Here is a 57,671-nt window from a genome sequence, read left to right as displayed (position 1 = left end):
TAGTGGGGGATGGGGTCGTCGGCGGCGATCAGTCCGAAGAGCGCCGACCCGATCCACAGCCGCGATTCGGCGCGCGCCCGGGTGGCCCGGGTGAAGGAGGCCTGGTCCAACGCGTCGTAGAGCACTCCGGTGTACCGGCTCAGTGCCGGGGCGGTGGGGGAGGTCCACAGGCGTGCGTCGTGCGTCACCTCGTCGGCGAGCGCGTCGCTCAGGCCCAGCGCGCGTCGCGCACCCTCCGGGTCGTCGACACACATCGAGACCAGCGCCCCGGCCACCGTCTCCCGGGTGTCGGAGAGCGCGGGAAGGGACAGCGCGGCCAGATCGAGGGGGCCACCCGACCCGCCGACGGACTTGGTCTCGGAGGGCGAGAGGAGGATGCGCACCCGGCTGAGGCTACCGTCGCTCCGGTGGCGGGTCCCCGGGCGGCTACGCTTGACCACCGTGATCACGCGTCTGTCCCACCTCTTCCTGCGTACGCTCCGCGACGACCCGGCCGATGCCGAGGTCCTGAGCCACAAACTGCTGGTCCGTGCCGGCTACGTCCGGCGCGTCGCGCCCGGCGTGTACTCGTGGCTGCCGCTCGGCCTGCGCACCCTCCGGCGGATCGAGCAGGTGGTGCGAGAGGAGATGAACGCCTCCGGCGCCCAGGAGATCAGCCTGCCCGCGCTCCTGCCCCGCGAGCCCTACGAGACGACGGGCCGGTGGACCGAGTACGGATCGGCGTTGTTCCGTCTCAAGGACCGCAAGGGCAACGACATGCTCCTCGGCCCCACCCACGAGGAACTGTTCACACTCACGGTGCAGGGCGAGTACTCCTCGTACAAGGACCTGCCCGTCACCCTGTACCAGATCCAGTCCAAGTACCGGGACGAGGAGCGGCCCCGTGCCGGGATCCTCCGGGGCCGCGAGTTCACCATGAAGGACTCGTACTCCTTCGACCTCGACGACGCCGGTCTCGCACGCTCGTACCAGGTGCACCGGGAGACCTACCAGCGCATCTTCGACCGCCTGGGCATCGAGTACGTGATCTGCGCCGCCACCTCGGGAGCGATGGGCGGATCGGCGTCCGAGGAGTTCCTCGCGATCTCCGCGGCGGGGGAGGACACCTTCGTCCGGTCGACGGACGGGGAGTACGCGGCCAACGTCGAGGCCGTGGTGACCCCGGTACCGCCCGCCCGTCCGCTCGAGGGACTCCCCGAGCCCGTGGTTTACGACACCCCCGGGACGCCGACGATCGAGACCCTGGTCGAGTGGGCCAACGGAGCGGGCCTCGGGCGCCGGGTCACGGCGGCGGACACTCTCAAGAACGTGTTGTTCAAGGTCCGTGAGCCCGGCAAGGACTGGGAGCTGCTGGGCGTGGGGCTGCCCGGGGACCGCGAGGTCGACATGAAGCGCGTCGAGGCGGCGCTCGAGCCCGCCGAGGTGGCCGTGCTGGGCGAGGACGACTTCACGGCCAACCCGTTCCTCGTCAAGGGGTACATCGGTCCCGGGGCCCTGCTCGCGGGCGGGGTCCGGTACCTGGTGGACCCGAGGGTGATCGACGGGACCGCCTGGATCACCGGGGCCGACGAGCCGGGCAGACACGTCGTGGGCCTGGTCTGTGGCCGCGACTTCACCCCCGACGGCACGATCGAGGCCGCCGAGGTCAGGGAGGGCGACGAGGCCCCCGACGGCCACGGCACGCTCACCCTCGCGCGAGGGATCGAGATCGGTCACATCTTCCAGCTCGGCCGCAAGTACACCGACGCCTTCGGATTCGACGTCCTCGGCGAGAACGGCAAGCCCGCCCGGGTGACGATGGGGTCCTACGGCATCGGGGTGTCCCGGCTCGTCGCGGTGCTGGCCGAGCAGTACGCCGACGAGAAGGGCCTGGTGTGGCCGGCGGCCGCGGCTCCGGCCGACGTCCACGTGGTGATAGCCAACAAGGACGAGGCGGCGACCAGCGGAGCCGCGACGCTCGTCGAGGCTCTCGACCGGGCCCGCCTCGAGGTGCTCTTCGACGATCGCAAGGCCTCGCCGGGGGTGAAGTTCAAGGACGCCGAGTTGATCGGCGTCCCGTGGGTCGTCGTCGTGGGTCGGGGATGGTCGGAGGGGACGGTGGAGCTGCGCGAGCGCGCCACCGGGGAGATCACCCAGGTGCCGGTGGACGGAGCCGCGGACGAGATCCTCCGGCTCATCGGGGCCGGGCGCTAGTCCGTCAGGACGGGGGAGGGAACCCGGGCAGCGCCTCGAACGGCGCACCCGGCACCAGCGTCCGCCAGCGCTCCAGTTGGATCGAGGCGGCCGTGAGGGCGTCGAGGCAGAACCTCCGGATCTCCGTCGACCGCGCCGCCGCGATCTCCGTCCGCCACGCCACGCAGCAGTCCGACTCCAGCCGGATGGCCAGGAGCACGGGCGAGGTCGGGGTGTCGGGGGCCGTCAGATAGCCGACAGGCGCGGGAGGGGAGCCGGGCCACAGGGCCTCCGCGGCGTCCCTGCGGGCGCGGTGGGCGGCGAGCTCCCGCCGTACCGCCGCCTGGATACCGCTGTCCGCGCCGGCCAGCACGAGACCGTAGCCGAAGACGGCGGCGTCCTCGGACGCCAGCCCGGGTGGGGTGGTCATGCGAGCACCACCTCGACCGCCGTCGTGCAGGCGGCCGACACCGCGGCCGCGAGTGCGGAGCGCTCACCTCGAGCGGCCACGGCGACCTCCCCGGCTCGTCGGGCGTCGTCACGCAGTCGCGTGCGGACCTCCCCGATGGGAGGACAGATGGCGGGCGGGCCCGCCGCGGCCCCGTCCGAGGGTGTCTCCCCGGCGTCGGTGGGTCCGATCTCGGCGGAGAGCCGCTCGGCGTGCGTGCGGCGGGCGTCGGCCATCCGGTGGAGACGGGCGACGTCGTCCCCGTGAGAGGCGTCCGCGGCGGCGAACTCGCGGGCGTCGCGGGCAGCGGCCGCGGCCAACGGCACCAGGGGGTCCGGCTCGTCGTCGACCAGGGGCAGGGCGCAACCACCGGTGGCCGCCACTCCGGTGGCGACCGCCGTCACCGCGACGAACCGTCGGCGCGACACGGGGGTGGTGGAGGAAACGGGCACCCCGACATCCTGCCAGGGCCCGTCGGACGCCGGACCGGGGGCGGTACAGTGATCCGGCCCGTCCGCAATCCGGATCGGCACCCACCAGCAGCGACGCCAGGAGCAACGTGATCGTCCCCGAGCCCGACAGGGCCCATATCCGTAGAGCGGTCGCCGACCGTGGACTCGAACTCGAGGAGATCCGGGAGGATTCACGGGCCGCCGACTGGCACGTGACCGTGGTCGTCGACGGCGACTCCGGTGTCACACTGGACGATCTCGCGACGCTGTCCACCGACCTCGACGACCTCGCCGAACAGTGGGGTGGGCCCGACCGGGCCGTGACGTTCGAGGTGACGAGCCGCGGCGTGGACGCCCCGCTCGAGGCACCCAGGCACTGGAGGCGGGCGCGCGGACGTCAGGTCGACGTGAGTTACGTCGACGGTGTCACCGACCCCGCCCGCGGGCGGATCGGAGACCTCGACGAGGAGACGGGGACCGTACGTCTGGTCCGCAGGTCGGGTCGTGGGATGCGTGTGGACTCGGTACCGTTGGACGACGTGGCACGCGCTGTGATCCGGGTCGAGTTCCGGCCCGCTCCGGAGGACGAACTCGCCCTCCTGTCGGAGCCCGCGGACCCCGGACGTGGCGTGCGAGAAGGAGAAGACAGTTGAACATCGACATGGCGGCGCTGAACATGTTGTCCCAGGAGCGGGAGATCCCGCTGGACGACCTGGTGCGGACGCTGGAGAACGCACTGCTCACCGCGTACAAGCGCACCGATGACGCGCACCGCGTCGCGCGGATCCAACTCGACCGGAAGGCCGGGACCGTCGCGGTCATGGCGGCCGAGGTCGACGACGAGGGCAATCGGATCGGCGAGTTCGACGCCACCCCGTCCGATTTCGGCCGGGTGGCCGCGGCGACGGCCCGGCAGATCATCCTGCAACGCCTGCGCGAGGCCGAGACCGAGCGGATCTACGGCGACCTGGTCGCCCGTGAGGGCGAGGTGGTCAGCGGGGTCATCCAGTCGGATTCCCGTGCGAACGCGCGGGGGATCGTCGTCGTGCACATCGGGCCCGAGAACGGCGGTACCGAGGGCACCATCGCACCGGCCGAGCAGGTCCCGGGCGAGACCTACCAGCACGGCGACCGCATCAAGTGCCACGTCGTGGGGGTGCACAAGGGGCCGCACGGTGCCTCCGTCTCCCTGTCGCGAACCCACCCCGATCTCGTCCGTGGACTCTTCGCCCTGGAGGTACCGGAGATCGGTGACGGATCCGTCCGGATCTCGGCGATCGCCCGCGAGGCCGGACATCGGACCAAGATCGCCGTGGAGACGACGGTGTCGGGCCTCAACGCCAAGGGCGCCTGCATCGGGCCGAACGGCGCCCGGGTCCGGGCGGTGATGGCGGAACTCAACGGAGAGAAGATCGACATCGTCGACTTCGACGAGGACCCCACGGTGTTCGTGGGTAACGCGCTCTCTCCGGCGAAGGTCATCTCCGTGACCGTCGCGGACGCCGAGACGAGGGCTGCGCGCGTCGTGGTCCCCGATTACCAGCTCTCGTTGGCGATCGGCAAGGAGGGGCAGAACGCCCGCCTGGCCCACCGGCTGACGCAGTGGCGGATCGACATCCACAGCGACGCGGAGTGACGTCCGGCACGGTCGCGGTCCACGCGGTCGGGCGCGCCGTTAGTGTCGATAGTCAACGACCTGTAGACTCACCAGATGTCACAGTGACTTCACGTCCACCCACTCGCGTGGGAGGGACGGCGAGAAACCGAGGCGGCCTCATGCGGGTGCATCACGACCAGCAGAAGGGCCCGGCCGAGGTGCCGGGTCCGGTGAGGACCTGCGTCGGCTGTCGCCGCCGGGATTCCGATTCCCGGTTACTGCGGATCGTTCACGATCCGCGGGCGTCAGCCCTCTCGCCGGACCCCGACCGGCGAGCGGTCGGGCGGGGAGCCTGGGTGCACCGTGACGAGCGGTGCATCGCGACAGCACTCGACCGCAAGGCCTTCACCAGGTCCCTGCGGGTCGCCGGGAACGTGTCCCAGGATGCGATCTCGGAGGTGCTCGAGACGCTATCGTCGTGAGCACGAGACCACCCGTCGGCCGCATGGGCCGACCGGGGGAGCACAAGAGAAGGAACGGACCAGACACGATGAGCACACCGTGAAGTTCCAGCGATGAACGTCCATCGAATGTAGACCGAGGTCGCGCGGCCAGCCCTGCCGTGAAGACCTCGCAGTGAGGAGAGCAGTGGCAGGCAAGCCCCGGGTACACGAGCTGGCAAAAGAGTTCGGTATCACCAGTAAAGAACTTCTGACGAAACTCCGCGATCAGGGAGAGTTCGTCAAATCCGCATCGTCGACCCTCGAGGCCCCGGTGGTCCGACGTCTCCGTGCGTCGCACGCACCGTCCGACGGTGGAGTCGACTCCGCGCCGTCGAGCCCCGGCTCCGGTGGACCCGCGGCGCTGAAGCCCGGCGCGGCGCCCACGCCGGCCCCGGGCCCCCGACCGGGGGCGGATCCGCGCAAGGCGGCTCCGAAGCCCGCGGCCGACCGGCCCACCCCGGGCGCCAGGCCCGCGGCACCGGCCCCCAGGCCCGCGGCCGACCGGCCCACCCCGGGCGCCAGGCCCGCGGCACCGGCTCCCAAGCCGGCGCCCGAGCGTCCGGCCCCGGAGGCCTCTCCCAAGGCCCCGGCTGCGCCTGCGGCCTCCCGTCCGGCGCCCGGACCGCGTCCCGCGGGCCCGAAGCCGGGCCCCAAGGCCCCACGCGTCGGCAACAACCCGTTCTCGAGTGGCACCACTCCGGCGCCGCGTCCGCAGGGCGGTCCCCGCCCCGGCGGGCAGCGTCCGGCTCCCGGCCAGGGCGGTCCCCGTCCGGCCCCGGGGCAGGGTGGTCCCCGTCCGGCTCCCGGTCAGGGCGGTCCCCGTCCGGCGCAGCGTCCGGGCGCAGCGGGTCCGGGCGGACCCCGTCCCAGCCCCGGCCAGATGCCCGGGCAGGTCGCACGTCCCGCCGCGGGCCGCGGCAGGCCGGGAGGCCCCGGTGGTCGTCCGGGTGGCGGAGGTTTCCGTCCCGGTGGCGGCGGTGCCGGTGCCCCCGCAGCGGGTGGCGGCGGTTTCCGCGGTCGTCCGGGCGGCGGCGGAGGCAATCGTGGCCGCAGCGGCGCGGCCGGTGCGTTCGGCCGCCCCGGAGGCGCGCCCCGCAGGGGCCGCAAGTCCAAGCGGCAGAAGCGTCAGGAATACGACTCGATGCGGGCCCCCGAGGTCGGCGGCGTCCGGCTCCCCGACGGTCGTGGGCAGGTCCTGCGGCTGGCACAGGGTGCCTCGCTGAGCGACTTCGCGGACAAGATCGACGTCAACCCGTCGCAGCTGGTCCAGGCGCTGTTCAACCTCGGTGAGATGGTGACGGCCACGCAGTCCGTCACCCCGGAGACCCTTCAGCTCCTCGGCGAGGAGATGGGCTTCAAGGTCCAGGTCGTCAGTCCCGAGGACGAGGACCGCGAACTGCTCGACTCGTTCGACCTGTCGTTCGGCGAGGACGAGGGCGGGGAGGACGATCTCGAGATCCGTCCCGCTGTCGTCACCGTCATGGGTCACGTCGACCACGGCAAGACCCGGTTGCTCGACAGCATCCGGTCCGCGAAGGTCGGCGAGGGCGAGGCCGGCGGCATCACCCAGCACATCGGTGCCTACCAGGTCACCGTGCCGGTCGACGATATCGACCGGACGATCACCTTCATCGACACCCCGGGTCACGAGGCGTTCACCGCCATGCGTGCCCGCGGCGCCAAGTCGACGGACATCGCGATCATCGTGGTCGCGGCGGACGACGGCGTGATGCCGCAGACGGTCGAGGCGATCAACCACGCGCAGGCGGCCGACGTGCCGATCGTCGTGGCGGTCAACAAGATCGACAAGGAGGGCGCTCAGCCCGACAAGATCCGTGGCCAGATGACCGAGTACGGGCTCGTCCCGGAGGAGTACGGCGGCGACACCATGTTCGTCGACATCTCCGCGAAGCAGGGGCTCAACATCGAGTCGCTCCTCGAGGCGGTCGTCCTCACCGCGGACGCGTCGCTGGACCTGCGGGCCAACCCGGACATGGACGCGCAGGGCGTGGCCATCGAGGCGCACCTCGACCGCGGACGCGGTCCGGTCGCCACGGTGCTCATCCAGCGCGGAACGCTGCGGGTCGGCGACTCGATCGTGGCCGGCGACGCGTACGGGCGGGTTCGTCGCATGGTGGACGAGCACGGGGAGGACGTCGTGGAGGCGACCCCGTCCCGTCCGGTCCAGGTGATCGGCCTGACCAGCGTCTGTGGCGCAGGCGACACCCTGATGGTGGTCGAGGAGGACCGCACCGCACGGCAGATCGCGGACAAGCGAAACGCGCGCAAGCGCAACGCGCTCGCCGCTCGGTCCCGCCGGCGGATCAGCCTCGAGGATCTGGATTCGCATCTCAAGGAGACGAGCCAGCTCAACCTCATCATCAAGGGCGACAACTCCGGCACGGTCGAGGCCCTCGAAGAGGCCCTCATGGGTATCGAGATCGACGACGAGGTGCAGTTGCGTGTCATCGACCGCGGTGTCGGTGCGGTCACCGAGACCAACGTCAACCTGGCGGCCGCATCCGACGCTGTGATCATCGGGTTCAACGTCCGCGCGGAGGGCAAGTCGACAGAGCTGGCCAACCGCGAGGGCGTGGACATCCGGTACTACTCGATCATCTACCAGGCGATCGACGAGATCGAGAGTGCGCTCAAGGGCATGCTCAAGCCGATCTACGAGGAGAAGAAGCTCGGTCAGGCGGAGATCCGCCAGCTGTTCCGCTCCTCCAAGCTCGGCAACATCGCGGGTTGCATGGTCCTCGACGGGATCATCCGACGCAATGCCAAGGCCCGTCTCATCCGCGACGGCAAGGTCGTCGTCGAGGAGATGACCGTCTCGTCGCTGCGCCGCGAGAAGGACGACGCGACCGAGGTCCGCGAGGGCTTCGAGTGTGGTCTGACCGTGACGTACTCCGACATCAAGATCGGCGACGTCATCGAGACCTACGAGCTCGTCGAGAAGCCGCGCGACTGACGTCGACGGCGACACCCGTGGGGGCAGGTTCCGTGGTCTGCGGGCCTGCCCCCACGGCATTCTGGGTATCGAGCGGCCGCCCGGCGGCCGCACCACGTCAAGGAGGATCGCCATGGCCGGAAAGGGACGGGCCGGACGGCTCGGCAAACGGATCGGGGAGATCGTCGCGACGGCGATCGAGCACGAGATCAAGGATCCGCGTCTCGAGTTCATCACCATCACGGATTCGCGCATCACGGCGGATCTGAGGGTGGCCACCCTCTACTACACGGTCCGGGGGAAGACGCTCGACGAGGAACCCGACATCGCGGACGCGGGAGAGGCCCTGGCGAACGCACGGGGCCGGCTGCGGACGATGGTGGGCAAGCAGACGGGGGTCAAGTTCACTCCCGAGCTGACCTTCCGGCTGGATGCCGTACCGGATGCGGCGCGCCAGATGGAGGAGCTGCTCGCCAAGGCCCGCGCGCAGGACGAGGAGGTCCGACGCGTGGCGGAGGGTGCGCGGCCCGCGGGGGACGAGGACCCCTACCGCAAGGACGACGAGGTGGGGCAACCGGAGGACGACGACCGGTGACCACCCTGGTGGACGCGGGCGGCGCGGCCGAGGTCCTCGCGCGGCACCGTGAGGTGACCGTGCTGTGCCACGTCCGCCCCGACGCCGACGCCCTGGGGAGTTCCGCGGGCCTCGCCCGTGCACTGCGGGCAGACGGCGTCCTCGTCCACCAGTCGTTCGACCCGGGCACGGTCCCGGAGGCGCTCCGGGTGATCCCGGGCACGGAACACGTGGTGCCGATCGGCGAGGTGCCGGAGCACGACGGCCTGGTGGTGACGCTGGACTGCGCCAGCCCGGACCGGGTGGGCGACTGGGGGCGCCTGGCCCGCTCGGCGACCGAGGTCCTGGTGGTGGACCATCATCGTTCCAACCCGGGATTCGGGACTCATCTGCTGCTGGATCCCGAGGCGGCCTCCACCGCGACCCTGGTACTCGACGTGCTCGACGCCGGTCGCTACCCGGTCGACCCGGACCTCGCCACCAGTCTCTACGCCGGCCTCGTCACCGACACCGGGTCCTTCCGGTGGGGTGGGGCGGGTTCGCACGACACGGCCCGCCGACTGCTGGCGGCCGGGGCGGTGTCCCGGGAGCTCGGCTTCGCGCTCCTCGACGCCCACCCGTTCTCCTGGCTCCGCGTGTTGGGGGAGCTCCTGGGTACCGCCCGCCTCGACGCGGACGCGGCTGGAGGTCGGGGCGCGGTGTGGTTGACGGTCCCTCATGACGTCGTCGCGTCGGTCGACGAGGCCGACCTGGAGTCGCTCGTATCGCACCTCCAGGGGGTCCGGGAGGCGGAGGTGGCGGTGCTCGTCAAGGAGATCCGGCCGGGCGAGTGCGCGGTGTCGCTCCGCTCCCGAGGCGGCGACGGCGTGGACGTCTCGGCCGTGGCCTCGACCCTCGGCGGGGGCGGACACCCGGCGGCGGCCGGGTGCACCGTGAGCGGCGACCTCGGATCTGTCACGGCGAGGCTCAGTGAGCTCCTCGCCTGACCCGGGGCGCCGGTCCACTGCTCCGGACGTCGGAGTGGGTGAGATCGGGCGCCGCCTGTGGTCGATCGCGCTGCCGGTGCTTCCGGTGTTGGCGGCAGAGCCGATCTACCTGCTCGTCGACGGAATCGTCGTGGGCCGGCAGGGCCCGGAGGATCTCGCGGCGCTCGGGGTCGGCGCGCTCGTCCTGCTGGTGCTCGGGACCCAGATGAACTTCCTCTCGTACGGCACGACCGCCCGGGCGGCCCGACTGCACGGAGCCGGGCGACGTCCCGAGGCCGTGGCCGAGGGGGTGCAGGCGACCTGGATCGCGCTGTCGGTGGGTGTGGTCGTGGTGGCGGGCGTGCACGCGTCGCTGGGGCCGCTGACGCGCGTCCTGGCCGCCGATGCCGAGGTGGCGGCGGGCGCCGCGGACTGGCTGAGGGTGGCGGTGTGGGGGATCCCGTGCATCCTGGTCGCGTCCGCCGGACACGGGTGGATGCGGGGGGTGCAGCGATTCAGGACCCCTCTGGTCCTGGTGGCGGCGGGGATCGGTGTCTCCACCGTCGGCTGTGTGGTCCTGGTGCCCGGTCTCGGGCCCGCGCCCGCTCTGGGGTTGGTGGGGAGCGCCTGGTCCAACCTGGCGGGCCAGGTGATCATGGCCGGTGGATTCCTCGGCGCACTGGTGATGGAACACCGAGGCTCCCTGCGTCCGAGGTGGACCGTGATCACCCACCAGCTCCGTCTCGGGGTGGACCTGGTCATCCGCACCGCGTCCTTCCAGGTGACCTTCGCGGTGGCCACCACGGCCGCCGCGGCGGCGGGTGTCGACTCGCTCGCCGCGCACCACCTGGCCCAGCAGCTGTGGGCTCTGTACACCCTCGTCCTCGATTCGGTCGCGATCGCGGCGCAGTCGCTCGTCGGTGCGGCGTTGGGTGCCGGGCTGGCCGCCCACGGCCGAGCTCTGGCCCGTGCGGTGGTCGTGTGGTCGGTGGGCCTGGGTGTCGGGCTCGCGGTGGTCACGGTGCTCTTCCGCTCGCCGATGGCGACCCTCCTGTCCGGTGACGCCGAGGTCGCGGGCCGACTCGTCGTGGCGTTGACCGGGATGGCGATCGTGGTGGTCCCGGCCGCCCTGGTGTTCGGGCTCGACGGAGTGCTCCTGGGCGCGGGGGATGCCGCGTACCTCCGCACCAGCACGGTCGTCGCGGCTCTCGTCGGCTTCCTCCCGGTACTCCTGGCGACGAGACACTTCGGGTGGGGACTCGCCGGCATCTGGTGGGGGATGGGCGTGTTCGTGGCGATGCGACTCATCGCGGTCGTCGTACGGGTCCGCGGTGACCGCTGGGTGGTCCTGGGCGCGGAGACCCCGGTCCGTCGGGCCCCCGAGGGGGCCCCGGCGTGACGGGCCGACCGAGTCTGCGCGCGGTGTCCGACCTGCACGTCGGGCACCGGGGCAACGCGCACGTCATCGACGACATCCGGCCCGTACATCCGGGGGACTGGCTGATCGTGGCCGGAGACGTGGCGGAGAAGACCGACCACGTGGTCGGCGCGCTGGAACGCCTGGCCGACCGGTTCGAGCGGGTGATCTGGGTACCGGGGAACCACGAGTTGTGGATCGCCTCCGACGACGACGGGATCACCTCCACCACCAAGTACGACCGCCTGGTGGACGCCTGCCGCTCGATCGGGGTGGACACCCCCGAGGACCCCTACCCGCTGTGGACCGGTCCGGGAGGCCCGGCGTGGGTCGTGCCGATGTTCCTGCTCTACGACTACTCGTGGACCCGCTCACCCGGCCAGTCCCGGGCATCGGCACTCGCGGGGGCGAGGGAGCGACGGGTGGTGGCGTCCGACGAGTTCCTCATCGATCCCGCCCCGTACCCGGACGCCGCCGCCTGGTGTGCCGCCCGGCTGGTGGCCACGACCACCAGACTGGCGGCCCTGGACCCGGCGCACCCCACCGTGTTGGTGAACCACTGGCCCCTGCTGCGCGCGCCCACCGAGGTCCTGCGGCATCCCGATTTCGCGCTGTGGTGCGGCACCGACCAGACAGCGGACTGGCACCGCCGCTACCGGGCCACGGCGAGCGTCTACGGGCACCTGCACATCCCGCGCACCACCGTCCACGACTCGGTCCGGTTCGAGGAGGTCTCGCTGGGGTACCCGCGCGAGTGGGCGGCCCGCGGCCGCCCCGACCCACTCGCCCGTCAGATCCTCCCCGTCCCCGACCACCCCCAGGTGAGGTGGATCCGGGACCGGGACGGGTTGCCGAGGATCGCCCGGCCCGGTGAGGACGGACCCGACCTGGAGGAGGAACGGTGATCAGGGACGTACTGCCGGACGACGTGGTGGCCGTGGCGTTCGACGAACTCGGCATGACCGATTCGGCGGCGCTGGCCGCCATGTACCCCGTCGAGGTCGAGCAGATCGGCAGGGCGGTGGAGAGCCGCCGGATCGAGTTCGCCGCGGCGCGGGCCTGTGCGCGCGAGGCGATGAGCCGCCTGGGCGTGCCCCCCGGGCCGATCACCCGGGGTGGCAGGGGGATGCCGGTCTGGCCCCCGGGTGTGGTGGGCACGCTCACCCACACCGGCGGTCTGCGGGCGGCGGCGGTGGCGTCGGCCGAGCGGGTCCGGTCGCTCGGACTCGACGTCGAACCTCACGGGCCGCTGTCGGAGGGGGTGCTCGAGGCGGTCTCGTTGCCCGAGGAGGCGGCGTGGGTGCGCGCGGCCCGCGGGGATCAGGGGGCGGTCCACTGGGACCGCCTGCTGTTCACGGCCAAGGAGGCCACCTACAAGGCGTGGTACCCGCTCACGCGGCGGTGGCTGGGCTTCTCCGACGCCCACATCACGCTCACACCCACGGAGGTCGACGGCGCGTCCTCCTCTGGCGTGCTGAGGTCGCGGATCCTCGTCGACCCGCGGGCCGCGGACGGCGGGCCCGACCTGGTGGAGCTCCACGGTCGGTGGGCGGTGCGGGACGGCTACGTCGCCTCGGCGATCGTGCTGCGTCCGGGCGGTGGGGGATAGCGTGTCCGGCGTGACCCCGCGCAGACCCGACCCCCGCCCCGCCCCCGCCCCGGGACTCGTCGTCGTGGACAAACCGGGCGGCATGACCAGCCACGACGTCGTCGGGAGACTGCGCCGGTACTTCGGCACCCGCAAGGTGGGGCACGCCGGCACCCTCGACCCGATGGCGACCGGCGTCCTGGTGGTGGGGATCGAGAGGGCCACCAAGCTCCTGGGCCTGCTCGCGCTGGAGACCAAGACCTATGAGGCCACCATCCGGCTCGGCGAGACCACCACCACCGACGACGCGGAGGGCGAGACCACCGCGCGGGTCGACGCCTCCGCCGTGACCGACGCGGCGATCGACGCCGGGGTCGCCGCGCTGACCGGGGAGATCGACCAGGTCCCGTCCTCGGTGAGCGCGATCAAGGTGGACGGTCGACGCGCCTACGACCGGGTGCGGGCCGGGGAGGACGTCCGGCTCGACGCGCGGACGGTGACCGTGTCGCGATTCGAGGTCCTCGAGCGCACGCGCTCCGGGGAGGTGGTGGACCTCGTCGTCGTCGTCGACTGTTCGACCGGCACCTACATCCGGGCGCTGGCGCGCGACCTCGGTGCCGCGCTCGGCGTGGGGGGTCATCTCACCGCGCTGCGGCGCACGTGCGTCGGCCCGTTCGGACTGGACGTCGCCCGGACACTCGGGGAACTCGAGGAGGATCCACGGTTGTCCCTGGACCTCGACGCCGCCGCGCTGACCGCCTTCCCCCGCCGGGACGTCGACGCGGACGAGGCCGAGGGGTTGCGACACGGACGGTGGCTGGCGGCCCGCGGCGACGCCGGGGTGGTCGCCGCCGTGGGACCGGACGGACGGGTCGCCGCCCTGGTCTCCGAGTCCGGGCAGCGCGCGGCTCCGGTCGTGGTCATGCGCCCGGCGGGCCTGTGAGACCCGGGCGTAAGGTGGTCGCCGTGCAGCTGTGGCGGACGTTCGACGAGATCGTGATCCCCGACGGCGGGACCTCCGTCGCACTCGGGGTGTTCGACGGACTCCATCGAGGTCACCGGGGTCTGGTGGAGCACGCGGTGGGTACCGGACGCGAGTCGGGGGCGAGCCCGGTGCTGGTGACGTTCGACCCGCACCCCGTCGAGGTGATCAGACCCGGTACGCATCCGCTCGTGCTCACCCCCCTGGAGCGACGCGCCGAACTGGCCGGCGACCTCGGGGTCCATGCCGTCTTCGCCCTGCCCTTCGACACCGACATGGCCTCGTGGGAACCCGACGAGTTCATCGACCGCGTGCTGGTGCGGGGGTTGCGGAGCCGCTCCGTCACCGTGGGCAGCAACTTCTCGTTCGGCCGACGCGCGGCGGGTACCCCGGAGACGCTGCGCGAGCTGGGCGCCGAGCGGGGCATCGACGTCCGGGTGATGGATCTGCTGGAATCCGGGGGGGAGCCGGTGTCCTCCTCCCGGATCCGGCGTCTGCTCGCGGAGTCCGACGTCGCCGGCGCGGCCGCGATCCTCGGCCGTCCCCATCGCGTGTCCGGGATCGTCGTGCACGGAGCCGGGCGTGGTGGACGCGACCTCGGGTACCCGACGGCCAACCTGGATCTGCCGGAGTACACGGCAGTGCCCGTCGACGGCGTCTACGCGGGGTGGTTCGCCCTCCTCGACGATCACGAGGTAGACGGGTCGATCCAGCCCGGTCGGCGCTACCCGGCCGCGATCTCCGTGGGGACCAATCCGACGTTCGGGGACGCGGCGCGCAGCGTCGAGGCGTTCGTCCTGGACGAGTCGGCGGACCTCTACGGGCGGGTGGCGGCCGTCGACTTCGTCGACCACGTCCGTGACATGGAGAAGTTCTCCTCGGTCGACGAGCTCCTCGTGGCCATGGACCGGGACGTCGCCAGGACCAGGGCCGTTCTCGACGCCGGCGCCGACCGCCGCTGATCATCGATTGGGGCGCCGGTGCCCTCCACTGGTAACGTCTCCTGTCGGCCCTCCTGCGGTCCGCGGCGGCGGGGTCATTCATTTTCGCGGACTGGAACAACCAGGAGACACCCATGGCGATGACCACCGAAGAGAAGAAGGCCGTACTGGCCGAGTACGGGATCCACGAGACCGACACCGGTTCGCCCGAGGCCCAGGTCGCGCTGCTCACCAAGCGGATCAGCCAGCTGACCGAGCACCTCAAGAGCCACCAGCATGACCACCACTCGCGTCGCGGTCTGCTCCTGATGGTCGGCCGTCGTCGTCGTCTCCTCAAGTACATCGCCAAGGTCGACATCGCGCGCTACCGCTCGCTCATCGAGCGCCTCGGCCTGCGTCGCTGAGCGGACCCCGCCCGCACCCCCACTGTTCCCCGTCCTCGAAGAGGGCGGGGAACAGTGCTGTACGGGGGCGGTGTCCGCGCGTCCCCCGGTGACCCGGGGTGTTGTCCCTGGTAGCCTGATCACGGCCGGTGCGCACGTACCGGGTGTCGACAGGTCCGATTGACGGTCCTCGGTAGTGGCTGCCGGAACCGCGGGTGCCCCGGGACGGGGCGCCGGTTCCGGCCGCTTCGATCGAAGACCGAAGTCGAACCGGGATTCCCTGACGTGTGACCCGGCGGGCCCGGCGGAGACGTCTCCGCCGTGAGGCCCCCAGTCACCGACAGGACAGGACTACACATGCCAGAGATCACGGCCGTCGAGGTCGAAGACGGTGTCTTCGAGACCGTCGCGACCATCGACAACGGCGACTTCGGTCGCCGCGAGGTGCGATTCGAGACCGGACGCCTTGCCAAGCAGGCCGCCGGGGCCGTCGTCGCGTACCTCGACGACGACACCATGATGCTGTCCGCCACCACGGCGGGCAAGCACCCCAAGGAGCACTTCGACTTCTTCCCCCTGACGGTGGACGTCGAGGAGCGGATGTACGCCGCGGGTCGCATCCCGGGCTCGTTCTTCCGCCGCGAGGGTCGGCCGAGTACCGACGCCATCCTCACGTGTCGCCTCATCGACCGTCCGCTGCGCCCCACCTTCGCGGACGGGGTCCGCAACGAGGTCCAGGTCGTGGTGACCATCATGAGCCTGGACCCCAAGGACCTCTACGACGTCGTGGCGATCAACGCCGCGTCCGCCTCCACGCAGCTGTCCGGCCTCCCGTTCTCGGGTCCGGTCGGAGGCGTGCGGATCGCGCTCATCCCCACCGCCGCCCGCCCCGAGGGGCAGTGGGTCGCCTTCCCCACCGTCGAGCAGCTCTCCGAGGCGGTCTTCGACATGGTCGTGGCCGGTCGCGTCGTGGGCTCCGGTGATACCGCCGACGTCGCCATCATGATGGTCGAGGCCGAGGCCACCGACACCGTCATCGAGAAGATCGCGGGTGGCGCGCAGGCTCCCACCGAGGACGTCGTGGCGCAGGGTCTCGAGGCGGCCAAGCCGTTCATCTCCGAGCTGTGCGCCGCGCAGCAGGCACTGGCCACCGCGGCCCCGTCCGAGGCCCGGGAGTTCCCGCTCTTCCCGCCCTACCAGGAGGACGCGTTCACCGCGGTCTCCGAGGTGGCCGAGGCCAAGCTCGGTGAGATCATGTCGATCGCGGACAAGCAGGAGCGCGACGGGGCGACCGACCAGCTCAAGGCCGAGGTGCTCGACTCGCTCTCGGAGCGGTTCTCCGGTCGGGTCGGGGAGCTCGGTGCCGCGTTCAAGTCGCTCACCAAGAAGATCGTCCGGAAGCGGATTCTCACGGACCACTTCCGCATCGACGGCCGCGGCATCAGGGACATCCGCGCGTTGTCCGCCGAGGTCGAGGTCATCCCACGGGCCCACGGTTCCGCCCTGTTCGAGCGGGGTGAGACCCAGATCCTCGGGGTCACCACGCTCGACATGGTCAAGATGGCCCAGCAGATCGACTCGCTCGGTCCGGAGACCAGCAAGCGCTACATGCACCACTACAACTTCCCGCCGTACTCCACCGGCGAGACCGGTCGCGTGGGGTCGCCCAAGCGTCGTGAGATCGGCCACGGGGCGCTCGCCGAGCGTGCGCTCATGCCGGTCCTGCCGAGCGTCGAGGAGTTCCCGTACGCGATCCGGCAGGTCTCCGAGGCGCTCAGCTCCAACGGCTCCACCTCGATGGGGTCCGTCTGCGCCTCCACCCTGTCGCTGCTCAACGCCGGTGTGCCGCTCAAGGCCCCCGTCGCGGGTATCGCGATGGGCCTGGTCTCCGACGAGGTCGACGGTGAGACCCGCTACGTGGCCCTCACCGACATCCTCGGTGCCGAGGACGCGTTCGGCGACATGGACTTCAAGGTCGCCGGCACGGGCATGTTCGTCACCGCGCTGCAGCTCGACACCAAGCTCGACGGCATCCCGTCCGAGGTCCTGGCCGGCGCGCTCACCCAGGCCCGCGAGGCCCGGCTGACCATCCTCGACGTGATGGCCGAGGCGATCGACGAGCCGGACGAGCTCAGCCCGTTCGCGCCCCGCATCATCGCGATCAAGGTCCCGGTCGACAAGATCGGTGAGGTCATCGGGCCCAAGGGCAAGATGATCAACTCGATCACCGAGGAGACCGGCGCGTCCGTCTCGATCGAGGACGACGGCACCGTGTACATCGGGGCCACGGACGGCGAGTCCGCGCAGGCCGCGATCGACAAGATCAACGCCATCGCCAACCCGCAGCTGCCCAAGGTCGGCGAGCGGTTCCTCGGCACGGTCGTCAAGACCGCCCCGTTCGGCGCCTTCCTCTCGCTGCTGCCCGGCCGCGACGGCCTGGTGCACATCTCCAAGCTGGGCCAGGGCAAGCGGGTCGGCAAGGTCGAGGACGTCGTGAACGTGGGCGACAAGATGCAGGTCGAGATCGCGGACATCGACAACCGCGGCAAGATCAGCCTCGTGCCCGTCGGCGACGAGTCCGCCGCGGCGGCATCGCCTGCCGACGCCGAGGGCGACGACAACTGATACACCGCCGGGGCGGGAACGCGCACCCCGGCACCTCACGAGGCACGCACCCCGGAGCGCGGGGTGCGTGCCTCGTATCGCTGGAAGGGAGGGTCGCCGTGGATCCGACGATCAGGGTGGACAGATCGATCCCGGGGCTCCGGGTGGTCACCGAGAACCTGCCGTGGTGCCACACCGCGGCGGTCGGGGTGTGGATCGCGGCGGGTTCCGCCGACGAGGCCCCCGAGGAACACGGTGCCGCGCACTTCCTCGAGCACGTCCTGTTCAAGCGGACCGCCACGGCCTCGGGACTCGAACTGTCCGAGCGCATCGATCTCCTCGGGGGTGACCTCAACGCCTACACGGGCCGGGAGCACACCTGCTACCACGTCCACGTCCCGGCGGAGGGCCTGGCGACGGCCGTGGACGTACTGGTGGACGTGGTGGCACGCGGGTCGTGTGACCCGGAGGACGTGGAGATCGAGCGGGACGTGGTGCTCGACGAGCTCGCGGGCCGGGCCGACGACCCGGAGGACCTCGCCTGCGAACTCGCCACCGGAGCCGTGTTGGGTGATGACCCGCTGGCTCGCCCGATCATCGGGACCGAGGAGTCGGTGGTGGCCCTGGACGCGCAGACGCTGCGATCGTTCCACCGCAGGGTCCTCCGTGCGGGTGACGTCGTGGTGGCCGCGGCCGGGCGCATCGACCACGAGGAGCTGGTCAGACGCATCGCCGACGGCCCGCTGGCCGCCGTGGTCGCCGAGGGCCCGGCGGGAGCCGCGACGGTCGGGGCCGCCGCACCCACCTCCGGCCAGGCGGCCGGGCACCCGGGCTGGGCCCCGTCGTCGGTTCTGGTGGGGGAGGACGACGACTCCGAGCAGGTGCTCCTGGCTCTGGCACGGAGGACACCGTCCCGCGATCACCGGGACCGCGCCGCGGCACAGGTCGCGACCGCGGTGCTCGGCGGTGGACTGAGTTCCCGACTGTTCCAGCGGGTCCGCGAGGAGCTCGGGCTGGCCTACACCGTGTACGCGTCGATGGACCAGTTCCGTGCGACCGGACTCGTCTCGGTCGTCGCCGGCAGCCCCGTCGGGCGGGTGGACGCCCTCAGCGGTGCGCTGGCCGAGGTCGTCGCCGGGATGGTGAACGATCCCCCGTCCGGCGACGAGGTCGACCGCGCGATCGGGCACCTCACCGGATCGATCAGGCTCGGGCTGGACGACCCACTGTCGCGGATGACGCGGATCGGCCGCCACCTGCTGGACCGCGACACTGTGGTGACCGTCGGGGAGTCGCTCCACCGGCTCCGCACCGTGCACCGCGACGACGTGGCGGACTACTGGACGGGCGAGACCGCGCCCTGGTGTCTGGCGGCCGTCGGGCCGGGCATGCCCGATGCCGGCGGCGCGGCTGATCTGCTCGCCGGCGTGGGCGGATAGGCTGGTGAGCGGTGTGACGACCGATGAGGAGACGATGACGGTGACGAAGGTCGGAGTGCTCGGTGCACGCGGCAAGGTGGGCACGGCGATCTGCGAGGCGGTTCGCGCGGCGGAGGACATGGAACTCGTCGCCGAGGTGGACCAGGGCGACCGGCTGCAGATGCTCACCGACGCCGGCGCGGAGGTGGTCGTGGACTTCACGCACCCCGACGTGGTGATGGACAACCTCGACTACTGCATCACACACGGCATCCACGCCGTGGTCGGCACGACCGGCTTCACCGACGAGCGGTTGGAGACACTGCGCGGACTGCTCGCGTCCCACCCGGATACCGGGGTGCTCGTGGCACCCAACTTCGCGATCGGAGCCATCCTCATGATGCGCTTCGCGGTCCAGGCGGCGAGGTATTTCCCCTCGGCCGAGATCGTGGAACTGCACCACCCGAACAAGGCCGACGCACCCTCGGGTACGGCACACCGCACGGCGGAGATGATGGCCGCCGCCCGCGCCGCGGCAGGGATGGGGCCCTCCCCGGACGCCACCTCCACCGAGCTGGAGGGGGCGCGGGGCGCAGATGTCGGCGGGGTGAGGGTGCACTCGGTCCGCGTGACCGGCCTGATCGCGCACCAGGAGGTCCTCCTGGGTACACAGGGGGAGACCCTGACCATCAGGCACGATTCCCTCGATCGCTCCTCCTTCGCGCCCGGTGTGCTCCTGGGCGTACGGTCGATCGCGGGCGCTCCGGGACTCACCGTTGGGCTCGACGCCTTCATGGATCTGTAGGCCGGCCCGTGGACAGAGTCGTCAAGCCGCTGGTCATGGCCCTCACGGCGGTGGGTCTGGTGGTGGCGTTCGGTTACCTGCTCTACCTCGGGTGGTCCATGATCAGCCGGTCCGAGTACCTCGCCATGCGTGGACTGGGCGTCGGGATCGTCCTGCTCACCGTCGTCGGGGCGTGGGCGATGTGGGCGATCCTGCGGAACGGATTCGAACTCCAGCGGATCTCCGCCGCGGCAGCCCAGGAGGGGATCGAACTCGATGTCTCCGACCTGGACCACCGCCCGTCCGGGCGACTCGAGCACGCCGCCGCCGATGAGCTGTTCGACCGCGTCAGTGCGGAGTACCAGGCGTCTCCGGACGACTGGCGTACCAACTACCGGTTGGCCCGCGCCTACGACCACGCGGGCGACCGCCTCCGTGCCCGTGAGGTGATGCGGGCGGCCATCGCCCTGCGGGAGGCGGAGTCCTCCGGGACCGGGGATCCGCGATGAGCACCGTCCTCGTGGTCCACCACGCTCCGTCCCCCAGGCTCCGACGAATCCTGGAGGCACTGGAGAGGGGTCTGGCCCATCCCGACCTCGAGGGCATCGAGGTCGAATCAGTGCCCGCACTTGCGACCACCGACGACCACGTTCTCCGTGCGGACGGCTACGTCCTGCTCACCCCGGCCAACTTCGGCTACATGTCCGGTGCACTCAAGCACTTCTTCGACCGCACGTACTACACCTGCGAGGGTGCGGTGGCCGGTCGGCCCTACGCCCTCTGCGTGCACGGGGACAACGACACCTCCGGGGCGGTGGCCTCGGTCGAACGGATCACCACCGGGTGGGACCTCCGCCAGGTCGCCCCGGCCCTACAGCTCACCGGCGAGCCCGGTCGTGAGGAACTCGACACCGCGTCCGAGGTCGCCGCGACGGTCGCCGCACACCTTCTCGGCTGACCCGCCGGGCGACACGACACAAGAGGGAGTCCCACCATGTCCGAGCTCGTCCGGCGGCAGGTCCGCATGGTCGCGCACACCGCGTTCACCCCACCCGACGAGATCGGTTGGGAGACGGATGCGGACGGCGGCTCCGCCCTGGCCGAGTTCGCCGGCCGCGCCTGCTACCAGAGCTGGGACAAACCCAACCCGCGCACCGCGTCGAACGCCGGGTACCTGAGGCACATCCTCGAGGTGGGGCACCTCTCGGTGTTCGAGCACGCGAGCGTGACGTTCTACATCACCGGTATCTCCAGGTCGTGCACCCACGAGCTCATCAGGCACCGCCACTTCTCCTACAGCCAGCTGTCGCAGCGGTTCGTCCCGGAGCATGATTCCAAGGTGGTGCCCCCGCCCGCGATCGCCGACGACCCGGAGCTGGTGGAGATCTTCCGCCGCGCCACCGACGCGTCGCGGGAGGCCTACGCGGAGATGCTCGCCAAGCTCGAGGAGAGGTTCGCCGACGTCCCCAACCCGATGCTGCGTCACAAGCAGGCCCGGCAGGCCGCGCGGTCGGTCCTGCCCAACGCCACCGAGACCCGCATCGTGGTGACCGGCAACTACAGGTCGTGGCGGCACTTCATCGGAATGCGGGCGACCGAGCACGCGGACACCGAGATCCGAGGACTGGCGATCGACGTCCTGCGTCAGTTGCGACAAGCGGCGCCGGCGGTGTTCTCCGATTTCGAGATCACCTCGCTGGAGGACGGCTCCGAGATCGCGGTGAGCCCCTACGTCCTGGAGGGATGAACCGGTTCACCGGGTCGGAATCGGGACTTCCCGTGGTCTGCGGGTAGTCTGGGAGGCCATGACACACGTGACCACTGGGGGCCCGATGTCGGCAGACGGTCGGCCGGCCCCCACCCGACCCGGACGCCCCACGCCGTTCGGCACGGTGCTCACGGCGATGGTCACCCCGTTCGGGTCCGACGGTTACGTCGACCTGAAGGCCGTCGCACGTGTCGCGGAACACCTCGTGGAGTCGGGGTGCGACGGTCTCGTCGTGTCCGGGACCACGGGAGAGTCGCCCACCACCACGGACGCGGAGAAGATCGCGGTTCTCGAGGCCGTTCTGGCCGCGGTGGGGGACAGGGCGACGGTGGTGGCCGGAGTCGGGACATACGACACCGCACATTCCGTGCACCTCGCGCGCCAGGCGGCGTCCGTCGGTGCCCACGGCATGCTCGTGGTGACCCCGTACTACTCCAAACCCACCCAGGCCGGACTCGACGCCCACTTCCGGGCGATCGCCGACGCCACCGACCGACCGGTGATGCTCTACGACATCCCACCGCGGTCAGTGGTCCCGATCCAGGCGGAGACGCTCATCGGACTGTCGTCCCACCCGAACATCGTCGCCGTCAAGGATGCCAAGGGCGACTTCCACGACGCGGTCACGGTGATGTCCCACTGCGACCTCGTCTACTACTCGGGCGACGACCAACTCAACCTCCCGTGGCTGGCCGTGGGAGCCAGCGGTTTCGTCAGCGTGATCGGCCACGTGGCCGCCGCGCGCCTCGTCGAGCTGCGCCGCGCCTTCCTCGCGGGCGAGGTCGACACCGCGCGACATATCAACCTCGGACTCCTCCCGCTCTTCGACGCCCAACGGGCGCTCGGCGGCGTGTCGATGTCCAAAGCAGCACTAGAACTTCTCGGGATCCCGGCCGGAGTGCCGCGACTCCCGCAGTTACCACCGACCACCGAGCAACGGGACGCACTGGCGTCGCTGTTGCACAGAGCAGGAGTCATCAGATGACGGAGAACCCGACCAACAGCCGCGGACGCGGCCGGACCCGCCGCGCTGCCGGCCGCCCCACCGGCGAGCCCGCACCCGCGACCGCCGTGCAGTTCACGGAGCCCACGCCCGTCTCGAATGCGCCCGCGGCGAACGGCGGAGACGGCCGCCCGGCCCGGGACCAGGGCAAGCAGGAACAGAACAAGCAGGATCAGAACAAGCAGGGCCAGGAGCGGCAGGGCGGCGGCCAGCAGGGCAGGAGCCAGTCCAGGGGCCAGCAGAACAAGGGTCAGCAGGACCAGAAGCAGGACGCCCCCAAGGGCGCCTCGCGTGGTCGCGGGCGCGGAGCGTCCTCCGACGGCGGCCAGAACGGTGGCGGTCAGAACAGCGGCGGCCAGAACGGCGGCAACCAGGGTGGCGGTCAGAACGGCGGCGGCCGGGGCCGTGGTGGCCGGGGCCGCGGCCGTGGTAACGGGACCACCTCCACCGCCGAGTTCGGCGGCGTCAAGACCATGCAGGGCGGGGACATGACGGTCCGGCTGCCCAGCCCGCCCAAGCCGCGCAAGGGTGCGATGCGTCTGGTCGCGCTCGGCGGGATCACGGAGATCGGCCGCAACATGATGACCTTCGAGTACGACTCGAAGCTTCTGATCGTGGACTGCGGTGTCCTGTTCCCGAGTTCGACGGAGCCCGGAGTCGACCTGATCCTCCCGGACTTCGGTCACATCGAGGACCGACTCGACCAGGTCGAGGCGCTCGTTCTCACGCACGCCCACGAGGACCACATCGGTGCGATCCCGTTCCTTCTCAAACTGCGCCCGAACATCCCTGTCGTGGGATCCAGGTTCACCCTGGCCCTGGTGGCGGCCAAGTGCCGGGAGCACCGGATCAAGCCGGTCTTCCAGCAGGTCGACGAGTCGAGCGTGAGTTCGTTCGGCCCGTTCGAGGTCCGCTACTTCGACGTCAACCACTCGATCCCCGAGTGCCTGGGCGTTGTCGTCCGTGCGGGCGGCAACTCCGTGATGATGTCGGGCGACATCAAGCTCGACCAGCTTCCCACCGACAAGCGGCCCACCGACCTGGCCAAGATGGCGCGGTTCGGCGACGAGGGTATCGACCTGCTGCTGTTGGACTCCACCAACGCCACCACCCCGGGAGTCAGCCGCTCGGAGTCCGAGGTCGGCCCCGCTCTCCAGCGGCTCATCAGCGACGCCCGCAGACTCGTCGTGGTGGCCTGCTTCGCCTCCAACGTCTACCGCGTGCAGTCCGTCATCGCGGCCGCCGAGGCCTGCGGCCGGAAGGTCGCGCTCACCGGTCGGTCCATGATCCGGAACATGGAGATCGCGCTCGAACTGGGTCTGCTCACGGACCCGAAGGGCGTTCTGATCGACATGGACGCCGCGGCGAAGCTCCCCTCCGAGAAGGTCCTCGTGATGACCACCGGGACCCAGGGGGAGTCGATGGCCGGGTTGTCCCGGATGGCCCGCCGCGAGCACCGGCAGATCAACCTCTCCGAGGGCGACACCGTCCTGTTCTCCTCGTCGATCGTCCCGGGCAACGAGGAGCCGGTCTTCAGCGTGCAGAACAGTCTGTCCCAGATGGGCGTGAACGTGGTGACCAGCCGCGATGCCAACATCCACGTCTCCGGACACGGGGACGCGGGCGAGCTGCTCTTCGTCTACAACGCCGTTCGGCCGAAGAACGCCATGCCCGTCCACGGAGAGTGGCGGCACCTGCGGGCCAACCGGGCCCTGGCGGTCGCGACCGGCGTGCCGGCGGAGAACGTGGTGCTCGCACAGAACGGCGTCGTGGTGGACCTCGTCGACGGCAAGGCGACCACCGTCGGTCAGATCCCGGTCGGCCACCTGTACGTGGACGGTCTGTCCACCGGCGACGTCGGCGACACCGTGCTGGCGGACCGCACCGCGCTGTCCGAGGACGGCTTCATCGTCGCCACGGTGGTGGTGGACCCCCGCACCGGTCGACCGGTGAGCAAGCCCCAGATCATCGCCAAGGGATTCACCGACGAGCCGGGCGCGTTGGCGCCGGTCGTCGAGCTGGTCGAGAACGCACTGTGGGACCTGGCAGGGGAGGGTGAGACCGACCCCTACCGACTCGCGCAGGCGGTCCGCCGCACCGTGGGCACCTGGGTCTCCGACAAGTGGCGTCGCAAGCCCATGATCGTGCCCACCGTCATCACCTCCGTGGCAGCGCAGGACTGAGTCCGGTGAACCCCGACCGGCGGACACTGGCGCAGCGGGAGCGCAGCGCTCTCGTCGAGACGATGCGCGCCGCCGGGCCGGAGGCACCGACGCTGTGCGCCGGGTGGACGACCCGGGATCTCGCGGCGCACCTGGTCGTGCGGGAGGCACGCCCCGACGCCGCCGCGGGAATCGTCCTGCCGGCGCTCGCCTCGCGGATGGAGGAACTGCGCCTCCGTGAGGCCGAGCGTCCGTGGGACGAACTGCTCGAGAAGATCGCGGCGGGTGCGCCGTGGTACTCGCCGCTCCGCTACGCAGACCGGCTGGCCAACGCCGCGGAGTACCTCGTCCACCACGAGGACGTCCGCCGGGCCGGTGGCGAATGGACGACGCGGGAGTTCGACGTCGAGGACCTCGATCGCATCTGGGCGCTGGGCACCACGGTGGCCAGGACGTTCCTCCGTCGGGTGTCCGCCCGGGTCGACCTGCGCACCCCACCGGGGATCACGTTGACCAAGTCCGGTGCGGTGTCCACGGGCGCCGCGTTGGCCCCGATGGTCAGTGTGACGGCCGCCCCCGTCGAGTTGATCCTGTGGGCGTTCGGCAGGGACGCGGTGGACGTGGACATCTCCGGAGCCCATGGGGGCATCGACGCGGTCCGGGCGGTACCGAGGGGCTTCTGACCGACCCCGGCCCGTGTGGCTGCTGTTACCAATGGGGTCCGAGAAGATAGAGTGACCCCCATGGCACCCAGCTCGAACACGCGATCCACCCGTGCCCCCGGTGGACGACGCCCGGCCTCGAAGTCCGGCGCACAGCGATCCACCGCGTCCACCTCGTCGTCGTCACGGTCAGGCGGTTCCCGTCGCGGCGCCGTCGTCTCCACCCCGAAGTCGGGCACCCGCGGCGGTTCCCGCGCGGTCACCCCACCTCCGGAGCGGACGTCCGGTGCCTTCGGTGCCGTCGGGCGCGGTCTGCGTGGCGGGTGGTCGGGTGTGGCGAAGGGGGTCGGTCACGGGGTGCGCGGGCTGCGAGGCGGAACCGACGACGAGCGCGTGGCACCACCGCACCGTCGTGACGGGCTCGGGTTGATCCTCGTCGGCATCGCGATCGTCTTCGCGGGAGCGGTGTGGTTCGGTGCGGCGGGGCCGGTGGGGGAGTGGTTCGACACCGGGATCCGCACCGTGGTGGGGACGCCGGGTGCCCTCCTGCCGTTGCTGCTCGGGGTCTGGGGCGTCCTCGTGATGGCGCGGGAGCCACGACCCGACGTCCAGTCCAGGTGGGTGGTCGGGACCACCGTGACCTCACTGGGTGTGCTGGGTCTCTGGCATCTGGGATCAGGGTCGCCCTCGGACCCGGAGGGGGTCCGTGGGGGAGCCGGCGTCCTCGGGAGGATCGTCGGGGGCACGCTCGAGGCGGGTCTGTCCGTCTTCGTCGCCGTCCCGCTCCTCGTGTTGCTCGTGGCGTTCGGAGTGCTGGTGCTGGTGGGACGCCCGGCGAGGGAGATCCCCGGCATCGTGCGCGGATTCTTCGGCTGGGACGGGAGCGGGGACATCGTCGACCACGAGGACCCCGCAGCGGACTGGGACGACCCGGACGCCACCACCGCCTACCCGATCGCCGAGACCGGGACACCGGTCGACCGGGAGCGGACCGCACCGAGACGTCCGGCTCGCCGCCGGGTGGCCGCCTGGTCGGACACCCCGACCACCGGGGAGACGTTCGAGATGCCGGCGGCCGCAGGGGCGTCGGCGGACCCGGCCGACGGGCCGGATGACGCCCCCGTCGAGTCCCCCGCCGGCGTCCGGCGCAGGGGCCGGAAGCCGGCCGCGGCCACCGCGGTCCTACCCACGACCGGACCGGACGCCGCAGCGGCGGGTGCGGGCGCGCCGGTCGGGGACGCCACGACCGGGGCCACCGTCCGCCCGGCGGAGGCGCGCGGAGCCGGCGGCACGACCGAGGTGCCGCAGACCAACACCCCGTCCACCCACACCGCGGCGGACAGCGATGTCGAGCGCCTCGACTCCCAGAAGCAACTGCTCAACGGCGTCGAGTACACCCTGCCGCCCGTCAGCCTGCTGACCGCGGGGGACCCGCCCAAGGAGCGCAGCGAGTCCAACGACCAGATGATCGACGCCATCCAGGGCGTCCTCGAGCAGTTCAAGATCGACGCCGCGGTCACCGGGTTCACCCGCGGGCCGACGGTCACGCGCTACGAGGTCGAACTCGGCCCCGGCGTCAAGGTCGAGAAGATCACGGCGCTGCACCGGAACATCGCCTACGCGGTGGCCACGGACAACGTCCGTCTCCTCGCCCCGATCCCCGGCAAGTCCGCGGTGGGCATCGAGGTCCCCAACCTCGACCGGGAGCTGGTGAGGCTGGCCGACGTGCTCACCGACCCCAAGACCGCCACCAAGCACAACCCGATGCTCATCGGACTGGGCAAGGACATCGAGGGGGACTTCGTCACCGCCGACCTGTCCAAGATGCCGCACCTCCTGGTGGCCGGCTCGACCGGTTCGGGTAAGTCCAGCTTCGTCAACTCGATGCTCGTGTCGTTGCTCACCCGCGCGACACCGGACGAGGTGCGCCTGATCCTCGTGGATCCCAAGATGGTCGAGCTGACGCCGTACGAGGGGATCCCACACCTGATCACCCCGATCATCACGCAGCCTAAGAAGGCGGCCGCCGCGCTGGCGTGGCTGGTCGAGGAGATGGAACAGCGCTACCAGGACATGAAGTCCACCCGCGTGCGCCACATCACCGATTTCAACGAACGGGTCAAGTCCGGTGCCATCACGACCCCGCCCGGCAGCGAACGGGTGTACCGCCCGTATCCGTACATCGTCGCGGTGGTGGACGAACTCGCCGACCTCATGATGACCGCGCCGCGTGACATCGAGGACGCGATCGTGCGGATCACCCAGAAGGCCCGTGCCGCCGGGATCCACCTGGTGCTGGCCACGCAGCGTCCGTCCGTCGACGTGGTCACGGGCCTCATCAAGACCAACGTGCCGTCGCGTCTGGCCTTCGCCACGTCCTCGCTCACCGACTCGCGGGTCATCCTGGACCAGGCGGGGGCGGAGAAGCTGATCGGGATGGGTGACGGTCTCTTCATCCCGATGGGGGCGTCGCGACCCGTCCGTATGCAGGGTGCGTTCATCACCGACGAGGAGATCCACGAGGTCGTGGACTACGCCAAGAACCAGGCGGAGCCCGACTACGACGACACCGTCACCGCCGCCAAGGAGGAGTCCAAGAAGGACATCGACGGCGACATCGGGGACGACCTCGACGACCTGCTCGCGGCCGTCGAGCTCGTGGTCTCCAGCCAGTTCGGGTCCACCTCGATGCTGCAGCGCAAGCTCCGCGTCGGGTTCGCCAAGGCGGGTCGGCTCATGGACCTGATGGAGTCCCGCGACATCGTCGGACCCTCGGAGGGCTCGAAGGCCCGCGACGTGCTGGTCAAGCCGGAGGAGCTGGGGTCGGTCATCTGGATGATCAAGGGCGGCACCCCGCCCGAGGAGGACCCGGGAGACCTGCCTGCCGGGAGCGAGAACCTGGACGAGGCGCCGGTGGGCTGAACCGCGCGGTCTCAGGCCAGCGCGCCGTACACCGGCATCCACTCCCGGACGGTGACCTCGGAGACCATTCCGCGCAGACAGTGGGGGTCCTCCGCCACCAGTGCGCGGGCGGTGTCGGAATCGGCGGCCTCGACGACGAGCAGGGCGCCCGAACCGTCCGTGTACGGACCCACCGACCGGATCGATCCCGCGTCGACCCGGGCGGAGAGCCACTCGCGATGGGCGGGCTTGTTGGCCTCCCGGTCATCGGTCTGCTCGGGCTCGTACCGGTAGTCGACTGCGAAGAGCGGCATCGGTGTGGTCCTTCCTGGTCGCTGCGGGGGTGTTGTCGGATCAAGGGTATTCGGCCGGGTCTCGCTAAGGTGAGGGGGTGACACTTCCCATCACCGATGACGGACGCCCCGGCGCCGAGGTCCCCGTACTCAACATCGCCAACGTGCTCACCGTCCTGCGGATCGTGTTGGTCCCGGTGTTCGTGGTCCTGTTCTTCGTGGCCGACGCGCAGGACCCGTGGTGGCGGGTGGGTGCGTTCGTCGTCTTCGTGTTCGCGATGGCGACCGACTACGTGGACGGGTACCTCGCCCGGCGGCTGGGTCTGGTGACGGACTTCGGCAAGATCGCCGACCCGATCGCGGACAAGGCGCTCATGGCGGCGGCGATGATCTCGCTGTCCCTGGTCCACGAGCTGTTCTGGTGGGTGACGATCGTGATCCTCGTCCGCGAGGTGGGGATCACCCTCTGGCGTCTGTTCGGCGTCGACCACGTGGTGGCGGCCAGTAAGGGTGGCAAGCTCAAGACCGTGACCCAGACCCTGGGGCTGGGCATGCTGATCCTCCCGCTACCGCACTGGGTCTGGCCCGTCGAATGGGCCGTGATCGGCGTGGCGCTGGTCCTGACCGTCTACACGGGTATCGATTACCTGGTGAAGGCGCGTCAGGCCGCCAGGGCCGGGCACTGAGCCCCCCGGCCCGGGTTGCCATGACCTCCGCTGATCTCCCCGATCCGGGTGCCGCGGCCGCGGTGGCCGCACTCGGCGGGCGCGGGTGGACCCTGGCGACCGCCGAGTCGCTGACCGCGGGGATGCTCGCGGCCACGGTGGCGGGGGTTCCGGGGGCGAGCGCGGTGCTCCGGGGTGGCCTGGTTGTCTACGCCACCGATCTCAAGCACACTCTCGCGGGCGTTGCCGAGGAGGTTCTCCGGAGGCACGGGGCCGTGTCGGGGGAGACGGCGCGCGCGCTCGCCCTGGGGGCGGCGGAGCGATGCGGCGCCGACGTCGGTGTGGGTCTGACCGGTGTGGCGGGACCCGACCGCCAGGAGGGGAGGGCCGTGGGGACCGTTCACGTGGGGATCTGCGTGCCGGGAGTCGCGGCGCGGTCGACCGAGCTCTCCCTGGACGGCGGTCGAGCCGAGATCCGTCGGGCGGCCTGTGCCGCCGCCCTCGATCTGCTGGTGGGGATCGCCGACGAGGTCGGGAACGAATCGGCGACGTGAGGCGTTGTACCCCGTGATGCCGAACATCCAGATGACCACGCTGCCCCGACCGGACCACCGGAGCGGGCCCCCGCTGCTGCGGGAGACCCTCGGGACGGTGCTCCGCGGCCTGCGGGGCGATTCGGGGCGGACCCTGCGGGACGTCGCCGACGCCGCCCGGGTGAGTCCCGGGTATCTCTCCGAGATCGAACGTGGTCGCAAGGAGGCCTCGAGCGAGTTGCTCGCGTCCATCTCGGGTGCGCTCGACGTCTCGCTCGGCGAGATCCTCATCCGCGCGGCCCTCGAGGTCTCGCCCCCGGGTACCGTCTCGCTCCCGGGCACCGTCGCGGAGCCCGTCCTCGCGGCCTGAGCCCCACCCCGGCAACGCCCGGTGGTCGCCCCCCGACCTTGTTCGGTACCGTGGTACCGACCAGTCGTCCGAATCGGCAGAAGGACACTACGCAGCGATGGCCAATCCGTTCACCAAGGCATGGCGCTACCTCATGGCGTTGTTCGATTCGAAGATCGACGAGAATGCTGACCCCAAGGTCCAGATCCAGCAGGCCATCTCGGACGCGCAGCGGCAGCACCAGCAGCTGTCCCAGCAGGCGGCCGCCGTGATCGGCAACCAGCGGCAGCTGGAGATGAAGCTCAACCGCCAGCTCGCCGACATCGAGAAGCTGCAGGGCTCCACGCGGCAGGCACTGCAGATGTCCGAGCAGGCCCATCAGAACGGCGACACCCAGAAGGCGACCGAGTACGAGAACGCCGCGGAGGCCTTCGCCGCTCAGCTGGTCACCGCCGAGCAGAACGTCGAGGACCTCAAGGGACTCCACGACCAGTCGCTCCAGGCCGCGGCCCAGGCCAAGAAGGCCGTGGAGCAGAACGCGATGGTGCTCCAGCAGAAGGTGGCCGAACGGACCAAGCTGCTCAGCCAGCTGGAGCAGGCCAAGATGCAGGAGCAGGTCAGCGCGTCGCTGCAGTCCATGTCCGAGGTCTCGTCGGGCGGGAACACCCCGAACCTCGACCAGGTCCGCGACAAGATCGAGCGGCGGTACGCCAACGCCCTCGGGTCGGCGGAGCTCGCCCAGAACTCGGTTCAGGGCCGGATGCTCGAGGTCGAGCAGGCCTCGACCCAGATGGCCGGGCACAGCCGTCTCGAGCAGATCCGGGCGTCGATGAAGGCCGAGGGTGGTCAGCTCGGACAGGGGACCGGCTCTGCGTCCCAGCTCCCCCAGGGGCAGCCGCAGTCCGCCACCCCGCCTCAGCAGCAGGCGCAGACCGAACAGCAGTGAGTCGTCCGAGGACGGGCCGCCGGTGAACTGACCGGCGGCCCGTCCTCGTCCGTGGTGAAGGGGCACACGTGACACTGACCGAGTTCAGGGCCCGGACCGTCGAGGCCTTCGGGGACCTGCGGGCCGATCATCTCGTGAGGTCCCATCATCTGGCCGCGTTCGACGGGCGCACCGCCGACGAGGCCATCGACGCCGGTGCCTCCGTCAAGCAGGTCTGGTTGGCGCTGTGTTCGGAGTTCGAGGTTCCCGACTCATTACGCTGACCCCGTGGCGGCGTGTCGTTCGATCTCGAACACGCGTTCGTCTACACTCGGGTCATGTGATGACGGGATGGCCCGTCCACAGGGCGACATCCCTCCACAGTGAAGGGTTGCCGGGCTCGTGCGAGACGCATCTGTCGTACCCGACCCGTAGCGTCCGCGAGCGAGCAGACCACACAGACCGTCCGGCACGACACCGGAGGTCGAGCACGAACGGAGAGCATCATGGCCCCCAAGACCACCGCCAAGTCAGGTACCAGGACGGGCGTGGCCCAGAACCGCGAACAGGCGCTGGAGTTGGCGCTCGCGCAGATCGACAAGGCCTACGGCAAGGGGTCGGTCATGCGGCTCGGGGACGACACCCGGCCGCCGGTCCAGGTCATCCCGTCCGGTGCCCTGTCCCTCGACGTGGCACTCGGGATCGGCGGGTTCCCACGGGGCCGCGTCGTGGAGATCTACGGTCCGGAGTCGTCCGGCAAGACGACCGTCGCGCTGCACGCGGTGGCCAACGCGCAGGCCGCCGGCGGGATCGCCGCGTTCATCGACGCGGAGCACGCGTTGGATCCGGAGTACGCCCGCAAGCTCGGCGTGGACACGGACAACCTCATCGTCTCCCAGCCGGACACCGGTGAGCAGGCGCTCGAGATCGCCGACATGCTGGTCAGGTCGGGGTCAATCGACATCCTGGTGGTCGACTCCGTCGCGGCGTTGGTGCCGCGGGCGGAGATCGAGGGCGAGATGGGCGACAGCCACGTGGGCTTGCAGGCGCGACTGATGAGCCAGGCGCTCCGCAAGATGACGGGTGCGCTGCACAACACCAACACCACCGCGATCTTCATCAACCAGCTGCGCGAGAAGATCGGGGTGATGTTCGGCTCGCCCGAGACCACCACGGGCGGTAAGGCGCTCAAGTTCTACGCCTCCGTCCGCCTGGACGTGCGCCGGATCGAGACCCTCAAGGACGGCGCGGATGCGGTGGGTAACCGCACCAAGGTCAAGGTCGTCAAGAACAAGATCGCGCCCCCGTTCAAGATCGCGGAGTTCGACATCCTCTACGGCGAGGGCATCAGTCGCGAGGGATCGCTCATCGACATGGGTGTGGAGAACGGCTTCGTCAAGAAGTCGGGTTCCTGGTTCACCTACGGGGCGGACCAGTTGGGCCAGGGCAAGGAGAACGCCCGCCGGTACCTCAAGGAGAACCCCTCGGTCCGCGACGAGATCGAGCGGAAGATCCTCGACAAGCTCAATATCGGGGCGGGTGCGGAGATCGCGGAGATCGAGGCGGAGTCCGATGAGGACGCGCCTATCGACGTGGTGCCCGTCGAGTTCTGATGAGCGTGCAGGACCCGTGTGCGGCCGAGCCGGGGCGGGGTGTCGACACGGACGATCTACGCACCGCCATCGCGGCGGTGGAGGCCAGGCCGTCGAGTAGCTCGGACCTGCCCCCGTTGGCACCCGAGGCCCACGAGGCCGCGACGGCGGCTCTCCGACTTCTGCGCCACCGGCCACGGAGCCGACACGAACTGCGGGAGCGGCTGCTGGGTAAGGACCACGCGCCGGACGCGGTGGACGAGGCGCTGGACAGGGTCCGCGCCTGGGGCCTGCTCGATGACGCGGACTTCGCCTCGGAATGGGTCCGGGGTCGGCGGCGTCGACGCGGACGGTCGCGGGGAGCACTCGAACGTGAACTCCGCGAGAAGGGTGTCGCCGAGGTCCATATCGCGGGGGCGGTGGCCGGCATCGACGAGGCCGATGACCGACAGCAGGCCACCGAACTCGTGCGCGCGAGGCTCAGCCGCAGCCCGGTCGACTCCGGTCCCGGGGCGGATCTCCAGGGAGAACGGCGCAGGCTGGTGGCGTTCCTCGCCCGCCGGGGCTATCCGACGGGGTTGGCGATGACGGTGGTCGACGCCGAATTGGCGGCCCAGGTGTCGCCCTGAGTACCCTGGCCTGCGTGGATTCTCTCGTGACCGACCTGCAGGCGACGGCCGGAGACACCGGCGTCGAGCGCGTCGAGGGGCGCACCTACCAGGTGCGGACCTTCGGGTGCCAGATGAACGTCCATGACTCCGAGCGGCTCTCCGGTGTGCTCGACGCGGCCGGGTATGTGCCGTTCGAGGGTGAGGCCGACCCTGCCCGGGGCACTCTGCCGGACCTCGTGGTGTTCAACACGTGCGCCGTTCGCGAGAACGCGGACAACCGCCTGTACGGCACGCTCGGCCACCTGCGGCCGTGGAAGGACGCCAATCCCCGACTGCAGATCGCGGTCGGGGGATGCCTGGCGCAGAAGGACAAGGACGTCGTGGTCACGCGGGCCCCGTGGGTCGACGTGGTCTTCGGCACACACAATCTCGGGCACCTGCCCACGCTGCTCCAGCGCTCCCGGCACAACGAGCGGGCCGAGGTGGAGATCGCCGACTCGCTCCAGCACTTCCCCTCGACCCTCCCCGCCACCCGGGAGTCCGCCTACGCCGGCTGGGTCTCGGTGTCCGTGGGGTGCAACAACACCTGCACGTTCTGCATCGTCCCGTCCCTCCGCGGCAAGGAGGTGGACCGTAGACCCGGTGAGGTCCTGGCGGAGATGAAGGCACTGGCGGACGAGGGTGTCCTCGAGGTCACCCTGCTCGGACAGAACGTCAACGCCTACGGGCGATCGTTCCACGACCCCGCCGAGCCATCCGACAGGGGCGCCTTCGCGAAGTTGCTGCGCGCCGCCGGTCGGGTCGAGGGCATCGAGCGGATCCGGTTCACCTCACCACATCCCGCGGAGTTCACCGACGACGTGATCGAAGCGATGGCCGACACCCCCGCCGTGTGCCCGCAGCTTCACATGCCCCTGCAGTCCGGCTCGGACCGTGTCCTGCGCGCGATGCGCCGTTCGTACCGGTCGGAGCGCTTTCTGGGCATCCTGGACAGGGTGCGGGCCGCGATGCCGCACGCGGCCATCACCACGGACATCATCGTCGGATTCCCCGGGGAGACCGAGGAGGACTTCCAGGCCACCCTCGACGTCGTGGAGAAGGCGCGGTTCACGAGCGCGTTCACTTTCCAGTACTCACCGCGACCGGGGACTCCGGCGGCGACGATGACCGACCAGGTACCCAAGTCCGTCGTGCAGGAGCGCTACGAGAGGCTGATCGACCTGCAGGAGCGGATCACCCTCGAGGAGAACCGGAAGCAGGTCGGTCGCGAGGTCGAGCTGCTCGTCACCGCCGACCAGGGCCGGAAGGACGCCGCCACCGCCCGGATGACCGGCAGGGCCCGGGACGGCCGTCTGGTGCACTTCGCCCCGGTGGGGGAGCACGCCGGGCGGATCCGACCCGGCGACGTGGTCACCACCCGGATCAGCTCGGCCGCCCCGCACCATCTGCTCGCCGACGACGGCGTGCTGACCTGTCGGGCCACCAGGGCGGGTGACCGGCACGAGGCCGGTGAGAAGCCGGAGACCCCCCCGATTGGCGTGGGGCTCGGACTGCCCACGCTGCGACGTGATGCCCTCGCCTCCGACACCACCCAGAAGGGATGCCTCACGTGAACACCGCTGACCGCCCGGACCCCATCCAGGGGATCATGGAATCCAGCAGGACCGTGGATTCGGAGTTCCGACGCAGGGACAGGATGTTGGGCCACACCCTCGTCATCGGCAGGGCCTATCTGGCGTCGGCGTTGCTGATCGTGTTGCTCGCCGCCGCTCTCGCGCTTCCCCACAGCGACGGGGTGCGTGGACTGGACGTGCTCTTCTTCACCGAGGCGGCCCGGGACCAACAGACCTCGCTGCCCTCCCACGTGTTCGTCCTGCTCTACTCGGCCGGCGCCATCCTGTTCGGCGCCGTCATGATCATCACCCAGAAGTGGTGGGCGGCGGGGATCGCCTGGGGCGCCAGTTGCGTGGCCACGGTGTACGGGATGCTGGCGATCTGGCTGCGCCAGTCCGGACGGGGACCGAACCCCGACTTCCAGGACTTCGGCGCCCCCGGGATCGGCTTGTACGTCAGCGTGATCCTGGTGCTGCTGCTGGTGATGACCCTGGCCGGCGTGCTGTGGGCGCGCACCCCCGAACAGCGCGAGCTCGAGGACTCCGTCCGCCACCGCGACTGAACCGGGTCGCCGCACCCGTCGGACCCACCCCGTGCAGCAGGGCCCCACCGTGTCGGTGGGGCCCTGTCGGCGTGATCAGCGGGTGTCGACCGCGTTCTCGGCGGCCTCGGCCCATTCCTTCCACTGCATGGCCTGCGCGCGGGCCTTCTCGGCGTCCTTCGACTTGCCCGCCGCGTCGGCCTTCGCGGCCTGTGCCTCGAAATCGTCCACCCGCACCCAGAACTGGGCGGCGCGGGCCTTGGCCTCGGGGTCGGTACGCCGCCATTCGGCGTCGGCCGCGTCGGAGACGGACTTCTCCAGGGCGCGGATCCGTCCCTCGAGCTGCCCCATCCTCTCCCGCGGGACCTTGCCGATCTCCTCCCAGCGGGTCTGTAGCTCCCGTAGCGCGGCACGGGCCGCGTCGAGGTTCTTGTCCGGGTCGATCCGGGCCGAGAACTCGGTGAGCAGCGCCTCCTTGGCGTCCGCATTGCCCTCGAACTCCGCGTCACGCTCGGCGGCCGCGGCGTGGCGGGCGTCGAAGAACGTGTCCTGGGCCGCCTTGAAGCGCTTCCACAGGGCGTCGTCGGCCTCGCGGGGAGCGCGGCCCGCGGCTTTCCACTCGTCCATGAGGCGCCTGAACGCGGTGGCCGTGTCGTTCCAGTCGGTCGAGGCCGAGATGGCTTCGGCTCGTTCGACCAGCTCCTCCTTGACGCGCTTGACGGAGGCGCGGGTGCGGTCGAGTTCCGCGAAGTGGGAACCACGGCGCCGGTTGAACGCCTCGCGGGCCTTGGAGAAGCGCTTCCACAGTGCGTCGTCGGTCTTGCGGTCGATGCCGCGAATGGTCTTCCACTCGTCGAGGATCTCCCTGAGGCGATCGCCGGCGGCCTTCCACTGGGTGGACGACTCACCGATCTCCTCCGCCTCGACGGCCAGCGCCTCCTTGCGGGCGATCGCGGTGGCGCGCTCCTCGTCCTTGCGCTGGCGCGCCTCGACCTCGACAGCGCCGGAGCGCTCGACCACGGTGGCGAGTCGGGTCGCGAGGGCGTCGAGATCTCCCACGGCCGCAGCGGAGGGGAGCTGCTCGGCGAGGGCCTCGGCGGAGGCCCGGGTCTTTCGCGCGTCCTGCGGGTGCGAGTCGAGTCGCGCCTCGAGGAGTGAGACCTCCGCGACCAGGTCGTCGTACCGGAGGCCGAAGTGGGCCAGACCTTCCTCGGGTGCACCCGCCTGCCAGGAGCCGACCTGGCGTTCGCCCTCGGAGGTCCTGACGAACACGGCGCCGGAGTCGTCGACCCGACCCCATTCGGACGGGTCCGACGCCCGGACGATGCGCGACTCGGGGGCCGCCACCGCTCGCGGTGCCACCTTCCGGGCCAGTGCTGCGGGGGACGGCGCACCGGGACGCGGGCCCGGGGTCGGAGTGGGGGTCGGTGCGGACGTTCCGGGGTTCGCCTCCCCGGGGGTGGTCGGTGACTGGTCGCTCATCTGGTCCTCGTTTCGTTCTGCCGCGTGACACGGCACCATCGCCGGAATCCCACCGGTCGTCGCCTCGCCGTCCCGGTGAGGGGTCGGCATCTCCCTAGTGTGTACCAACCGCCGCCCGGGCGCCGGGGTATCCCCAGCGAGTCCGACAGAGTCCCGGGGCGGCGCTCCTGCGGAGGTCAGTAAGGTGCTCCGTGTGAACACCCCTGTCGTCCTGGTACCCGGCGCACCGGTTCTGGTGCCCGAACTGTCCGGAGAGGCGGCCGCGGAGACCGCCGGCCAGGTCGACGCCGCGCTGGATCTGCTCAGGACGGCCTCATCCGGCCTCGAGAGGGTGCTCGTGCTCGGCTCGGACCCCGAGGGGCGGACGATGGGTGACGTCCGTTCCTCGCTGTCGAGGTGGGGGGCGGCGGTCCGGGTCGGGCGTTCCGAGGCGGTGGAAGCCGAGTACGACGATGTCCCCGACGCGGCCCTGATCGCATGGTGGCTGCTCGACCGCGCCGGGATCGACCAGCCCCGGTCGTTCGCGGGCGTCACCGGCGGTGGACGGGTCTCTCGGCCCCCCGGGCGCGACACCCTCGTGGTCGTCGTGGGGGACGGTCCCGCCTCCCTCACCCCCCGGGCACCCGTGCCCGAGGACCCGCGTGGTGTCGCCCTCGACTCGGATCTCACCGAGTGGCTGCGGCGCGGTGGCCCGCTGCCCGATCCCGGTGACGCGGTGGCGGAGGCCGTGGGGTGGTGGAGCCGGCCCGCGTGGCTCGGGCTGGCCGGGCTGGTCGGGGAGAGGTCTGCGGTGGAGTCGGTGTCCTGGGCGCCGTTCGGTGTGGGGTATCACTGCGCTCGCTGGGATCTCTCGTCGTCGTCGGATTCCCCGGGCCAGGGGGGTCACGGGTGAGCGGCCCCGCACCGGTCGCGGTGGTGGGCCCGACCGGCACCGGGAAGTCCGACCTCGCCCTCGATCTGGCGCAGCGGCTGGGCGGGGAGGTGGTCAATTGTGACGCCATGCAGCAGTACCGCGGCATGGACATCGGTACCGCGAAGCTCCCGCCGTCCCTCCGACGTGGCATCCCGCATCACAGGCTCGACGTCCTCGAGGTGACCGAGACCGCGAGCGTCGCCGACTTCCGTCGCGAGGCCGAGCGCGAGATCGCGGAGATCCGGGAGCGCGGGAACGTGCCGATCCTGTGCGGAGGATCTATGATGTACATCCAGGCCCTGGTCGACGGCTGGTCCATCCCCGACACGGATCCCGCGGTCCGGGCGCGCTACGAACGGCGCCTCGAGGAGATCGGGGTCCGGGCGTTGCACGCCGAGCTCGCCCGCGCGGACCCCGAGGCCGCTCGGACCATCCTGCCGACCGATCCCCGCCGGACTGTTCGGGCACTGGAGGTGGTGGAGCTGACCGGTCAGCCGTTCTCCGCCTCGAGACCGACCATCGGCGCACCTCGGTGGGGCACGCGGCTGCTCGGCCTACGGTGCGCGCTTCCCGAGCTCGATGACCGGCTGGACGCCCGTACCGGGCGCATGTTCGCCGACGGGCTGATCGACGAGGTGCGTGGGCTCGTCGGGCTCGGACTGCTCGAGGGCGTGACGGCCCGGCGGGCCATCGGGTACGCGCAGGTTCTCGACGAGATGGACGACGAGCTGGGGATCGACGACGAGGGGGTGGCCCGCGCCCGGGAGCGCACGGTGATCGGCACCCGCCGGTACGTGCGCAGGCAGCGGTCGTGGTTCGGGCGTGATCACCGCATCAGGTGGATCGACACCGACACCCGCCAGGTCGACGGCACGCCCCGCGGTGGACGGACCCCTGTGGAGACAGCACTCGAGCTCCTCGGTGAGGCTCCGCGATGAGCGCCTCGAACCCCGGCCGCACCCGCGTCCAGTCGGTCGACCGGGCGTTCGCCCTCCTCGACTCGTTGGCCCGGCGGGGCGGCCGCGCGTCCCTCGGGGAGCTGTGCGCCGACACGGGTCTGGCCGCGGCCACCGTCCACCGGCTGTGCGGGACGCTCGCCGAGTCGGGTCACCTCCGCCGGGACGCGCGCCGCGACTATCTGCTCGGCCCCCGATTGCAGCGGATCGGCGAGGTCGCGGGGAGGGCGACGTGGTCGTGGGCCCAGCCGGTGCTCGCGGCCGTGGTCGACGGGACCGGCGAGACCGCCAACCTCGCCGTTCGTGAGGGGGACGGTGTCGTGTACCTCGCCCAGGTCCCGTCGCCGCACTCGATGCGGATGTTCACCGAGGTGGGCCGTCGGGTGCACGTGCACTGCACGGCGGTGGGGAAGGCGTTGGTCGCCCGGGACGACGACGACGAGGTCCGCGCGATGCTGGAACGGACCGGCATGCCCGGGTACACGGATGCCACCATCGTCGACCCGGACCGGTTGTTGGACGAGCTCGCCCGCGTACGCAGGGTGGGGTTCGCCACCGACGAGTCGGAACAGGAGGAGGGCGTCCGCTGTGTCGCGATCACGGTGGGGGTCGGGGACGCCGCGGTCGCGGTGTCCGCGTCGGGGCCCGAGGCGAGGTTCACCGAGGAGCGCCGCGACGCCGCCATCGGGGTGCTCAGGGCGGCCGTCGCGGACCTGCACCCCTGACGCGGAAGGATCCGCCGCCCCGGCCCGGGATCCGCTACCCCTGTGGGGGGAGCGGATCCCGGTGTGCGGGCAGCGGATCCTTCCGGGGCTTCGCGGCGGGGCCGTTCTACAGCCCGTTGGCGGCCTTGAACTCGCGGCGGCGACGGTGCAGGATCGGCTCGGTGTAGCCCGAGGGCTGCCCGGTCCCCTCGAGGATGAGCTCGCGGGCGGCCTGCCAGGCGATCGACGAGTCGAAGTCCGGCGCCATGTTCCGGTATGCCTCGTCACCGGCGTTCTGCTGGTCGACGATCTCCGCCATCCGGCGCAACGAGTCCTCGACGTCCTCGGCCGTGATGATGTCGTGACGGATCCAGTTGGCGAGCATCTGCGAGGAGATCCGCAGGGTGGCGCGGTCCTCCATCAGGTTGACGTCGTGGATGTCCGGCACCTTCGAGACGCCGATGCCCTGTTCGACCCACCGGACGACATAACCGAGGATGGTCTGGCACGAGTTGTCGACCTCCTCCTTCTTCTCGGCGTCGGTCCAGTTCGTGTCGGTCGCGAGGGGGACGCTGAGGATGTCGTCGACGCTCGCGCGCGGTCCGCCGGCGAGGAGTTCCTCCTGTCGGGACATCACGTTCACCCGGTGGTAGTGGGTCGCGTGGAGGGTCGCGCCGGTCGGCGACGGCACCCACGCGGTGTTGGCGCCGGCCCTCGGCTGCCCGATCTTCTCGGCGAGCATCTCGGCCATGAGGTCGGTCTTGGCCCACATGCCCTTCCCGATCTGCGCGCGACCGCGCAGACCGCAGGCCAGGCCGGTGTCGACGTTGAAGTCCTCGTAGGCGGTCATCCAGCGGGCGGACTTCATCTCACCCTTGCGGATCATCGGGCCGGCCTCCATGGAGGTGTGGATCTCGTCCCCGGTCCGGTCGAGGAAGCCGGTGTTGATGAAGACGACGCGATCGGTGGCCTCGGCGATGCAGGCGGCGAGGTTGACCGAGGTGCGCCGCTCCTCGTCCATGATGCCCACCTTGAGGGTGTTCTCCGGCAGACCGAGGAGCGCCTCGACCCGGCCGAACAGCTCGGTGGTGAAGGCCACCTCGGCCGGGCCGTGCTGCTTGGGCTTGACGATGTAGATGGACCCGGTGCGGCTGTTGCCGCGCTCGTTGCCCGGCGCGATGCCGTGCATGCCCGCCAGCGAGGTGATCAGGGCGTCGAGGATGCCCTCGGGCAACTCGTTCCCGTCCGCGTCGAGGACCGCGGGGGTGGTCATGAGATGCCCCACATTGCGGACGAAGAGCATCGAGCGGCCGTGGAGCCGGACCTCGCCGGATCCGTCGGGCGCGGTGAAGACCCGGTCGTCGTGGAGGACGCGGGTGAAGGTCTTGTCGCCCTTGCTGATCTCCTCGGAGAGGTCGCCCTTCATCAGACCCAGCCAGTTGCGGTAGCCGTGGGTCTTGTCCTCGGCGTCGACGGCCGCGACGGAGTCCTCGAAGTCCATGATGGTGGAGACGGCGGACTCCAGGACAACGTCCTTGACGCCGGCGGAGTCGGTCGATCCGATCGGTGAGTCGGCGTCGATCTGGACCTCCACGTGCAGGCCGTTGTTGCGCAGGAGGACCGAGGTCGGGGCGGCGCCGTCGCCCAGGTAGCCGACGAACTGTGCGGGATCGGCGAGGCCTGTCGTCGCCCCGTCGGCGAGTGTCACCTGCAGTCGGCCGTCCACCACGGTGTAGCCCGTGGTGCCGACGTGACTGCCGGAGTCGAGCGGCGCGGCGTCGTCGAGGAACTCGCGGGCCCAGGCGATGACGCGGTCCCCGCGGACCTTGTTGTAGGAGGACCCCTGCTCGGCCCCACCGGACTCCGGGATCGCGTCGGTGCCGTAGAGCGCGTCGTACAACGAACCCCACCGGGCGTTGGCGGCGTTGATCGCGAAACGCGCGTTCATGATCGGCACGACCAACTGGGGGCCCGCGACCGTGGCGATCTCGTCGTCCACGTTCTGAGTGTTGACCTGAACGGAGTCCGGCTCCGGGACCAGGTAGCCGATCTCCTGCAGGAACGCACGGTAGGTGGCCGGGTCGATCGGGGCGGGGTTCTCGTTGTGCCAGGAGTCGATCCTCGACTGCAGGTCGTCGCGGACGGCGAGCAGCTCGCGGTTGCGCGGGGCCAGGTCGGTGAAGATCTCGGAGACTCCCGCCCAGAACGCGTCGGGATCGACCCCGGTGCCCGGGATCGCCTGGGTGTTGACGAAGTCGTACAGGACCTCGTCGACCTGGACGTCGCCGACGGTGATGCGTTCGGACATCGATGCTCTCCTCACATAGGGACCGTTCTCGCCTCCGACTGTAGTGCCCCCCTGCCGAGGGATCATCCGGGTTTTCCGCAGCGTGGAACGGCGGTCGGATTGGCTAGGATCTGATGGCATGACACCCGCGCCCCCGACCGCCACTCTCGACGGCCTCGCCTTTATCAAGGGGCACGGAACGCTCAACGACTTCGTGGTCCTGCCCGACGACCACGCGGAGGTGGACCTCGACGAGGACCTGGTGCGCGCCGTCTGCGACAGACGGGCCGGCCTCGGCGCCGACGGGGTGCTGCGCATCGCCACCGCGGGTGCACTGGTCGACCAGGGCGTCCTCGCCGTCCTCCCGGAGGGCGTCGACGCCGCGGACTGGTTCATGGACTACCGGAACGCAGACGGATCGATCGCGGAGATGTGCGGGAACGGGGTCAGGGTGTTCGCCCACGCCCTGGTGGCGACCGGCAGGGTCGGGGCCGGCCGGATCCCCGTGGGCACACGATCCGGTCCTCGGCCCGCCGATATTCTGATCCATGACGGTGACCAGGCCGTGGTCCGTGTGGACATGGGCGAGCCCCGGCTTCTCGGGGTCTCGTCCGTGGAGCTCGGTGGCCGGGTGTACGCCGGACTCGCCGTCGACATGGGTAACCCCCACCTCGCGTGCGTGGTCCCGGGCCTGGGGGCCGACGGGTTGCGCGAACTGCCGGTGCACGAGGCGCCCGAGTTCGACACCGGCTTCTTCCCCGCCGGCGTCAACGTGGAGATCGCCACCCCGCTCACCGACGGTCGGGTGTCGATGCGCGTCCACGAGCGAGGATCCGGGGAGACGATGTCCTGCGGCACCGGAATCGTCGCCACGGCCGTCGCGGCCCTCGCCGACGCCGGACAGGCCACCGGTGACGTGGTGGTGTCCGTTCCCGGGGGAGAGGTCGCGGTGGCCCTGACCGGCGTGGGTTCCACTCTGACGGGGCCGTCCGTGATCGTCGCCGAGGGGCGGTACCGGCGACCGCTACCCGCGCGCCGCACGGAGGCGTCCCGACCGGAATTGTGAGATGATGCCGGTGAATGACTATCGATGACACCGCCCCTGACCGGGCCACACGAGACCATGACCCTTCGGTCGGAGAATTCCAGCTCGAGGAGCGCTCCTCGCTGCGCCGGGTCGTCGGGTTGTCGACCGAACTCCAGGACGTCAACGACGCCGAGTACCGCCAACTCCGCCTCGAGCGGGTCGTGCTGGTCGGGGTCTGGACCGAGGGCACCGCCGCCCAGGCGGAGGCCGCGATGGCCGAGTTGGCACAGCTCGCCGAGACCGCAGGCTCCGAGGTCTGCGACGCGCTGATCCAGCGCCGCGACAAGCCGGACCCCGCCACCTACATCGGTTCGGGGAAGGCCAAGACCCTGAAGGACGTGATCACCGCGACGGGGGCGGACACGGTGATCTGCGACGGCGAGCTCACGCCGGGTCAGCTCATCGCGCTCGAGAAGGTCGTCAACGTCAAGGTGATCGACCGCACCGCGCTGATCCTCGACATCTTCGCCCAACACGCGACCAGCCGTGAGGGTAAGGCCCAGGTGTCCTTGGCGCAGATGGAGTACATGCTCCCGCGACTGCGTGGCTGGGGTGAGGCACTCTCCCGGCAGGCGGGTGGCCGGGCGGGCAGCAACGGAGGCGTCGGACTCCGTGGTCCCGGTGAGACCAAGATCGAGACGGACCGCCGCCGAATCCGGGAGCGCACGGCGAGGCTGCGCCGTGAGATCAAGGGCATGAAGCAGGCCCGGGACACCAAGCGGCATCGCCGTCGCGCCACCCCGGTGCCGTCGATCGCGATCGCCGGGTACACCAACGCCGGGAAGTCGAGCCTGCTCAACCGCTTGACCGGTGCGGGCGTACTGGTCCAGAACGCACTGTTCGCCACGCTGGACCCCACCACACGGCGGTCCGAGCTCCCCGACGGGCGGGTAGTGGTCTTCACAGATACGGTCGGATTCGTCCGACACCTCCCGACCCAGCTCGTCGAGGCGTTCCGCTCGACGTTGGAGGAGGTCGTGGACTCCGAGCTGCTCCTGCACGTGGTCGACGGATCGGACGCCTTCCCCCTGCGCCAGATCGAGGCCGTCCGCACCGTCATCAACGACGTCGTGGAAGAGCAGAAGGCCGAGAGGCCCCGCGAACTCGTGGTGATCAACAAGGTCGACGTCGCTGACCCGGTGGTGTTGACGGAACTGCACCACGCCCTGCCGGACGCGGTCTTCGTCTCGGCGGCGACGGGTGAGGGGTTCGACGAGCTCCTCGACCGAATAATGCGGGTGGTCGCCTCCGGGGACACGGAGGTCACACTCGAGATCCCGTTCACCCGGGGTGATGTGGTCTCCCGTGTCCACGCGGAGGGCGCCGTGGTGGACGAGGATCACACGAAGGACGGCACGAGGATCGTGGTCCGGCTTCCGGCCTCCGTGGCCCGAGAGCTCGGGGAGTATCGGGTCCCCGGATCCCGTGACGGTGTCGCCTGACCCCGTCGACGGATCAGGCGACACCCGGTTCCGGCCGGTTCAGAGCTTGCGGAAGACCGTGACGACCTTTCCGAGGATCGTCGCGTGCTCCCCGGGAATCGGACTGAACGACGGGTTGTGGGGCAGGAGCCACACCCCGCTCGAATCCCGGCGGAAAGTCTTGACCGTGGCCTCCCCGTCGATCATCGCCGCCACGATCTCGCCGTTGTCCGCGACGTTCTGACGGCGCACCACCACGTAGTCCCCGTCACAGATCGCGGCGTCGATCATCGACTCGCCGACCACTCTGAGCATGAACAGGTCCCCGGAACCCACCAGGTCGGAGGGGAGGGGGAAGACCTCCTCCACCGCCTGCTCGGCGAGGATCGGACCGCCGGCCGCGATCCGCCCCAGGACAGGGACGTAGACGGGTTCCACGGCCCCGCTGGGACGCGTCTCCTCCTGGACGGGCGCGCGACGACCTCGGGACCGCTGCCCCGGGACGCCGTGGACGTCGACCGCCCGCGGCTTGTGCGGATCACGGGTCAGGAAGCCCTTCTTCTCCAACGTCCGCAACTGGTGGGCCACCGAGGAGGTCGACTGCAGACCGACGGCGTCACCGATCTCTCGGATGCTCGGGGGATAGCCCCGGTCCTTGACCGTGTCGTGGATGTGCAACAGAACGCTCTTCTGGCGGGTCGTCAGGGCCTCGAAGTCGGGCTTGGGCATGTGGGGGTCCCTTCGGCGAATGGGTGTTCGACGTCGCTATCTGTGTACACCCTACTGCCCGTCGGACGTGAGCGCCACACAGGTGTTCGAAGAAATGTCGCCACGAATGTCGACTCTGTCGGACCCGCGTGATACAACTCTAGGCAGGTTCGGGTTCGAACAGATGTGCACAACAAGGCACACGGGCGTGCGAATGAGGTTCGCACACCGTATCGAGTTGGGAGTTCTCATGACCGTTATGGAGATGCAGCCACGATCGCGTCCCTCCGTGCCCTGGACGGAGGTCTGCGTGACCGATCACGACCGGCCCGTTTCGTCCAGGGTGCATCCCCGCCCTGATGCCGGGGCCCGTCCCGTCATCCGCACGCTCGACCGGGGGCGCCAGACGGCCACGCGGTCGGTGGCGCCCGGACGGCGAGTGCTCGTCCGCCCCGCGTCCGCGGAAAGGGTCAGGGCATGCGGTAGCGAGGCGAGGTCGAGTGCGCCGGTGGTGGACGATGTGCCGACGTGGGCTCTGGTGGCCTGTGGAATCGTCTTCGGAATCCTGATGCTGCTCGCGTTGGCACTCCTGGGCGGGCCCGCCTACGCGTGACCCACGGTATCGCCTCCTAGAATGGACCCGGGACGGCGGCCCGTCGCCCCCGCGCCGCCGTCGGCTCCGGCCGGCGGAGCGGTTCGGACCAGGTCGACGAATGGCGAAGCTGGAATGTACTGCCCCATATGTCACCACGAGGACTCACGGGTGATCGACTCGCGGTCGGTCGACGAAGGGCAGGCGATCCGGCGTCGGCGCGAGTGCCCCGACTGCGGACACCGGTTCACCACCCTCGAGACCCCGTTGTTGACCGTCCTCAAGCGCAACGGTGTGACGGAGCGTTTCAGCCGCGACAAAGTGGTCCGCGGTGTGCGACGCGCGTGCCAGGGGAGGTCGGTCGACGAGGACGCGCTCCGGCGGCTCGCGCAGCAGGTCGAAGACGCTGTCCGGGCCGGCGGCGCCTCAGAGGTCCCCGCTCACGAGATCGGGCTGGCGATCCTGGGGCCTCTACAAGATCTGGACGAGGTCGCGTATCTGCGATTCGCCTCCGTGTACAAACAATTCAGTTCCGCTGCGGATTTCGAGAGCGAGATCATCGCGCTTCGCGAACGGCACGCTGCTCACTAGTCCCGGTCCTCTCCGCGTCGCACCGGGATCGGTTCCTGTGTACGGGCGGTGTGAGGGCTCAACGCGCGTTCCGCCGGGAGAGCGCGGCGGCGACCGCCTTCTCGATCCTCTCGGCGGAGACCGGGCGCGCGGTACCCAGAGACTGCGCGAAGAGGCCGACACGGTATTCGGCCAACATCCACCGGAGATCCCGGGCTGCCCGCGCCCCACCCGGTCGTCGGCGGAGCGCCGCCGTCGCCTCCGCGACAGTGGCCTCCGACTTCTCCAACCGGGCGGCGAGCTCCCGGTACCTCGACGGTGACTTCTCCGCGAGGTCCAGCCTGAGGTCGATCGCCCTCACGTGGCGTTCCAGTTGCGGGAGGACCTCCGCCGGGTGTCGGGCGAGGAATCCCTTTCCCACGAGGAAGTCCAGAGCGGGCCTGACGTCGTCCGCGAGGTCGCGTGGTACCTGGTCCAGCCGGGCGGAGACCGACTGCGCGGCGACCAACGCCGGAAGGGCGGCGGAGATCGAGGCCGTGATGGCGGCCGGCGCCTCGGATCGGGCGCGCGCGCGCACCTCGTCGAAGTCGTGCACGGTGAGTACCGGCTCTCCTCTGCGTCCGGCGATCAGCCGCCCGCACGCCGCCAGCGCCGCGTCCGAGACCAGTCCATCGGCACCCTCGTGGGGATACTGGGTGAGCGCGAGGCGTTGCTCGACCGGACGACCCCGGACTATCGATGCCGCCGAGATCAGGTCCGCTGAGATCAGGGTCAGTACCGCTGTCGTCTGCGCGGCTCGACGTTCCGTCTCTGTGGCGCAGGCGATCCGGTGGATGCCGTCGGGGCGGACCTGCAGGGCCGGGTAGACCGTCACCTCCACACCGTCGACCGTGCCGGTGATCGAGGGCGACAGGTCCCCGATCGTGTCCGCGGTCCACGCCCGATGAGGTCCGTCATCGGGGACGAGTCTGGAGTTGAGCGTGGCACGGACCTTGTCCACCAACCGACTGCGTAGTGCTCCCAGGTCCGTACCGGCCGCGACGACCTCGTCACCGTCGACCACCTCGAAACGCATGCGGAGATGGTCGGGGAGCTGTTCCGGGTGGAACTCGCGGGGCTCGACGGTCGTGCCTATGCGGGCCGAGAGCGCGGCGGCGAGCGCCACGGGGAGCGGTGCCGACCGCGGGGCGAGGTCACCGGCCAGCAGTGCCGCGTACTCGGCGGGCGGGGAACACAGACGCCTCAGGTACTTGGGGAGCGTCCGGAGCATCTCCGTGTACAGCTCCTCGCGCAGGCCGGGGACGAGCCACTCGAAGCCGGACGTCGCGACCGAGGACAGCTGGGGGAGAGGGACCCGCACGGTGATGCCGTCGGAGTCGACCCCCGGGTCGAACGAGTATCTGAGCTCGAAGTCCCGCTCGCCCTGGCGCCAGATCGGCGGGAACTCGGAGGCGGCCGGGGCGGTGTCCGACGTGCGGATCTGCTCGGGGCGAAGACGCAGACGATCCGGGTCCTCCCGGCCCTGCTTACGCCACCACGATTCCAGGTGGCGGCCGGAGGTGATGTCCTCGGGGAGCCGCTCGAGGTAGAACCCGACCAGGGTGTCGTCGTCGATGACGAGGTCGCGGCGTCTACTGCGGGTCTCCAGCTCCCGCGCCTGTTCCACGGCCACGGCGTTCTCCATGATCACCGGGATGCGGGTGGTCCATCGTCCCTCGACGATCCCGTGCCGGACGAGCATCTCCCGCGCGAGCGGTGCGTCGACCCTGGAGAGGAGGATGCGACGCGCCTCGACCACGGGCAGCCCCAGGAGCAGCACCTTCTCGTAGGCCATCGCCGCGCCCTGGGCGTCGGACCAGTGCGGCTCTGAGTACTGGGTGCGGACGAGATGCCCCCCGAGTAGTTCGATCCACACCGGATCGATGCGCGCGACGTCCCGGGCCCACAGTCTGGAGGTCTCGACCAACTCGGAGGCCATGATCCATCGCGGCGGCTTGCGGGCGAGATCGGAACCGGGGAACACCTGGAAGCGGATACCGCGGGTGCCGCGGAACTCCCTGGTGTCCTCGTCCTTCATCCCGACGTTGGTGAGCAGTCCGGAGAGGATCGCCTTGTGGAGGTCGTCCTCCGCGGCGTGACCGGACGGTGGATGCCAGCCCCGCTCGCGGCACATGCTGGTCAACTGGGCGGTGAGGTCCTGCCACTCGCGGATCCGCAACCAGTGCAGGTACTCGGCCTTGCACATTTTCCGGAACGCGCTGCCGGAGAGCTCGCGCCGCTGTTCGGTGAGGTAGCGCCACAGGTTGAGGTAGCCCAGGAAGTCGGAGGACTTGTCGGCGAAGCGCCGGTGGAGCTGGTCCGCCTTGTCGCGCTCCTCGGCGGGCCTCTCGCGGACATCCTGCACGGTCAGGGCCGCGACCACGACCAGGACATCCCCCAGGGCGCCGTTTCGGTGGCCCTCCACGACCATCCGGGCCAGACGGGGGTCGAGGGGGAGGGACGCCATGTCGCGGCCCACCCTGGTCAGGTGCGGGCGTTCGTCGTCGTCGGTCCGGAGCGCCCCGAGCTCGGTGAGCAACGTCATGCCGTCCCGGACGGCCTTGCGGTCGGGTGGTTCGACGAACGGGAAGTCGTCCACGGCTCCCAGGTCGAGATCGGCCATCGACAGGATGACCGACGCCAGGTTGGTGCGCAGGATCTCCGGGTCGGTGAACTCGGGTCGGGAGTCGAAGTCGTCCTCCGAGTACAGACGGATGCAGATGCCGTCGGCGACGCGGCCGCAGCGGCCGGCGCGCTGTGCGGCGGAGGCCTGCGAGATCGGCTCGATCGGCAGCCTCTGGACCTTGGTGCGGGTCGAATAGCGGGAGATCCGGGCGAGGCCGGTGTCCACGACGTAGCGGATCCCCGGGACCGTCACCGAGGTCTCCGCGATGTTGGTCGACAGGACCACGCGCCGGGTCGAATGCTGACGGAAGGCCCGTTGCTGCTCGGCGGAGGTGAGCCGGGCGAAAAGCGGAAAGATCTCGGTGCTCTTGAATTTCCGCCCCCGGAGCACCTCCTCGGCGTCGCGGATCTCGCGTTCGCCGGAGAGGAAGACGAGTACGTCGCCGTCACCCTCGGCCAGGAGCTCGCCGACCGCATCGGCGAGCGCGTCCAGGGGGTCGAGGTCGATGGTCCGGTCCGCGTGGTCGACCTGGAGCGGCCGGTACCGGATCTCCACGGGGAAGGTGCGACCGGAGACCTCGATGACAGGGGCGGGATGGCCCGCCGGATCCGCGAAGTGGCGGGCGAAGCGGTCGGGGTCGATCGTGGCGGAGGTGATGATGAGTTTGAGGTCCGGCCGCCGGGGCAGGATCTGCCGGAGGTAGCCGAGCAGGAAGTCGATGTTGAGGCTGCGTTCGTGGGCCTCGTCGATGATGATCGTGTCGTAGGCGCGCAGCAGCCTGTCCCGTCGGATCTCGGCGAGCAGTATCCCGTCGGTCATCAGTTTGACCGCGGTGTCGGCACCGGTACGGTCGTCGAAGCGCACGGCCGACCCCACCAGCCGGCCGGTCTCCACCCCCAGTTCCTCGGCGATGCGCTCGGCGACGGACCGGGCCGCCAGCCTGCGGGGCTGGGTGTGGCCGATCATCCCGCGCACGCCGCGGCCGAGTTCCAGACAGATCTTGGGGATCTGGGTGGTCTTCCCGGATCCGGTCTCGCCGGCGATCACCACGACCTGGTTGTCGCGGATCGCCGCCGCGATCTCGTCCTTACGGGCGCTGACCGGCAGTTGTTCCGGATACTCCGGGGTCGGAACCGACTCCGCACGCCGACGCAGACGAGCGGCGGCGGCGTCGATCTGCCCGCCCAGGTCGTCCAACTGGTCGGCGCGGGCCCTGCGGATCCGCGACCGGAACCGGTGGGCGTCGAGGATGCCGACGTCGTCGAGCCGGACCAGGAGATCGTGCCGGGCCCGGCGCAGTTCGGGGGCGGGCGCGGGAGACGTCGACATGGTGTCCGCCAGGGTATCGGGACCCGGTGTGGGGATCGATCCGGGTGTCAGGCCGTGCCACCCTCCCGGCGGGACTGGATGCGGGTGTAGCGCTGGTGCAGTCGCTCCCGGATCTCCTCCGGCTCGTACGACTGCCGCCGGCGTTCGGTCCGTGCGGCGAGGATCCCGGTGGCGGCCACTCCGACCACCCCGGCCGCGCCGACCATCTTGAGCCACTGCCGTCCGCGGGGTGCCATGGCGTCAAGGGTAGATCCTCTCGCCGGGGCACCTGGCAGGATCGCACCATGAGTCTCGACACCGTCCCGCTGGCCGCCGCGGCCCACCGCACCCGGACCGGGGACCTGTGGTTGTTCCGTGGGCGCACGACCGCCGACCGGCTGATCCAGACCCTGACCAATTCCCCCGTGAACCACGTGGGGGTGGCGGTGGTCCTCGACGACCTGCCCCCGCTGCTTTGGCACGCGGAGATGGGCCGGGCGTTGACCGACGTGTGGACGGGGCGTCGGCAACGGGGCGTCCAACTCCACGACCTCGAGGCGGCGGTGCGCCAGTGGACCGGTCCCTACGGACAACGTGCGTGGTTCCGCCAGATCTCCCCGGAGACCGGGTCCCCGCAGGAGGACGCGCTCCTGGAGACGATCGCCCGCCTGAACGGCGTGTCGTTCCCGTCTGCGGGGCGGCTGACCGCCCGGTGGGCCCGGGGCCGGTGGGCGGCCCGGGGACGCCACACACCCGATCGCGACTCCGATACGGGGCCGGGAGCGGGACGGGGCGGCGGTGCAGGAGGGAGCGGCGGTGCCGGAGGGAGCGGCGGTGCCGGAGCCCCGGGGCGCCGGGGCAGCGGCCTCCCGTGGCGCCGACGTGCGGACTCCGGGCCCGCACTGCGCGTGGAGGCGGCCTACTGCGCTGAGGTGGTCGGGATGACACTCGAGGCGATGGGTGTCCTGCTGCCGGCCGGCGACGCCAGTTGGTACGACCCGGGCCGATTCTGGAGCGGGGACGCGCTGCCGCTCGCCCCGGGGTGGGGCTACGGGCGGGAGGTCGCCGTCACCGTTCCCGGTGGAGGAAGCCGGGATCGGTGAGCGTGGGTCAGCCGCCGAGGACCGCGGTGCTCAGGTCCGCCTCCGCGGCCTCCGGCGCCACGACCAGCAACTCGTCGCCCGGTTCGAACGGCACGTCGGGTTCGGGGGCTATCACCCTTCCCCCGCGGAGGATCGCCACCAGCGCCGCGTCCCGGGGGAAGCGGACGCGTGAGACCGGTCTGCCCGCGAGGGGGGTCTGGTCCGGCAGCGTCACGCTCACCAGATTGGCGCCGCCGCGCCGCAGGGTCATCAACCGCACGACGTCCCCGACGGAGACCGCCTCCTCCACGACGGAGACCATGAGTCGGGGGGTGGAGACGGCCACGTCGACGCCCCAGCGGTCGTCGAACAGCCACTCGTTCCGGGGGTCGTTGACGCGGGCGACCACGCGGGACACGGCGAACTCCGTCTTGGCCAGCAGGCTCACGACCAGGTTCACCTTGTCGTCGCCGGTGGCCGCGACCACCACGTCGGACTCCTCCGCGCGGAGTCGTTCGAGGAAGCCCAACTCGCACGCGTCGCCGACGAGTTGCCGGGCACCGGTCACCCCGTCGCGGTCGAAGACCGCCGCGCGCTTGTCGACCAGCGTCACGGTGTGGTCGTTGGCCAGGAGTTCGCGTGCGATCGATCGTCCCACCACGCCGGCCCCGGCCACCAGGACCCGCATGGTGGAGGCGTGGAACGTGCGGGCGGGGGCGCGGTCCAGCAGGCCGGCCCCGTCGGCGTAGTCGGGGACCGAACCGTCGGGGACGGGATCGCCGGTCACGGGTCGGTCAGTCATCAGATGGTCCTCGCTCCAGGATGTCGTCGAGATCGTCGACCACGCCCGAGGGAACGGCGAGGTGGATCAGGTCGTCGGCCTGCACGAGAGTGCTGCCGCCGGGCACCCTGCACTCCCCGAAGCGGGTGAGCGCGACCACGGTGCCACCGACCAGATCGGCGAGAGACGCCAGTCCCACGCCGACCCACACCGACGGAGGGACGACGGCGACGAGCGACACCTCGCCGGTCTGATCGCGCCAGACCACCGGGCTCGACCCGGACGTGATGTACCGGATGAGGCGGCCGGTGGCCCAGGGCACCGTGGCGACGGTGGGAATGCCCAGCCGCTCGTAGACCTCGGCGCGTCCGGCGTCGTAGATCCGGGCGATCACCCGCTCGACGCCGAAGGTCTCGCGGGCCACCCTCGCGGCGATGATGTTGGAGTTGTCCCCGGAGGAGACCGCCGCGAACGCGTCCGCCCCGTGTAACCCGGCGTCGACGAGGACCTCGCGATCGAAGCCGAGCCCGGTGACGGTGCGTCCGTCGAACTGCTCCGCCAACCTGGCGAACGCGGCGGGGTCGCGGTCGATCACCACGACCTCGTGACCGCCCTCGTCGAGCTCGGTCGCGAGCGCCGCGCCGACACGCCCACAGCCCATGATGATGACCCTCATGGCCAGTACCGCTCCTCACGGTCCGCGACGCGCGGACCCGTCCCGATCACGCTACCCTCGTCGGCGGCGCTGTCCCTGCGGCACGCGGAGCCCTACGATGTGTCGGTGTCCAGGATCTCCAGGGTCTCCGTCGGAACCAAGCGCCTGCTGTTGGGGCGCCCCTTCCGCAGCGACACCACCGGGGACACCCCGCTGCGCAAGCGGATAGCGTTGCCGGTCTTCGCGTCGGATGCGTTGTCCTCGGTCGCCTACGCCCCCGAGGAGATATTCCTCATCCTGTCGTTGGCCGGGGTGTCGGCGCTGGCGTTCACCCCGTGGGTCGGGCTCGCGGTGGCGGTGGTCATGGTGGTCGTGATCGCCTGCTACCGGCAGAACGTCCGCGCGTATCCGTCGGGCGGGGGGGACTACGAGGTCGCCACCGTCAATCTCGGGCCGAACGCCGGTCTGGGTGTGGGGGCGGCCCTCCTCATCGACTACGTGCTCACCGTGGCGGTGTCGATCTCGGCGGCGGCCGCCAACGTCGGCTCCGCGATCCCGTTCGTGCACTCGAACGAGGTGGTGTTCGCCGTCATCGCGATCGTCCTGCTCACCGCGATCAACCTCCGGGGCATCCGGGAGTCCCGCGCGACGTTCGCCATCCCCGTCTACGCGTTCATGGCGGCCATGACCGCGCTGGTGGTGTGGGGGTTGTTCCAGGTCGGCGTGCTTGGACGTGGCCTGAGGGCGGAGTCCGCGGAGTTCGAGCTCGTCACGCCCGACGGCGTGGCGGTCGCCGGGCTCGCGCTCGCGTTCGTGGTGGCCAAGTCCTTCGCCTCGGGCTGTGCCGCGTTGACCGGGGTCGAGGCCATCCACAACGGCGTGCCGGCGTTCCGCAGCCCCAGGGCCAGGAACGCCGCGACGACTCTGGTCATGCTCGGCGTGGTATCCATCTCGTTCCTGCTCGGGCTCATCGTGCTGGCCAACCAGCTCGGGGTGCAGGTCGCGGAGGACCCGGCCACCCAACTGATCGGTGCGCCGGAGGACTACCAGCAGAAGACGATGATCGCGCAGCTGGCCGACCCGGTCTTCGCGGATCTCCCTGTCGCCTTCTACGTGATCATGACCATCACCGCCCTCATCCTGGTGCTCGCGGCGAACACCGCCTTCAACGGTTTCCCCGTGCTCGCCTCGGTGCTCGCGCGCGACAAGTACCTGCCGAGGCAGCTCGCCACGCGCGGGGACCGGCTCGCGTTCTCCAACGGGATCGTCCTGCTCGCCGTGGCGGCGATCGTCCTGGTGGTGGCGTTCGACGCGCAGGTCACCGTGCTCATCCAGCTCTACATCGTCGGGGTCTTCGTGGCCTTCACTCTGAGCCAGCTCGGCATGGTCCGCCACTGGACCCGGCGGCTGGGCAACGAGCAGATCCCCGCCGTCCGGCGACGGGTGCAGCGCGCACGGGCGGTCAACGCGGTCGGGTTCGTCCTCACCTCCGGTGTGCTGGTGATCGTCATGAGCACGAAGTTCTTCGCCGGCGCCTACATCGCGGTGCTGGCGATGCTGGCCGTGTTCGGGGTCATGAAACTCATCCATCGTCACTACGAGTCGGTCGCGCGCGAACTCGAGGACTCGTCCTGGGAGGTCGTCCTCCCGAGCCGCACCCACTGTGTGGTGCTGGTGTCCAAACTGCACCTGCCCACCCTCCGGGCACTCGCCTACGCGCGGGCGACCCGACCGGACACCATCGAGGCGCTCACCGTGAACATCGAGACGGCGGAGACCCGGGTCCTGGTCCGCGAGTGGGAGAAGCGGCGGATCTCCGTGCCGCTCAAGGTGGTGGAGTCGCCGTACCGGGAGATCAACCGGCCGGTGGTCGACTACGTGAAACGATTGCGTGACCAGTCGCCCCGGGACGTCGTGATCGTGTACATCCCGGAGTACGTCGTGGGCCACTGGTGGGAGCAGCTCCTGCACAATCAGAGCGCGCTGCGTCTGAAGACCCGACTGCTGTACGAGAGGGGTGTCATGGTGACCAGCGTCCCGTGGCAGCTGTCGTCCTCGGACGGCCGCGCGGACCAGGCGCGTGACGAACCCATCATCGGGCGCTGGGGCGGACCGGAGGACCGATGACCCGGACGGAGAGAACCGACTGGACGGGGCGTGTGCTCCGGCTGCGCATCGAGGGCCCCGCGCAGGGCGGGGAGTTCGTGGCCCGGCATTCCGGGCGGGTGGTGTTCTGCCGGGGCGGGATCTCGGGGGAGCTGGTCGAGGTGATGATCCACGACGACCCGGGACGAGCCTTCTGTCGCGGCACCGTGACCGGCGTACTCGAGAGGTCGGTGGACCGGATCGACCCGCTGTGCCCCGCCGCGGCGGCGGGTGCGGGGTGCTGCGACTGGAGCCACATCGACCCGGCGGCCGCCCGTGCGTTCTCGGGGACCGTCCTGGCCGACCAGGCCCGCCGTATCGGGCGGATCCACTCCACCCCGGATCGCGTTCCGGTCGGGGTTCCCGCCGGCGACGGCGCGAGTACCGGGTGGCGGACGATCGCGCGGTGGGTGACGGGGTCCGACGGGGTGCCGGGCGTCCGGCGGTCGCGGTCGCGTGAGGTGGTGACCGAACCCTGTGTCCAGGCGGACCCGCGGCTCGCGGAGGCGGTCCGGACCGCGGGCGTAGGTCCGCACCGAGAGGTCCTCGGGGTCCTGGGGGACGACGGGGAGGTCCACGTCGCTCACCGACCGGTCACCGAACCGGCGACACGGGGGCGCGATCGCGGGTCCCGGAGGGGTGTGGCGACCCGGGCGCGGGCCCGGTCCTCCCGCGCCGGGGCATGGGAGCCCGTGATGGGTCCCCCCACCGTCACCCGACGGGTCGGCGAGCACACCTGGCGGCTACCGGTCGACGCATTCTGGCAGTCGCACAGATCCGCTGCCGTGCACTACTCCGATCTCGTCCGCCGCGCGGTGTCCGCCACCGCGGGGTTACCGGCGGAGCCGGTGGTCTGGGATCTCTACGGGGGGGCGGGCCTGTTCTCCGCGGCGGTGCTCGACGTCGCCCCTCGCGCGCAGCTGACCATCGTCGAATCCGCACGTCCGTCTCTCGACGCGGTGGGGACCGCCCTCGACGTCGGCCCGGGGGTCGTCCCGGTGGCTGCGCGGGTCGAGACGTTCCTCGACCGGACGGTCGGTGGGACCGACCGGAACGGTGAGCCCGATCTCGTGATCCTGGACCCGCCGAGGGGTGGTGCGGGGATCGACGTGATGACCGCGCTCGCGGGCGGAACGGCGTCGCGGATCATCCACGTGGGGTGCGACCCGGCGAGTCTGGCCCGCGACGTCGGGGTCCTGGTGACGGCCGGCTGGACGCTGACGGACCTGCGGGGGGTGGCCGCGTTCCCCGCGACGCACCACGTGGAGGGTCTCGCCGTCCTCGATTCCCCCCGCGCGCGCTGACCCGACCCTGTGGCGCACCTCGACCGGCCGAGGCGCCGGCGGGGTCTCGCGCCGATTGCCCGTAGACTGTTGGTTCGACCCTGAGGGGTGCGGCCAGGGAAGGGGCAGTCGACGGCAATGAGTGTGCTCGATCAGGTGAACGGCCCCTCCGACCTCCGTGCACTCGGACCCGACGAGCTGGTCCGGCTCTGCGGCGAGATCCGGGAGTTCCTCATCAGAAAGGTCTCCGCCACCGGCGGGCACCTCGGCCCCAATCTCGGTGTGGTGGAGTTGACCATCGCCCTGCACCGGGTCTTCGACTCCCCCCGGGACCCCATCGTCTTCGACACCGGACACCAGTCGTACGTCCACAAGATCGTCACCGGTCGTCGTGAGCAGTTCGACGGGCTCCGTACCCGCGGCGGATTGTCGGGATACCCGTGCCGCGCGGAGAGCGACCACGACGTCGTCGAGTCCTCGCACGCCACCTCGTCGCTGTCCTACGCCGACGGTCTCGCCAAGGCGTACTCCCTGCGCGGGGAGACCGACCGCACCGTCGTGGCCGTGATCGGCGACGGCGCGATGACCGGCGGGATGGCCTGGGAGGCGCTCAACAACATCGCGGCCGGCAAAGACCGGCCCATGGTGATCGTCGTCAACGACAACGGACGATCGTATTCCCCCACGATCGGAGGCCTGGCCGAACGACTCGGGGTCCTGAGGCTACAGCCCGCCTACGAGAAGGCGATGGACCACACCAAGCGCACCCTGGGCGCGCGCAAGGACGTCGTCGGCAAGGCCGTGTACTCGATCCTGCACGGGATCAAGACAGGCCTGAAGGACGTGGTGTCGCCGCAGGAGCTGTTCGCCGACCTGGGACTGAAGTACATGGGGCCGGTGGACGGACACAACCTGGCCGCCACCGAGGCCGCGCTGCGGCTGGCCAAGGACTTCGGCGGCCCGGTGGTGGTCCACGTGGTCACACGCAAGGGCATGGGGTACGTCCACGCGGAGAACAACGTCGCCGACCTCATGCACGCGACCGGGGTCATCGACCCCGACACCGGCCGACCGCTCTCGGAGTCGTCCGCGGTCGACTGGACGTCGGTCTTCTCCGCCGAACTGTGCGAGATCGGTGCCGAACGGGACGACGTCGTGGCCATCACCGCGGCCATGGCCGGGCCGACCGGACTGACGGCGTTCGGTGAACGTTTCCCGGACCGGATGTTCGACGTGGGCATCGCCGAGCAGCACGCCGTGGCCTCGGCCGCCGGACTGGCGCTCGGGGGGATGCACCCGGTGGTGGCCGTGTACTCGACCTTCCTCAACCGTGCGTTCGACCAGCTGCTCATGGACGTCGCGCTCCTCGGGCAGCCGGTCACCCTGGTGCTCGACCGCTCCGGGGTGACCGGCCCCGACGGCGCCAGTCACAACGGGATGTGGGACCTGTCGTTGACGGGGATCGTCCCCGGGGTTCGGGTGGCCGCACCGCGCGACGCCGAGACCCTGCGCGCGGAGCTCCGGGAGGCCGTCGAGGTGACCGACGGGCCGACCGTCGTGCGCTTTCCCAAGGGTTCGGTCGGTGAACCCGTCCCGGCACTGGAGACCAGTACCGACGGCGTCGACCGGGTG

The 57,671-nt window shown here is 70.6% G+C and carries 52 protein-coding genes and 1 pseudogene (2 of these 53 running past the window's edge); 42 read left to right on the top strand and 11 right to left on the bottom strand.

Annotation, left to right across the window (positions count from 1 at the left end):
- Positions 1-383, bottom strand: the 5' portion of a protein-coding gene (locus ABD250_RS00840) for a YaaA family protein (RefSeq protein WP_182617663.1). The gene continues 367 nt to the left of window position 1, outside the view; only the first 383 of its 750 coding nucleotides appear in the window; it begins with the start codon at positions 381-383; its stop codon lies off the left edge, out of view.
- A gap of 58 nt (positions 384-441) precedes the next feature.
- On the opposite strand from ABD250_RS00840, the gene ABD250_RS00835 reads away from it, so the two are divergent.
- On the top strand, positions 442-2,193 hold the full coding sequence (locus tag ABD250_RS00835; protein ID WP_182658750.1) for a proline--tRNA ligase: 1,752 nt from the start codon (positions 442-444) through the stop codon (positions 2,191-2,193).
- A 4-nt stretch (positions 2,194-2,197) separates the two neighbouring features.
- On the opposite strand, the gene ABD250_RS00830 is transcribed toward ABD250_RS00835, so the two are convergent.
- Positions 2,198-2,602 (bottom strand): DUF4439 domain-containing protein, encoded by a 405-nt coding sequence (locus tag ABD250_RS00830; protein ID WP_344389978.1) that lies wholly within the window; start codon positions 2,600-2,602, stop codon positions 2,198-2,200.
- Entirely contained in the window at positions 2,599-3,072 is a 474-nt protein-coding gene (locus ABD250_RS00825; protein WP_344389975.1) for a hypothetical protein, read from the bottom strand. The genes ABD250_RS00830 and ABD250_RS00825 overlap by 4 nt, the downstream gene beginning before the upstream one ends.
- Positions 3,073-3,179: 107 nt before the next feature.
- Here ABD250_RS00825 and ABD250_RS00820 point away from each other — a divergent pair, with 107 nt between their 5' ends.
- From ABD250_RS00820 to ABD250_RS00715, 22 genes are all read left to right on the top strand, one after another.
- The gene (locus ABD250_RS00820; RefSeq protein ID WP_182659560.1) at positions 3,180-3,725 is read left to right on the top strand and encodes a ribosome maturation protein RimP; all 546 of its coding nucleotides are present in this window, start codon (positions 3,180-3,182) and stop codon (positions 3,723-3,725) included.
- Complete coding sequence (gene nusA, locus ABD250_RS00815; protein WP_179525437.1) at positions 3,722-4,708, top strand: transcription termination factor NusA; 987 nt, start codon at positions 3,722-3,724, stop codon at positions 4,706-4,708. Before ABD250_RS00820 ends, nusA begins: the two co-directional genes overlap by 4 nt.
- Before the next feature lie 140 nt (positions 4,709-4,848).
- A complete protein-coding gene (locus tag ABD250_RS00810; RefSeq protein ID WP_182610233.1) occupies positions 4,849-5,151 on the top strand; it encodes a YlxR family protein in 303 nt (100 codons plus the stop codon).
- Positions 5,152-5,317: 166 nt separating this feature from the next.
- The gene (gene infB / locus ABD250_RS00805) at positions 5,318-8,146 is read left to right on the top strand and encodes a translation initiation factor IF-2 (protein ID WP_344389967.1); all 2,829 of its coding nucleotides are present in this window, start codon (positions 5,318-5,320) and stop codon (positions 8,144-8,146) included.
- 112 nt (positions 8,147-8,258) lie between these two features.
- Positions 8,259-8,720 (top strand): 30S ribosome-binding factor RbfA, encoded by a 462-nt coding sequence (rbfA, locus tag ABD250_RS00800; RefSeq protein ID WP_182658985.1) that lies wholly within the window; start codon positions 8,259-8,261, stop codon positions 8,718-8,720.
- Positions 8,717-9,685 (top strand): DHH family phosphoesterase, encoded by a 969-nt coding sequence (locus ABD250_RS00795; protein WP_182658984.1) that lies wholly within the window; start codon positions 8,717-8,719, stop codon positions 9,683-9,685. The genes rbfA and ABD250_RS00795 overlap by 4 nt, the downstream gene beginning before the upstream one ends.
- A gap of 34 nt (positions 9,686-9,719) precedes the next feature.
- Positions 9,720-11,063, top strand: a complete 1,344-nt coding sequence (locus ABD250_RS00790; RefSeq protein ID WP_182658983.1) for an MATE family efflux transporter — start codon at positions 9,720-9,722, stop codon at positions 11,061-11,063.
- Complete coding sequence (locus tag ABD250_RS00785) at positions 11,060-11,986, top strand: metallophosphoesterase (protein WP_182658982.1); 927 nt, start codon at positions 11,060-11,062, stop codon at positions 11,984-11,986. The genes ABD250_RS00790 and ABD250_RS00785 overlap by 4 nt, the downstream gene beginning before the upstream one ends.
- Entirely contained in the window at positions 11,983-12,690 is a 708-nt protein-coding gene (locus tag ABD250_RS00780) for a 4'-phosphopantetheinyl transferase family protein (protein WP_182658981.1), read from the top strand. The genes ABD250_RS00785 and ABD250_RS00780 overlap by 4 nt, the downstream gene beginning before the upstream one ends.
- A 10-nt stretch (positions 12,691-12,700) precedes the next feature.
- Positions 12,701-13,612, top strand: a complete 912-nt coding sequence (gene truB, locus ABD250_RS00775; RefSeq protein ID WP_179525430.1) for a tRNA pseudouridine(55) synthase TruB — start codon at positions 12,701-12,703, stop codon at positions 13,610-13,612.
- A gap of 23 nt (positions 13,613-13,635) precedes the next feature.
- Positions 13,636-14,613, top strand: coding sequence for a bifunctional riboflavin kinase/FAD synthetase (locus ABD250_RS00770; protein ID WP_182609304.1), 978 nt, complete (start codon positions 13,636-13,638; stop codon positions 14,611-14,613).
- Positions 14,614-14,726: 113 nt separating this feature from the next.
- Positions 14,727-14,996 carry a 30S ribosomal protein S15 gene (gene rpsO, locus ABD250_RS00765; RefSeq protein WP_107747462.1) on the top strand — a complete coding sequence of 90 codons (270 nt, stop codon included), beginning with the start codon at positions 14,727-14,729 and terminating at the stop codon, positions 14,994-14,996.
- 336 nt (positions 14,997-15,332) lie between these two features.
- On the top strand, positions 15,333-17,600 hold the full coding sequence (locus tag ABD250_RS00760; protein WP_182609303.1) for a polyribonucleotide nucleotidyltransferase: 2,268 nt from the start codon (positions 15,333-15,335) through the stop codon (positions 17,598-17,600).
- A gap of 98 nt (positions 17,601-17,698) precedes the next feature.
- The gene (locus ABD250_RS00755; RefSeq protein WP_259843950.1) at positions 17,699-19,018 is read left to right on the top strand and encodes a M16 family metallopeptidase; all 1,320 of its coding nucleotides are present in this window, start codon (positions 17,699-17,701) and stop codon (positions 19,016-19,018) included.
- 34 nt (positions 19,019-19,052) lie between these two features.
- A complete protein-coding gene (gene dapB / locus ABD250_RS00750; RefSeq protein WP_179526256.1) occupies positions 19,053-19,802 on the top strand; it encodes a 4-hydroxy-tetrahydrodipicolinate reductase in 750 nt (249 codons plus the stop codon).
- Positions 19,803-19,810: 8 nt separating this feature from the next.
- The gene (locus ABD250_RS00745; RefSeq protein WP_179525426.1) at positions 19,811-20,290 is read left to right on the top strand and encodes a hypothetical protein; all 480 of its coding nucleotides are present in this window, start codon (positions 19,811-19,813) and stop codon (positions 20,288-20,290) included.
- Positions 20,287-20,739 carry a flavodoxin family protein gene (locus ABD250_RS00740; RefSeq protein WP_179525425.1) on the top strand — a complete coding sequence of 151 codons (453 nt, stop codon included), beginning with the start codon at positions 20,287-20,289 and terminating at the stop codon, positions 20,737-20,739. Before ABD250_RS00745 ends, ABD250_RS00740 begins: the two co-directional genes overlap by 4 nt.
- Before the next feature lie 36 nt (positions 20,740-20,775).
- Positions 20,776-21,528, top strand: a complete 753-nt coding sequence (gene thyX, locus ABD250_RS00735) for an FAD-dependent thymidylate synthase (RefSeq protein ID WP_179525424.1) — start codon at positions 20,776-20,778, stop codon at positions 21,526-21,528.
- Positions 21,529-21,613: 85 nt separating this feature from the next.
- Entirely contained in the window at positions 21,614-22,534 is a 921-nt protein-coding gene (dapA, locus tag ABD250_RS00730; RefSeq protein ID WP_182609553.1) for a 4-hydroxy-tetrahydrodipicolinate synthase, read from the top strand.
- A complete protein-coding gene (locus tag ABD250_RS00725) occupies positions 22,531-24,735 on the top strand; it encodes a ribonuclease J (protein ID WP_344389948.1) in 2,205 nt (734 codons plus the stop codon). The genes dapA and ABD250_RS00725 overlap by 4 nt, the downstream gene beginning before the upstream one ends.
- A gap of 5 nt (positions 24,736-24,740) precedes the next feature.
- Complete coding sequence (locus tag ABD250_RS00720; protein WP_182617816.1) at positions 24,741-25,397, top strand: TIGR03085 family metal-binding protein; 657 nt, start codon at positions 24,741-24,743, stop codon at positions 25,395-25,397.
- A 60-nt stretch (positions 25,398-25,457) separates the two neighbouring features.
- Positions 25,458-28,298, top strand: a complete 2,841-nt coding sequence (locus ABD250_RS00715; protein ID WP_344389946.1) for a DNA translocase FtsK — start codon at positions 25,458-25,460, stop codon at positions 28,296-28,298.
- Between the two features lie 11 nt (positions 28,299-28,309).
- Here the strand turns inward: ABD250_RS00715 and ABD250_RS00710 are convergent, their stop codons facing one another.
- Positions 28,310-28,591 carry a YciI family protein gene (locus ABD250_RS00710; protein ID WP_182616500.1) on the bottom strand — a complete coding sequence of 94 codons (282 nt, stop codon included), beginning with the start codon at positions 28,589-28,591 and terminating at the stop codon, positions 28,310-28,312.
- Between the two features lie 77 nt (positions 28,592-28,668).
- Here ABD250_RS00710 and pgsA point away from each other — a divergent pair, with 77 nt between their 5' ends.
- The 9 genes and pseudogenes from pgsA (at position 28,669) to ABD250_RS00665 (ending at position 35,421) form a co-directional block, all read left to right on the top strand.
- Complete coding sequence (pgsA, locus tag ABD250_RS00705) at positions 28,669-29,256, top strand: CDP-diacylglycerol--glycerol-3-phosphate 3-phosphatidyltransferase (RefSeq protein WP_179525421.1); 588 nt, start codon at positions 28,669-28,671, stop codon at positions 29,254-29,256.
- A 20-nt stretch (positions 29,257-29,276) separates the two neighbouring features.
- A complete protein-coding gene (locus ABD250_RS00700; protein WP_182657663.1) occupies positions 29,277-29,789 on the top strand; it encodes a CinA family protein in 513 nt (170 codons plus the stop codon).
- A gap of 16 nt (positions 29,790-29,805) precedes the next feature.
- Positions 29,806-30,138 (top strand): helix-turn-helix domain-containing protein, encoded by a 333-nt coding sequence (locus tag ABD250_RS00695; protein ID WP_179526252.1) that lies wholly within the window; start codon positions 29,806-29,808, stop codon positions 30,136-30,138.
- Between the two features lie 97 nt (positions 30,139-30,235).
- Positions 30,236-30,959 (top strand): annotated as a pseudogene (locus tag ABD250_RS00690) (PspA/IM30 family protein); the annotation flags it as partial.
- Positions 30,960-31,131: 172 nt separating this feature from the next.
- Positions 31,132-31,326 carry a DUF3046 domain-containing protein gene (locus ABD250_RS00685; RefSeq protein ID WP_179525418.1) on the top strand — a complete coding sequence of 65 codons (195 nt, stop codon included), beginning with the start codon at positions 31,132-31,134 and terminating at the stop codon, positions 31,324-31,326.
- A gap of 222 nt (positions 31,327-31,548) precedes the next feature.
- Entirely contained in the window at positions 31,549-32,655 is a 1,107-nt protein-coding gene (recA, locus tag ABD250_RS00680) for a recombinase RecA (protein WP_179525417.1), read from the top strand.
- On the top strand, positions 32,655-33,263 hold the full coding sequence (locus tag ABD250_RS00675) for a regulatory protein RecX (protein WP_182610352.1): 609 nt from the start codon (positions 32,655-32,657) through the stop codon (positions 33,261-33,263). Before recA ends, ABD250_RS00675 begins: the two co-directional genes overlap by 1 nt.
- Positions 33,264-33,289: 26 nt before the next feature.
- Positions 33,290-34,858 carry a tRNA (N6-isopentenyl adenosine(37)-C2)-methylthiotransferase MiaB gene (gene miaB / locus ABD250_RS00670; RefSeq protein WP_182657674.1) on the top strand — a complete coding sequence of 523 codons (1,569 nt, stop codon included), beginning with the start codon at positions 33,290-33,292 and terminating at the stop codon, positions 34,856-34,858.
- Positions 34,846-35,421 carry an Rv2732c family membrane protein gene (locus ABD250_RS00665; RefSeq protein WP_179525415.1) on the top strand — a complete coding sequence of 192 codons (576 nt, stop codon included), beginning with the start codon at positions 34,846-34,848 and terminating at the stop codon, positions 35,419-35,421. The genes miaB and ABD250_RS00665 overlap by 13 nt, the downstream gene beginning before the upstream one ends.
- Before the next feature lie 75 nt (positions 35,422-35,496).
- Here ABD250_RS00665 and ABD250_RS00660 read toward each other — a convergent pair whose 3' ends face one another.
- Complete coding sequence (locus ABD250_RS00660) at positions 35,497-36,882, bottom strand: DUF349 domain-containing protein (protein ID WP_182644403.1); 1,386 nt, start codon at positions 36,880-36,882, stop codon at positions 35,497-35,499.
- A 193-nt stretch (positions 36,883-37,075) separates the two neighbouring features.
- Between ABD250_RS00660 and ABD250_RS00655 the strand changes: the two genes are divergently transcribed.
- From ABD250_RS00655 to ABD250_RS00645, 3 genes are read left to right on the top strand one after another with little or no spacing between them, the layout of a single operon-like run.
- Positions 37,076-37,774, top strand: a complete 699-nt coding sequence (locus ABD250_RS00655; RefSeq protein WP_182657665.1) for a class III extradiol ring-cleavage dioxygenase family protein — start codon at positions 37,076-37,078, stop codon at positions 37,772-37,774.
- Positions 37,771-38,733: a tRNA (adenosine(37)-N6)-dimethylallyltransferase MiaA gene (miaA, locus tag ABD250_RS00650; RefSeq protein ID WP_179525412.1), complete on the top strand. Its 963-nt coding sequence runs from the start codon at positions 37,771-37,773 to the stop codon at positions 38,731-38,733. The genes ABD250_RS00655 and miaA overlap by 4 nt, the downstream gene beginning before the upstream one ends.
- Positions 38,730-39,476 (top strand): IclR family transcriptional regulator, encoded by a 747-nt coding sequence (locus tag ABD250_RS00645; RefSeq protein ID WP_182657667.1) that lies wholly within the window; start codon positions 38,730-38,732, stop codon positions 39,474-39,476. Before miaA ends, ABD250_RS00645 begins: the two co-directional genes overlap by 4 nt.
- Positions 39,477-39,582: 106 nt before the next feature.
- On the opposite strand, the gene ABD250_RS00640 is transcribed toward ABD250_RS00645, so the two are convergent.
- Positions 39,583-41,763, bottom strand: coding sequence for a malate synthase G (locus tag ABD250_RS00640; RefSeq protein WP_182657668.1), 2,181 nt, complete (start codon positions 41,761-41,763; stop codon positions 39,583-39,585).
- Between the two features lie 118 nt (positions 41,764-41,881).
- Between ABD250_RS00640 and dapF the strand changes: the two genes are divergently transcribed.
- Positions 41,882-42,808: a diaminopimelate epimerase gene (gene dapF, locus ABD250_RS00635; RefSeq protein WP_182641121.1), complete on the top strand. Its 927-nt coding sequence runs from the start codon at positions 41,882-41,884 to the stop codon at positions 42,806-42,808.
- Positions 42,809-42,822: 14 nt separating this feature from the next.
- Complete coding sequence (hflX, locus tag ABD250_RS00630) at positions 42,823-44,271, top strand: GTPase HflX (protein WP_182657670.1); 1,449 nt, start codon at positions 42,823-42,825, stop codon at positions 44,269-44,271.
- Between the two features lie 39 nt (positions 44,272-44,310).
- Here hflX and lexA read toward each other — a convergent pair whose 3' ends face one another.
- Positions 44,311-44,979: a transcriptional repressor LexA gene (gene lexA, locus ABD250_RS00625; RefSeq protein ID WP_182610345.1), complete on the bottom strand. Its 669-nt coding sequence runs from the start codon at positions 44,977-44,979 to the stop codon at positions 44,311-44,313.
- Between the two features lie 706 nt (positions 44,980-45,685).
- On the opposite strand from lexA, the gene nrdR reads away from it, so the two are divergent.
- Positions 45,686-46,141, top strand: a complete 456-nt coding sequence (gene nrdR / locus ABD250_RS00620; protein WP_179525405.1) for a transcriptional regulator NrdR — start codon at positions 45,686-45,688, stop codon at positions 46,139-46,141.
- 58 nt (positions 46,142-46,199) lie between these two features.
- Here nrdR and hrpA read toward each other — a convergent pair whose 3' ends face one another.
- Both hrpA and ABD250_RS00610 read right to left on the bottom strand, forming a co-directional pair.
- Positions 46,200-50,114: an ATP-dependent RNA helicase HrpA gene (gene hrpA / locus ABD250_RS00615; protein ID WP_182657672.1), complete on the bottom strand. Its 3,915-nt coding sequence runs from the start codon at positions 50,112-50,114 to the stop codon at positions 46,200-46,202.
- A 47-nt stretch (positions 50,115-50,161) separates the two neighbouring features.
- Entirely contained in the window at positions 50,162-50,350 is a 189-nt protein-coding gene (locus ABD250_RS00610; RefSeq protein WP_179525403.1) for a hypothetical protein, read from the bottom strand.
- Between the two features lie 48 nt (positions 50,351-50,398).
- Here ABD250_RS00610 and ABD250_RS00605 point away from each other — a divergent pair, with 48 nt between their 5' ends.
- Positions 50,399-51,196: a hypothetical protein gene (locus ABD250_RS00605; RefSeq protein ID WP_344389910.1), complete on the top strand. Its 798-nt coding sequence runs from the start codon at positions 50,399-50,401 to the stop codon at positions 51,194-51,196.
- Between the two features lie 7 nt (positions 51,197-51,203).
- On the opposite strand, the gene ABD250_RS00600 is transcribed toward ABD250_RS00605, so the two are convergent.
- Positions 51,204-51,863 carry a potassium channel family protein gene (locus ABD250_RS00600; protein ID WP_182609329.1) on the bottom strand — a complete coding sequence of 220 codons (660 nt, stop codon included), beginning with the start codon at positions 51,861-51,863 and terminating at the stop codon, positions 51,204-51,206.
- A gap of 106 nt (positions 51,864-51,969) precedes the next feature.
- Complete coding sequence (locus tag ABD250_RS00595) at positions 51,970-52,632, bottom strand: potassium channel family protein (RefSeq protein ID WP_182609328.1); 663 nt, start codon at positions 52,630-52,632, stop codon at positions 51,970-51,972.
- Between the two features lie 114 nt (positions 52,633-52,746).
- Between ABD250_RS00595 and ABD250_RS00590 the strand changes: the two genes are divergently transcribed.
- From ABD250_RS00590 to dxs, 3 genes are all read left to right on the top strand, one after another.
- Positions 52,747-54,738, top strand: a complete 1,992-nt coding sequence (locus ABD250_RS00590) for an amino acid permease (RefSeq protein ID WP_182657929.1) — start codon at positions 52,747-52,749, stop codon at positions 54,736-54,738.
- Positions 54,735-56,060: a class I SAM-dependent RNA methyltransferase gene (locus ABD250_RS00585; RefSeq protein WP_182657923.1), complete on the top strand. Its 1,326-nt coding sequence runs from the start codon at positions 54,735-54,737 to the stop codon at positions 56,058-56,060. Before ABD250_RS00590 ends, ABD250_RS00585 begins: the two co-directional genes overlap by 4 nt.
- A gap of 117 nt (positions 56,061-56,177) precedes the next feature.
- Positions 56,178-57,671, top strand: partial view of a 1-deoxy-D-xylulose-5-phosphate synthase gene (dxs, locus tag ABD250_RS00580; RefSeq protein WP_182641609.1) — the 5' portion only. Its footprint extends 396 nt past the window's final position; 1,494 of the gene's 1,890 nt are visible here — the first part of the coding sequence; the start codon lies at positions 56,178-56,180; its stop codon lies off the right edge, out of view.

It is taken from the genome of Dietzia cercidiphylli, from assembly GCF_039531545.1.
Lineage (GTDB): Bacteria > Actinomycetota > Actinomycetes > Mycobacteriales > Mycobacteriaceae > Dietzia > Dietzia natronolimnaea.
This window is presented reverse-complemented; position numbering and strand designations above follow the sequence as displayed.

Bases quoted from the DNA above. Each gene is read 5' to 3' on its own strand.
- ABD250_RS00585 (WP_182657923.1), top strand. From the start codon at position 54,735: ATGACCCGGACGGAGAGAACCGACTGGACGGGGCGTGTGCTCCGGCTG.
- dapB (WP_179526256.1), top strand. From the start codon at position 19,053: ATGACGGTGACGAAGGTCGGAGTGCTCGGTGCACGCGGCAAGGTGGGC.
- ABD250_RS00675 (WP_182610352.1), top strand. From the start codon at position 32,655: ATGAGCGTGCAGGACCCGTGTGCGGCCGAGCCGGGGCGGGGTGTCGAC.
- ABD250_RS00810 (WP_182610233.1), top strand. From the start codon at position 4,849: ATGCGGGTGCATCACGACCAGCAGAAGGGCCCGGCCGAGGTGCCGGGT.
- ABD250_RS00660 (WP_182644403.1), bottom strand. From the start codon at position 36,882: ATGAGCGACCAGTCACCGACCACCCCCGGGGAGGCGAACCCCGGAACG.
- ABD250_RS00600 (WP_182609329.1), bottom strand. From the start codon at position 51,863: ATGCGGGTCCTGGTGGCCGGGGCCGGCGTGGTGGGACGATCGATCGCA.
- ABD250_RS00760 (WP_182609303.1), top strand. From the start codon at position 15,333: ATGCCAGAGATCACGGCCGTCGAGGTCGAAGACGGTGTCTTCGAGACC.
- ABD250_RS00710 (WP_182616500.1), bottom strand. From the start codon at position 28,591: ATGCCGCTCTTCGCAGTCGACTACCGGTACGAGCCCGAGCAGACCGAT.
- ABD250_RS00695 (WP_179526252.1), top strand. From the start codon at position 29,806: ATGCCGAACATCCAGATGACCACGCTGCCCCGACCGGACCACCGGAGC.
- nrdR (WP_179525405.1), top strand. From the start codon at position 45,686: ATGTACTGCCCCATATGTCACCACGAGGACTCACGGGTGATCGACTCG.
- ABD250_RS00665 (WP_179525415.1), top strand. From the start codon at position 34,846: ATGCCTCACGTGAACACCGCTGACCGCCCGGACCCCATCCAGGGGATC.
- ABD250_RS00830 (WP_344389978.1), bottom strand. From the start codon at position 2,602: ATGACCACCCCACCCGGGCTGGCGTCCGAGGACGCCGCCGTCTTCGGC.
- ABD250_RS00605 (WP_344389910.1), top strand. From the start codon at position 50,399: ATGAGTCTCGACACCGTCCCGCTGGCCGCCGCGGCCCACCGCACCCGG.
- ABD250_RS00645 (WP_182657667.1), top strand. From the start codon at position 38,730: ATGAGCGCCTCGAACCCCGGCCGCACCCGCGTCCAGTCGGTCGACCGG.
- rpsO (WP_107747462.1), top strand. From the start codon at position 14,727: ATGGCGATGACCACCGAAGAGAAGAAGGCCGTACTGGCCGAGTACGGG.
- ABD250_RS00725 (WP_344389948.1), top strand. From the start codon at position 22,531: ATGACGGAGAACCCGACCAACAGCCGCGGACGCGGCCGGACCCGCCGC.
- lexA (WP_182610345.1), bottom strand. From the start codon at position 44,979: ATGCCCAAGCCCGACTTCGAGGCCCTGACGACCCGCCAGAAGAGCGTT.
- recA (WP_179525417.1), top strand. From the start codon at position 31,549: ATGGCCCCCAAGACCACCGCCAAGTCAGGTACCAGGACGGGCGTGGCC.
- hrpA (WP_182657672.1), bottom strand. From the start codon at position 50,114: ATGTCGACGTCTCCCGCGCCCGCCCCCGAACTGCGCCGGGCCCGGCAC.
- ABD250_RS00700 (WP_182657663.1), top strand. From the start codon at position 29,277: ATGACCTCCGCTGATCTCCCCGATCCGGGTGCCGCGGCCGCGGTGGCC.
- thyX (WP_179525424.1), top strand. From the start codon at position 20,776: ATGTCCGAGCTCGTCCGGCGGCAGGTCCGCATGGTCGCGCACACCGCG.
- ABD250_RS00610 (WP_179525403.1), bottom strand. From the start codon at position 50,350: ATGGCACCCCGCGGACGGCAGTGGCTCAAGATGGTCGGCGCGGCCGGG.
- rbfA (WP_182658985.1), top strand. From the start codon at position 8,259: ATGGCCGGAAAGGGACGGGCCGGACGGCTCGGCAAACGGATCGGGGAG.
- ABD250_RS00740 (WP_179525425.1), top strand. From the start codon at position 20,287: ATGAGCACCGTCCTCGTGGTCCACCACGCTCCGTCCCCCAGGCTCCGA.
- dapF (WP_182641121.1), top strand. From the start codon at position 41,882: ATGACACCCGCGCCCCCGACCGCCACTCTCGACGGCCTCGCCTTTATC.
- ABD250_RS00595 (WP_182609328.1), bottom strand. From the start codon at position 52,632: ATGAGGGTCATCATCATGGGCTGTGGGCGTGTCGGCGCGGCGCTCGCG.
- dapA (WP_182609553.1), top strand. From the start codon at position 21,614: ATGTCGGCAGACGGTCGGCCGGCCCCCACCCGACCCGGACGCCCCACG.
- hflX (WP_182657670.1), top strand. From the start codon at position 42,823: ATGACTATCGATGACACCGCCCCTGACCGGGCCACACGAGACCATGAC.
- ABD250_RS00640 (WP_182657668.1), bottom strand. From the start codon at position 41,763: ATGTCCGAACGCATCACCGTCGGCGACGTCCAGGTCGACGAGGTCCTG.
- ABD250_RS00715 (WP_344389946.1), top strand. From the start codon at position 25,458: ATGGCACCCAGCTCGAACACGCGATCCACCCGTGCCCCCGGTGGACGA.